Below are 47,534 nucleotides of genomic sequence, written 5' to 3' on the forward strand. Positions count from 1 at the left end.
ACCCCACCGGGGTGCGGCGGCCGTCGCGCGCCCCCGGCTGGCACAGTGGGCGCGTGGCCCAGCGCAGACCCCCCCGCCCCCGCCCGGCCCCGCCGGCGGCCCACCCCGTCCCGCCGGCACCCACCTCCACGCCGGCGATCGGCGCCACGGTTGCGGCGGGGCTCTCGGTGCTGTGCTCGCTGGTGTTCTTCCCGCTGGCCGTGGCGATGGCGCTGGTGGTGCTCGTGCTCTCGGTGCGGGCGCTGGCGCGCCGGGCGCCGTACCGCGGCTGGTGGACGGCGGCCACCGCGCTGGCCGCCTTCTCCCTGGCGACGTCCGCGCTGGGCATCACCTTCCTCCTCGCCGCCCGGTGAGCGGGACCGGCGCAGGTCCACCGGGCGGTCCGCCGGCGCCGCTGGTGCTGGCCCTGGGCCTGGACCCCGGCGACCAGGAGCACCTCGACGAGCTGCGCCGCAGGCACTTCCCGCCCGAGCGGCTGAAGGTCGGCGCCCACGTCACCCTCTTCCACGCACTGCCGGGCGAGCGGTTGCCGCTGGTGCTGGCGGAGGTGGCCGACGCCTGCCGCCGCCCCCGCTTCGACGTCGAGGTCAGCGGGGTGCGCTCGCTGGGCCGGGGAGCGGCGCTGGTGCTGCGCTCGGCGGCGCTGGACGCGCTGCGCGCAGACCTCGCCGGCCGGTTCGCGCCGTGGCTGACCCGCCAGGACGCGCAGCGCTTCTCCGCGCACGTCACCGTGCAGAACTTCGTGCCCCCCGAGCGGGCGCGCGAGCTGGTGGCCCGGCTCTCGGCGGGGTTCTCGCCGTGGACGGTGCGGGCCACCGGCGTGGAGGTGCACCGCTACGCCGGTGGCCCGTGGGAGCTGCTGGAGACCGTGCCGCTCGGCTGAGCGCCCGTGCCCAGCCGCTCACGCCCGGCTGCTCACGTCCACTCCGCCCGGCCGGCGGCGTACGGTTCCAGCGGCCGCCCGGCGCCGTCCACGGCCAGCCAGCCGTCGTCGCTGCCGGTGTCGTCGAAGACGACCGGGACGGCGCAGTCGGGAGCGGCGCTGGCCAGTCGGAACGTCAGTTCGCCCCCGAGCGCCCCGCTGACGACGGCGTCGGCGTCGGCGACGTCCTGGCCGTTGACGACGGCGATGGCCGCCGAGCCCGTGTCGGTGCTCGCGTAGCCGTCGGCCAGGCCGTCGCCGTCGGCGTCGGTGAACGTCCACGCGCCGTCCGCCTCGCCGGCCGCGGTGCACTCGAACAGCACCACGTCCACCTCGAACGGCACCGCCGGCCCGCCCGGCAGCGCGCGCACGGCGAAGTCGGCCACGTCCCCGGCGGGCACGGCCAGCGGGTCCGCCGGGCTCAGCTCCCACGCCGGCGGGACCGGTGTGCTCAGGCCCGTCTCGACGGTCTGCACGGCCCGCTCCAGCAGGCCGGGCGTCAGGGCCCCCTGGCCGCCGACCGCCCGCACCACGGACACCCGCCCCGAGGGGGTCGCGAGGTACTCCCGGGTCGCGGGGCCCAGGTCGTCGGCGGAGGCGGCCAGCAGGACCGGGCCCCCGGTCGCGGCGGCGGTGACGCCGGCCACGAGGGCGTCGGGGAAGGAGTCCCCGCGCGCCAGGGTGGCGCTGGAGCCGTCCAGCAGCGGGGTGGGCACGAACTCGCGGGCCAGTTCGACCGCCGTCCCGTACCGGTCCGCGCCGCCCAGCCGCAGGCTGCCGATGCCCGCGCGCTCGAGCTGCGCCTGCACGCCCGCGGCCACGGAGCCCTCGCCGCCGACGATCCAGACGTGCTCGGTGGCCAGGTCGCGCAGCGCCTGCGCGGTGGCCTCCGGCAGCTCCCCGCGGCGGGTCAGCAGCACGGGCGCCGGTGCCCCGGCGGCCGCCGGGGCGGACGCGGCGAGGGCGTCGGGGAAGTCCTCCCCGCTGACGAGGAACGCCGCCCGGTAGCCGTCGAGCTCGCGCACGGCGCCGCGGCGGGCGACCTCCCGGGCGGCGAGCGCGGCGGTCTCGTACCGGTCCGCACCGCCGAGGCGGGTGACCTGCCGGGTGCCGCCGGCGTAGGCGTCGACGACCCGCGCGCTCACGGCGGACTCCGCGCCCAGGACCAGCAGCTCCCGCACCCCGAGCTCGTCCAGCGCCCGGGCGGTGGCCTCGTGGGGCCGGTCGCCGGGGGTGAGCAGCAGGGCCGCGTCGGCCTGCCCGGCGAGGGCGGCGGCGGCCACCGCGTCGGGGAAGGCCTCGCCGGTGACCAGCACCGCGGTGGCCGCGCCGCCGGGGTGGGTGACCTCGGTGGCGGCCACGGCGGCCGTGGCGTAGCGGTCGGCCCCGCCGGCGCGGGCCGCGGTGACCTCGGTGGCCGCGGTGCTGCTCACCGCGGCCCGGTGGGTGCTGCCGGGCACGGCGCCCGCCGCCGTGCCGGGGGTGGTCAGCGCCAGGACCGCGGCGGCGGTCAACGCCGCGCGGCGTCCGGTGCGGCTGCGGTCCTGCGGGGTGGTTCCCACGGTCCTCTCCTCCCGTGTCGCCTCGCGGGCCCGGCGCTGGACCCGCGAGGCCGACGCTAGGCGCGTCCCTCCCGCCGGGCCCGACGGGAGGGCCTGCGCGGCGGGATCGTCACGAGATCGACAAGAGCGCCCGCCCGCGGCCCGCCCGGCCGCCGACCCCGCTCAGCGCGCAGCGGGGGTGAGCGTGCGCAGCAGCGAGCCGGTGAAGCGGTGCGCCGCCGTGCGCCGCGCGGCCTCCAGAGCCAGCACGTCGTCGCCCGCCGCGCGGGTGCGCGGCAGCAGCTCCTGCGTCGCGTCCAGCACCGCCGCGCGCAGCTCGGTGTTGACGTTGACCTTGCCCAGCCCGGCGGCGCCGGCGCGGGCGAGGTCCTCCTCGGGCAGGCCGGAGGCACCGTGCAGGGCCAGGGGGACCGGGCAGCGCTCGCGGACCGCGGCCACCAGGGGCCAGTCCAGCTGCGGTTCGCCCGCGTAGCGGCCGTGGACGTTGCCGACGGAGACCGCCAGCAGCTGCGCGCCGGAGGCCTCGACGAACCCGGCGACCAGCTCGGGGTCGGTCTTGCCGGTGGCGCGCACGCTCAGGGCGCGGTCCTCGTCGCCGGCGATGTCGCCCAGCTCGGCCTCCACGACGGTGCCGGAGTCGGCGGTGAGCTGGCGCACGCGCGCCACGAAGGCGGCGTTCTCGGCGGGGGGCAGCTTGGAGCCGTCCGCGAGCACCGCGTCCACGCCCGCGTCCACGGCCGCCAGCACCAGGTCCACGTCGGTGGCGTGGTCGAGCTGGACGCTGACGGGGACGCTCGCGGCGTCGGCCAGGCCCCGCAGGGCGGCGGTGAACCGCCGGCCGTGCCGGCCGCCGGCCACGGCCGGCGGCACGAGCAGCGCCACGGGGGCGCCGGCGTCCTCGGCGGCCTCGACGACGGCCAGGGCGGTGCCGAACTCGTAGCAGCTCAGCGCCGGCAGCGCGGCTCCCACCGCGAGCCGGCCGGCGACGAGCTCGTCCAGGCGCGCCCTCACCCGGCGCTCCCGCGCCGGGGGGAGACGACCTCGATCACCGAGGAGTCGTCGTCGGCGCCCCGTCCCTGCGCGGCCCCCAGCAGGTACAGCTGCTCGGCGGCGGAGGCCACGGGGGTCGGCAGGCCCGCGGCGCGGGCGGCGCGGGTGACGATGCCCATGTCCTTGACGAAGATGTCGAGGCGGCTGAGGACCTCGGCGTCCTCCTCCTGCAGCGCCTGCAGCATGCGCGGGCCGCGGTTGGCGAGCATGAAGGAGCCGGCGGCGCCGGCCGAGAGGGTCTCCAGGGTGGCCGCGGGGTCCAGTCCGAGCCGTTCGGCCAGCGCGAGCGCCTCGGCGCCGGCGGCGATGTGCACTCCGCACAGCAGCTGGTTGACGGTCTTGAAGGCCTGGCCCTGGCCGGGCTCGTCACCGATCACGCTGAGCGTGGAGGCGAGCAGGTCGAGCACCGGCGCCGCCTTCTCCCGCGCCCGCGGGGCGGCGCCGACCACGATCAGCAGGTCCCCGGCGCCGGCGCGGGCGGGGCCGCCGCTCAGGGGGGCGTCGACGAGGTGGACGTCGTGCTCGGCCAGGCGCCGGGCGACGTCGACGACGTCGTCGATGCCGACGGTGCTGGTCATGACGACCACGGCACCGGGGGCCAGCACGCCGGCGACGCCCTGCTCGCCGAAGAGCACCTCGCGCAGCTGCGCGCCGTCGCGCACGGCCAGCAGGACGGCGTCGGCGCCGGCGGCGGCCTCGGGTGCGGAGGGGAAGGCCCGCACGCCGGCTCCGGCGGCGAGCTCGAGCCGCTCGGCGGAGATGTCGAAGCCGTGGACGGTCAGCCCCTCGGTCAGGCGGGTCGCCATGGGCAGGCCCATGGCGCCCAGGCCGAGGACGGCGACGGTGTAGCCGGGGGTGGCGGGCATCGGGTGCTCCTGGGGGTTCGCGGGGGTGGTCGCGGGGGTGGTCACGGGGCGGTGAGGGTGCGCACGACGGCCGCCAGGGAGCCGTCGTCGCCGACGTTGCCGGCGAACACCACGTAGGGGGTGCCCACGGCGGGGCCGTCGACGGGCTCCCACAGCGAGACGATGCCGGGCAGCATCGGCCCGCGCACGAGCGCGCGGCGGATGCCCAGGCCGTGGGCGGCCACGTCGCTGGAGGTGATCCCGCCCTTGGCGACGACGAACCGCGGCGGGTGCGCGGCGAGCACGCGCCGCACGACCTCGACGACGGCGGCCGAGACCCGCCGGGAGATGTCCAGGCTCTCGGCGGGGTCGTCGCTGCGCTGCAGGTCGCGGCTGGTGTGCACGACGACGTCACCGGTGGCGAGCAGCCGCACGGCCTCGTCGACGAGGCCCGTCAGGTGCTCCTCGGCGCGCGCGGCGTCCAGGACCTGCGGCACCTCCACCACGAGGGAGCGCACGTCGGGGCGCTCGGCCTGCAGCACGGCGAGCTGGCGGCTGGTGAGGCCGACGTGCGAGCCGACGACGACCAGCCCGCCGCCGGGGCGCGCCGGGTGCTCGGCGAAGACCTCCGCGGCGGTCAGCGGCGGGTGGACCTCCTGCCCGGTGCGGGCGCGCACGAAGGGCGGCCCGACCCGGTACAGCAGCTCCTTGCCCGCCTCCTCGGCCCGGGCCAGGCCCAGCGACAGCAGGCGCATGTCGTCCTCCGTGACGACGTCCGCGACGACCGGGGCGGCGGCGGTGACCGGGGCGAGGGCGGCGGCGACGGCCTCGGGGCCGGCGCGCACGACGGACAGGTCCAGCACCACGACGTCCCCGGCGCGGGTGCGCCCGCCCGTCTTCTCCTCGACCCAGGCGCGCAGGTCGGAGCTGCGGTAGCCGAAGGTGGCGTCGCGGGCGAACTCCGTCTCGCCGGCCGGGACCAGCCCGTCCGGGGTGCGCAGGAAGTGCACGCCGCCGACGGTGATGCGCCCGGCGTCGGGGAAGGCCGGCGCGAGCACGACGCCGTCGACGGCCCGCTCGCCGTGCTCGGCGAGGGTGGCGGCGATGACGTCGGTCTCCAGCGGGAAGTGACCGCGCAGGGTGGAGTCGCCGCGACTGACGAAGCGGACGCGGGTGCCGGTGCGCTCGGCGGCGGCCAGCGCCGCCGTGACGACCTGCCGGTTGCGCTCGGCGGCCTCCCGGGGGTCGAGGCTGCGCGTGTTCGTGAGCACGTAGACGGCGCGGGCGCCGGTGCCCAGGGCCCAGGCGAGGTCGTCCTCCTCCCAGGCGGTCAGGACGGGCAGGTCCGCGACGGACTGGGTGCCGGTGGGGTCGTCGTCGAGGACCACCAGGACGGTGCCGGTGCCGGCGACGGTGCGGGCGACCCGGTCCGCGGGGACGGCGACGGGGGAGGGGTACCGCTGGAGGAGGTCGTCCTCGGACACCATGGGAGCTCCTTGTTCGTCAGATGTCAGACATCTTACTTCAGGTGCACCCTCCGTCGGCGTCCGGGCGCCGGGCCGCACCGGTCAGGCGGGCGGGTCCAGCACGTAGCGGCGGAGGTCCTCGGCAGTCTGCTGCAGGTGCGCGTCCATGGCGCGCCGGGCCCGTTCGGGCTCGCGCGAGCGCAGCGCCTCCAGCACCAGCGCGTGCTGCTCGATCGCGTTGACCTGGATCCGCGGCACGGCCGAGGTCTGCTCGCGCTTCTCCCGCAGCACCCGCGACAGCGGGTCCAGCAGGAGGGCGACGAACACGTTCCCCGACGCGCGCAGGACGGCGTCGTGGAAGCCGATGTCGGCGCGCACGAACGCCGCCAGGTCCTCCCGCCGGTGCGCGTCGCGCATCAGCTCCAGCAGCCCCTCCAGCTCACGGAGGTCCGCCGCCCCGTGGCGCTCGGCGGCCAGCGCCGCCGCACCGGTCTCGATCATGCGGCGCACCTCGACGAGCTGCACGGAGGTCAGGTCCTCGCCGGCCCCGGCGGAGGTCGCCCGCAGCACCGCCTCCAGGCCGGTCCACTGCTCGAGGGGGTTGACGTAGCTGCCCACGCCGGGGGCCGCCCGCACGACGTTCTGCGCCTGCAGCGTCTTCAGCGCCTCGCGCAGCGTCATCCGGCTCACGTCGTGGACCGCGCACAGCTCGGCCTCGGTGGGCAGCGGTCCCCCCACGGGCAGTTCGCCCCGGACGATCTGGTCCAGGATCGTCTCGGCGACCTGGCTGACCAGCGACTTGCGCGGCAACGGAACCGCCCTCCCGTCCGGCGCCGCGACCCCGGCGACCGGGCGCCGCCCGACTCTAGCGGCGAGCGCCGGTGCCGCCCGTGCGCGCCGGGCGGGGCTCAGCGGTCGGCGGCCAGGCCGTGCTCGACCCGCTCGAGCAGGGCCAGCGCGCTGCGCACGGCGTCGCCGTGGCCGTGGCCGTCGTCGTGGCCGTCGCCGGCGTCCAGGGCCCTGCGCAGGCGGCTCGCCCAGTGGGTGCGCAGCAGGCCGAGGTTCCGCGCGGCCAGCGCGGTCGGGTGCAGCGCGACCGCGCGGCCGTCGTGCGCGTCGTGGGAGCGCTCGACCAGGCCCTTGGCCTCCAGGGAGCGGACCGTCGCGCTGAGGTTGCTGCGCTGCAGGCCGGTGGCCGCGGCGGCGGCGCTGGGGGAGGTGCCGGGGTTGCGGTCGAGGTGGCGCATCACGGTCGTCTCGGTGGCCGTCAGCGCCACGACGCCCTCGACGGTGCCGTGCCGGCCCTGCAGGTCGCGGGCGACGGTCATGAGCAGGTCGGCGAGGTCGGCGAGCTCGCCGTCCGCGGGCGGCGGTTGCGCGGTGGTTCCCACGGCCCAAGCGTACGGGGCTGGTTGTCGAGCTATAGTTATCTAAACATCATCGATCGACGAGGACCCACCCGTGCCCACACCCGCTCCCGCTCCCGCCGACCTCACCGGCGCTCGCGCGCTCCCGCCCGTCGAGGGGCACCGCGGCCTCACCCGCGGTCTGCTGCTCGTGCTCGCCCTGCTCTTCGCGATCGCCCCCTTCGCCACCGACCTGTACCTGGCCGCCTTCCCCCAGATGACCGGTGACCTCGGCACCGACGAGACCGGCGTGCAGCTGACGCTGACCGCCTTCCTCGTCGGCACCGCCGCCGGCCAGCTCGTCTTCGGCCCGCTGTCGGACCGCTTCGGCCGCGTGCGCCCCCTCGTCGCCGGTGCCGTGCTCTGCGTGCTCGCCAGCGCGCTCGCCGTCCTCGCCCCCACGGTGGGCGTGCTCGTCGCCGCCCGCGTCGCGCAGGGCCTGGGTGGCGCGGCGGGCATGGTCATCGGCCGCGCCGTCGTCGCCGACCTCGTCACCGGTGCCGCCGCCGCGCGCGCCCTGAGCCTGCTGATGATCGTCGGCGGCCTGGCCCCGGTCGTCGCCCCGCTCGCCGGCAGCCTGCTCGTCGGCCCCGTCGGCTGGCGCGGCGTCCTCGCCGTCGTCCTGGCCCTCGCGGTGCTGATGCTCGTCGCCGTCCTCGCGGTCGTGCGCGAGTCGCACCCGCCGTCCCGCCGCGCCGCGGCGCGCGAGCTGCGCGCCGCCTCCGGCTCCACCGCCCGCGACCTGCGCTCGCGCACGTACGTCGGCAACACCCTCGCCTTCGCCTTCGGCTTCGCCGTGATGATGGCCTACATCTCCGCCTCGCCGTTCCTGTACCAGGACCTGATGGGCCTGAGCGAGGTCCAGTACGGCCTGGTGTTCGGCGTCAACGCCCTGCTGCTCGCCGTGGTCAGCGGCGCCTCCGCCCGCCTCGCGGGCCGCCTCCCCGTCCAGCGCCTGCTCGCCACCGGGCTGGGCGCCTCCCTGCTGGCCTCCGCGGCGCTGCTGCTGCTCGTCCTCCTCGACGTGCCCGCGGGCTGGTTCACCCTGCCCATCGCCGCCGCGATCGCCGCCCTGGGCCTGGTGATGGGCAACGGCACCGCGCTCGCGCTGGCCGCCGTGCCGCGCGCCGCCGGCTCCGCCTCGGCCCTGCTGGGGGCCCTGCAGTTCGCGCTCGCCGCCCTCGTCTCCCCGCTGGTCAGCCTCGGCGGTGCCACGAGCCCGCTCAACCTCGCGGTCGTCATGGTCGTCTCGGCCGCCGTCGCGCTGGGCGGGTGGGCCCTGGGCAACGCCGGCCGCCGCCCCGGGGCCGGGGTGCCCGCGCAGCGCCGGCACGGCTGACCCCCGCGGCGCCGGGGGCCCGGGGCGGGACACCCAGGAGGCGGCCCCCAGGCCCCGGCCCAGCTCCCCGGGCCCGCGCCCGGCCCCGTGCCGCCGCTTGTCGGCGTACATGGCGCGGTCCGCGCGCTCCCACGCGGCGACCAGGCCCCCGGCCGGCCCCGTCGCCCCCACCCCGGCGGACGCCGCGATGCCCTGGCTGCGCAGGGCGCTGCGCAGCCGCTCCACCACCTCCTGCGCCTCGGGGGCGGCGGTGCCCGGCATGACGACGCCGAACTCGTCCCCGCCCAGGCGGGCGAGCGCGTCCCGCCCGCGCAGCTCGCCGCGCAGCACCTCGGCCGTGCGGCGCAGCAGGTCGTCGCCGGCGCCGTGCCCCAGGGTGTCGTTGGCCTGCTTCAGCCCGTCCAGGTCGAGCACGGCCACGCAGGCCGGACCGCGGTGCGGGTGCTCCCGCTCGGTCAGCAGCCGCTGCCAGCCGCGCCGGTTGGCCAGCCCGGTGAGCACGTCCGTCTCGGCCTCGCGCCGGGTCCACCCGGCCAGCTGGTGCAGCTGCACGGCGACCTGCTCGCGCTGCAGCAGGGCGCTCAGGAGGGTGCCCAGCAGCTGCAGCAGCGGGGCGTGGCGGGTCAGCGAGTCGTCGCGCACCGCCGGGTCCAGGCCGCAGACGGTGCCGAACAGGTGCCCGTCGGCACCCACCAGGGGCACCGCGACGTAGGAGCCGATGCGCAGCAGGCGGCTGACGCCTGCCCCGGCGTAGGCGGGCACGGCCATGACGTCGGGGGCGATGGCCGGTGCGCCGGCGACCATGCGCTTGCAGAAGGAGGCGTCCCAGTCGTGCCCGTCGCCGGGCCGCGTCCCGTACACCTCGTCGCGCACGTGCACGTACACCTGGCGGTCCCCGTCGTGGCGGGTGACGGCCCAGTAGCCCATGGGCACGTTCTCCTGCAGGTGGTCCAGCACCGCGGAGCACGCCTGCTCGAACGTCACCGCCCCGTCGCCCAGCAGCGCCACCAGCCCCGCGGGCGGTGCGGGCTCGGCGCCCGGGGTGCCCGGGGTGCCCGGGGTGGTGTGCGCAGCGGGGGCCGCCGGGAGGGGGGCCCCGGGCGCGGGCCGCCCGCGGTCGGCGTCCAGCTCGCACCACAGGGTGGTGCCGTCCGCGTCCACGCCGTGGCGCTCGGACAGGGCCACGACCAGCGCCCAGCGCCAGCCGCCCGCACCGCCCGGCGCGCTCGCGCGGTCGTGGGGACCGGCCGAGCCGTCCTGGACGACCAGGCGCACCGTGCCGCCCCGGGCGGCGATGCGCAGCAGCAGCCGGCCGTCCGGGTGCTGCTGGTGGTGCGGCAGCAGGTCGCCCACGAGCTCGGTGACCACCTGCTCGGCCCGCTCGCGCAGTTCCCCGTCCAGGCCCGGGACGTGCCGGCGCACGTAGCGCCGCGCGCGCGGGACGCTGTCCGGCTGCGCCGGCAGGCTCACCGCGACGTCCACCGCGACGTCGACGGCGGCTGCGCCGGACGCGCTCGTCAGGGTCACCGGAGCCACCGGGGCGAGTTCAGAGCCATGTCAACTACGAAGTGTAGGTAGAGCTTCACCGACTGTCGTGCCGGGGTCGGCGCCCGGCGGCGCGGCGCGGGCCGCGCTCGCCGCCGGGGCGCTCGCACGGCGACGGCCGGGGTCGCGGGCCCACCGGGTCCCCGGCCGCTCGCGGCGCAGGCCGCTGCGAGAGGGTGGCGGCCGTGGAGCGCGAGCCGAGGCCGCGGGGGAGCGGCGCGCAACCGGCGGGTGACGCCGATCCCGGCGCGCTCGTGGGGGCGGCCGTGCGCGCGCGGCGCAGCGCCGCCGGGCTGTCGGTGGCCGAGCTGGCACGGCGCGCCGGGGTGTCCGGGCCGTTCGTCAGCCAGCTGGAGGGTGGGCGCTCCTCGGTGAGCATCCCGGTTCTGTACCGGCTGGCGGGCGCGCTGGGCTGCGCGGCCAACGACCTCCTCCCGCTCAGCGGGGAGCAGCGCCGGCTCACCCGCGCCGGTGCCGGCCCGAGGTTGCGCGCCGGGGCGGACGGGCCCGGCGGACCGGCGCAGCGACCGCGGCTGCTGACCCGCACCGGTGAGGGGGTGCTGCTGGAGGGGTACCACTACGTGCTGCGCCCCGGCGACGCCGAGCAGGAGTGGTTCGCGCAACCCGGTGAGGTGTTCGTGCACGTGCTGGCCGGGCGGATCGCCGTCGAGTTCACCGACGGCACGTGCACCGGGCTCGCCGCGGGCGACTCGCTGCACCACGAGGGTGCCGTCCCGCACCGGTGGCTGCTGCGCGGTGACGGTCGCGCGGAGGTCCTCGTGGTCCTCACGGCAGACGTCACACGTCCGTAACCCACCAGCCGTAAGCACTACTTACGGTTCGGGGGTGGAAGCCCCCTTCGAGGTCCCCGCCGTCGACATCTCCCCCTACGTGCACGGCGGCAACCCCGCCGAGCGCGCCGCCGTCGCCGCGGCGGTGGACGTCGCCTGCCGCACCGTCGGTTTCGTGCAGGTCACCGGCCACGGCGTCCCCGACGCCACCAGCGCCGGCCTGGTGGGCGCGATCGACGAGTTCTTCGCCCTGCCGCAGGACGTCAAGCGCCGGTACGTCGCGCCGAAGGGCGTCAACCGCGGGTACACCCCGCCCAGGAGCGAATCCCTCAGCCTCAGCCTGGGCGTGGAGGCGGCCAGCCGCATGAACGACTTCTTCGAGGCGTTCAACACCGGCGCCGCCGTCAGCGACTACCCCGGCGTCGAGCTGGACCCCGCGGTCTACCCCGAGGACCTGTGGCCGGACGAGGAACTCGTGCCGGGTTTCCGCGCGCGCGTGCAGGCGTGGGAGGCCGAGGCCGGTCGCGTCGCGCGCACCCTCACGACGGTGTTCGCCGACGCCCTCGGCCTCGAACCCGGCTGGTTCGACCGCGTGACCGGTCACTCCCTCGACGTGCTGCGCATGAACAACTACGCCCTGCCGCCGGGGACCGTGGAACTCGACGGCGACCTGACCGGCATGGGCGAGCACACCGACTACGGCATCGTCACCGTCCTGTGGGCCGACCGCGTCGCCGGCCTGCAGGTCCTCGGCCCGGACGGCACCTGGCACGACGTCCAGCCCGCCGAGGACGCGCTGCTGGTGAACCTCGGCGACGCGATGGCCCGCTGGACGAACGAGCGCTGGACGTCGACGCTGCACCGCGTCAAGCCTCCGATCGTCGACGGCACCATCGAGCGGCGCCGCTCCGCCGCGTTCTTCCACGACGGCGACGTCGACGCCGTCGTGGCCGCCCTGCCCGGGTGCGTGGCTCCGGGCGAGGAGCCCCTCTACCCGCCGGTCACCATCGGCGAGCACATCGCCGCCAAGCTCGCCGGTTCGCGCGCCGGGCGCGCCAACACCGCCGCGCAGCGCGAGGCGGCGCGCGTGCTGGCGTCGGCGCGCTGAGGCGGTGGACGACGTGACGACCGGACTCGCCCCCGTCGCCGGGCCCGCCCCCGTCGCCGGGCCCGCCGCCGCGCCGGCGTCCGCCGACCTGCTGCGGCGCGCGCCGAAGGCCGAGCTGCACTGCCACCTGGAGGGTTCCGTGCCCGCCGAGGTGGCGGTGCGGCTGGCCCGGCGCCACGGCGTCGCGCTGCCGACCACGGACCCCGGCGAGCTGTACCGGTACGAGGACCTGGAGGGTTTCCTGGCCGTCTACACCGCCGTCTCGCGGGCCCTGGTCACCCCCGCCGACCTCGCCGAGGTCACGCACGCCTGCCTCGTCGCGGCGGCCGCGGAGGGCCTGCGGTACCGGGAGATGTCCTTCAACCCCACGAACCACCCGACGACGACCTACCGGCAGGTGCTGGACGGCGTCCTCGACGGTGTGCGCTCGGCCCGGGCGGAGACCGGTGTGGACTGCCGGCTCGTCGTCGCCGTCAACCGCGAGCAGCCGCCCTCGGTGGCGCTGGACCTGGTGCGCGCGGCGCTGGAGCACCGCGCCGACGAGGTGGTGGCCGTCGGCCTGGACCACAACGAGCTGGTGGGACCGCCCGCGGCGTTCGCGGAGGCGTTCGCGCTCGCCGCCCGCGGCGGGCTGCACCGCACCGCTCACGCCGGCGAGCGCGGGAACGCCGCCGAGGTCGCCGCCTCCCTGGACGCGCTGGGCGCGCAGCGGATCGACCACGGCTACGCCGTCCTCGCCGACCCCGGTCTGCTCGCGCGCTGCCGCACCGAGGGCGTCCACTTCGCGACCTGCTGGTCGACGCAGCTGTTCCACGGCGGTGACGGGTCCGCGATCGCGGGGATGCTCCACGCCGGGCTGGCGGTGTCCGTGAACCCCGACGACCCGCCGATGTTCGGCACGAGCACCGGCGAGGAACTGGCCCGCGCGGGCACCGCGCTCGGGTGGACGCCCGGGCAGGCGCAGGAGAGCGTCCTGGCCGCGGTGGGGGCCGCGTTCTGCGACGAGACGGACCGCGCCGCGCTCGCGGCCGAGGTCCGGCGGGGGTTCGCGGAGCTCCTCGCGCCGGCGGCGGCGGGCTGACCCGGCGGCCCCCGCGGGGTCCTCAGGCCCCCGAGGCCGCGCGCACCGCGAGCGGCAGCAGCCGCAGCACCTCGTCGACGTCCTGGCCGGTCGTCGCGGGCCCCATCGAGAACCGCACCGCGGTGCGGGCGGTGTCGGCGTCCAGGCCGGTGGCCAGCAGCACGTGGGAGGCGTCCTCCGACCCCGCCGAGCACGCCGAACCGCTGGAGCACACGACCCCCACCGCCTCCAGCTCCAGCAGCACCGTCTCCCCGCCCACGCCGGGGAAGCAGAAGGAGGCGTGGTGCGGCAGGCGCTGCACCGGGTGGCCGGTCAGCCGCGCGCCGGGCACCTCGGCGAGGACGCCGCCGATCAGCCGGTCGCGCAGCGCCCGCAGCCGTGCGGATTCCTCCTCGCGGGCCGCCTCGGCCAGGCCCAGGGCGACGGCGGTGCCCACGGCGCCGGCCACGTCCACGGTGCCCGAGCGGCGGCCCTGCTCCTGCCCGCCGCCGTGCAGCACCGGTTCCAGCGGCACCGGACCGCGCACGAACAGCGCACCCGACCCGCGCAGGCCGCCGAACTTGTGCGCCGAGACCGACAGCGCGTCCACGCCGAGCGCGTCCACGTCCAGGGGCAGGTGACCGGCGGCCTGCACCGCGTCGGTGTGCAGCGGCACCCCGTGCGCGCGGCAGACCCGCGACACCTCCGCCAGCGGCTGCACGGTGCCGATCTCGTTGTTGGCCAGCATCACCGACACCAGGGCGGTGCCGTCGCCGACCAGGCGTTCCAGCTGCTCCAGGTCCACGACGCCGAACTCGTCGACCCCGGCCTCCTCGACGCGGAAACCCGCCCGGGCCAGCGCCCGCGCCGTCTCCAGGACCGCGGGGTGCTCGATCGCCGAGACCACCACGTGCCGCCCGCGCGGGGAGGCGGTGGCGATGCCGGTGACCGCGAGGTTGTCCGCCTCGGTGCCGCCGCCGGTGAGCACCACCTCGCCGGGGCGGCACCCGAGCACCTGCGCGATGCCGGCGCGCGCCGCGTCCAGCCCCGCCTTCGCCGCGCGGCCCGCCTCGTGGGCGCTGGAGGGGTTGCCCGTGACGCTCGTCAGGTACGGCCAGACGGCCTCCAGCACCTCCCGCCGCGGCGGGGACGTGGCGGCGTGGTCCAGGTAGATCACCGCAGCACCCCCGTCGTCGCGGCGCCGGGTGCGGCGACCTCGACGTCCAGGCCGAGGTCGAGCGTGCGGGCGTTCTGGGTCAGCGCCCCCACCGAGACCAGGTCCACGCCCGTGCGGGCGATCGCGGCGACCGTGTCCAGCCGCACCCCGCCGCTGGCCTCCACCAGGGCCCGCGACGACGCCCGCACCCGCCGCACGCCCTCGGCGAGGTCCTCCAGGGAGAAGTTGTCCAGCATGACGACGTCCGGTTCGGCGGCCAGCACCGCCTCGAGCTGGTCGAGGCGGTCGACCTCCACCTCGACGCTCGTGGTGTGCGGGACCCGCTCGCGCACCCGCCGCAGCGCGGTCGTCACGTCCACGCCCTCGGCGAGCAGGACGGCGAGGTGGTTGTCCTTCACCAGCACCGCGTCCGACAGCGACCAGCGGTGGTTGCGCCCGCCACCCGCGCGGACCGCGGCGCGCTCCAGCACCCGCAGGCCCGGCGTGGTCTTGCGGGTGTCCACCACCCGCGCACCGGTCCCGTCGACGGCGGTGATGAACCGCGCGGTGAGGGTGGCGATCCCGGACAGGTGCTGCAGCAGGTTCAGCGCCACCCGCTCGGCGCGCAGCACGGCGCGCGCGGTGCCGCTGACCCGGCCCAGGACGTCCCCGGCGGCGAACCGGGTGCCGTCGGGGGCGAACTCGCAGCGCGGCAGCGCACCCCCGCAGAGCGCGGCGGCCTGCCCGAACGCGGCGACGGCGGCGGCGGTCCCGGCCAGCACGCCGGGTTCGCGGGCGCGCAGTTCCGCGTGCGCGACGGCGCCCTCGGGGAGCAGCGCCTCGCTGGTGACGTCGCCCCAGGGGGCGTCCTCGGCCAGTGCCGCGGCGACGACAGTGGCGACCGGGTCGGTGGGGGTGTTCACGGCGTCCTCCGCAGGGTGCGCCGGCGCGGCGCGCCGGGGGTTTCCGGGTGGTCCTCGCGGTGGTGCGCGCCGAGGCTCTCGGTGCGCAGCGCGGCCGCCGTCACGAGCAGCCGGGCGACCAGCAGCAGGTTCGCGTCCTCGTGGGCGCGGCGGTCCACGCCGGGCAGCCCGGCGAGCTCCAGGGGTGGTTCGTCGGGGGTGAGCAGCTTGGCGGCGACCGCCAGGCCCGCCGCGTCGCGGAACAGGCCGGCGTGCTCCCACAGGGCCGCGCGCAGGTCGCGGCGGGCGACGTGCGAGGCGCGGGCCGTCGCCCGGCCGGGCAGCTCCACCACCTCGTCGGCGGCGAACCCCGGCGGCTCGCCGCAGGCCCCCGCGGCGACGGCCGCGACGTCGGCGGCGACCCGGGAACCGGTGACCAGTGCCTCCAGCAGCGAGTTGGACGCCAGCCGGTTCGCGCCGTGCACCCCGGTGCACGCGACCTCCCCGGCGGCCCACAACCCGGGCACGCTCGTGCGCCCGCGCGAGTCGGTGCGCACCCCGCCCATGAGGTAGTGCGCGGCGGGCGTGACCGGCACCGGTTCACGGTCCGGGTCGATCCCCGCGGCCGCGCACAGGGCGGCGATGCCGGGGAACCGGTGCGCGAAACCCCGCCCCGTGCGCGCCCGCAGCACCGTGGCGTCCAGCAGCGCCGGCCGGCCGCCGTGCGCGGCCACCGCGCGCCCGGTCGCCCGGGCGACCACGTCGCGCGGCGCGAGTTCCGCGCGCGGGTCGACGCCCGGCATGAACCGGTGCCCGGCGGCGTCGAGCAGCACCGCGCCCTCGCCGCGAACCGCCTCGGAGACCAGGAAGGGCTGCGGCACGGCCGCGACCGTGGGGTGGAACTGCACCATCTCCAGGTCGGCGATCCCGGCGCCGGCGCGCCAGGCCGCGGCCAGGCCGTCCCCGGTGGCGACGGCCGGGTTCGTGGTGCGGCTGAACAGCTGCCCGGCCCCGCCGGTGGCGAGCACGACCGCGCCCGCGTCCACCCGGTGAGCCACCTCCGCGCCGGAGGCGGTGCGCAGCAGCAGGTCGGCTCCCACGACGCGCCCGGCGTCCACGACCAGGCCCACGAGGAACGCGTCCTCGTGCACGACGACGTCGCTGCGCCGCACCGCTGCGGTCAGCGCCGCGGAGATCGCCGCTCCGGTCCGGTCGCCGCCCGCGTGCAGGATGCGCGGGCGCGAGTGGGCGGCCTCCAGCCCGAGGGCGGGTCCCCCGTCGGGGCCGCGGTCGAACTCCACACCGCGCCCGGCCAGCGCCCGGACCGCGGCGGGTCCGCCCGCGCAGACCGCGACCACCGCGTCCGGGTCGCACGACCCCGCACCCGCGGCCAGGGTGTCGGCGACGTGCACGTCGACGTCGTCGGCTCCGGCCGCCACGGCGATGCCGCCCTGGGCCCAGCGCGTGCTGCCGTCGCCCAGGGCGGTCTTGGTCGCCAGCACCACGGAACCGGTGCGGGCCGCCTCCAGCGCGGCCGTCATCCCCGCCAGACCCGCCCCGAGGACCAGGACGTCGCAGGAACCCGGCGCACCCGCGGTGCCGGGGGGCTTCACGGCCGCACGGCCAGCATGCGCTCCAGGGCGGTGCGCGCGTCGGTGGCGACCTGCGGTTCCACGCTCACCCGGTTCACCACCTCGCCGCGCACCAGCGACTCCAGCACCCACGCCAGGTACGCGGGGTGGATGCGGTACATCGTCGAGCACGGGCACACGACCGGGTCCAGGCACGTGATGGTCAGGTCGGGCCGGGTGTCGGCCAGGCGGCGCACCATGTTGACCTCGGTGCCGATCGCGAACGCGGTCCCGGCCGGGGCGGCGTCCACGACGCGCTGGATGTACTGCGTGGAACCGTTCTCGTCGGCCGCGTCGACGACCTCGGCCGGGCACTCCGGGTGCACGACGACACGCACGTCGGGGTTCGCGGCGCGGGCCGCCTCGATCTGCGCGACGGTGAACCGCTGGTGCACCGAGCACCACCCCCGCCACAGCACCACGCGGGCGTCGGTCAGCGCCTCGGGGGAGTTCCCGCCGCGCGGCTTCCGGGGGTCCCACAGCGGCATGGCCCCCAGCGGCACGCCCATCGCCTTGGCGGTGTTGCGGCCCAGGTGCTGGTCGGGGAAGAACAGGACCCGCTGCGCGCGCTCGAACGCCCACTCCAGCACCTCGCGGGCGTTGGAGGAGGTGCAGACGATGCCGCCGTGCGCGCCGCAGAACGCCTTCAGCGCGGCGGCGGAGTTCATGTAGGTGACGGGCAGGACGGGGACCCTCCCGTCGGCGTCCGGATCCGTTCCGTACAGCGCGGTGAGCTGCTCCCAGCAGGCGTTCACCGCGTCGATGTCGGCCATGTCGGCCATCGAGCAGCCCGCGGCGAGGTTCGGCAGGATCACCGGCTGCTCCGGCGTGGTGAGCAGGTCGGCCGTCTCGGCCATGAAGTGCACGCCGCAGAACACGACGGCCTCCGCCTCGGGGTGGCGCTGGGACTGCTGCGCGAGCTGGAAGGAGTCGCCGACGAAGTCCGCGTACCGCACGATCTCGTCGCGCTGGTAGGCGTGCCCGAGCACCGTGACCCGGCTGCCGAGGGTCTCCTTGGCGGCGCGGATCCGCCGGTCCAGCTCCTGCGGCCCCAGCAGCCGGTACTCGGCCGGGATCTGCTGCTGCACCGGTGTGCCGGCCGGTGCGGGGTCCTGCCGCGAGGCGCCGGCGCCGTACGTCGGCGCCGGCAGCGGCAGGCCCGGGACGGCGTCGAACTGCCACGGGCCGCTGGGCAGGTCGGGGTCGCACGTCTCGTCGTCGACCCGCGAGGGGGTGCGGGCGAGCAGGGCGATCTGCGTGGGGACGGACGCCATGGCGTGCTCTCTCTCAGGTGCGGCGGGCGCCGGGGACGGGTCGGGGTCTCGGGGCGGGGGTTCCCGCACGCGGGTTCCGGTGCGGGAGGTTCTGCGCGGGGTCTAGGCCAGGGGGCCGGCGGTCTGCAGCGGGCCGGCCGAACCCTCCGGGACGACGGCCCGGTACAGCTTCGGCGGTCGGTGCCGCCCGCCGGTCTGCCGCTCGCCGGTGGGCACGATGGTGCCCGAGTGCTCGACCTGGCGGCGGAAGTTCGCCGGGTCCAGCGGGCGCTGCAGGATCGCCTCGTGCACCTCGCGCAGCTCGGCCAGGGAGAACTGCTCGGGCAGCAGGTGCAGCGCGACGTGCGCGTGCTGCACCTTGGTCCGCAGCCGCCACAGGGCGTACCGGACGATCTCGTCGTGGTCGAAGGCCAGGCCCGTGCAGTCGTCGGCGGCGGTCCAGCGCACGTTCTCGCCCTCGACCGAGGCGGCCGCCAGGTGGCTGCGCACCAGGGCCGAGTAGACCACCGACACCACCCGCTGGCCGGGGGAGCGGTCGGGCCGGCCGAACGTGTAGAGCTGCTCGAGGTAGCTGGGCCGCAACCCGGTGGTCTCGGCCAGGGTGCGCCGGCCCGCGCCGCTGAGGCTCTCGTCGGTGCGGACCCACCCGCCCGGCAGGGCCCACTGCCCGCCGAACGGGTCGCGCGTCCGCCGCACCAGCGGCAGGTGCACCCGCAGGTCCCCCGACCGGTCCGGCAGCAGGGCGAAGATCACCGTGGAGACGGCGACGAGGATCGCCTGCCGGGACTTCACCACCACCGCGACGCCGCCGCTCCCTCGTGCGCACCACTCCCGCTCCTGCCGGGGCGGGAGTAAGGGTGGTTCTGACAACAACTGCGGACGAGGGTAGGGCAGCGCCCCGCCGCCTGACAAGCGTCACCCGCGCCGCCGCGGCCGTCAGCCGCGCGGCTCCTCCAGGCGGAGGAACCGCCACGCCGGGTCCGGACCCCCGGCCAGCTCCGCCAGCAGCCCCTCACCCACCGGCAGCCGGTCCAGGTGGTGCACCCCCGCCGGTGCGCCCCCGGCGGCGAGCGCCAGCGCGGTGCGGGCGACGACCTCGGCCGTCGCGCGGGTCTGCTCCACTCCCGCCACCGCGAACGCCGCGTGCGCGCGCCCGTCCGGCGACCAGGCGTCGGCGCGGGCGGCGTACTCCCGGGTGCCCACGTGCACCTGCGACAGGGCGCGCACCAGCGCCGAGCGCACCCGCGGCGAGGCGCCGGCCCGGGTGCCGCGCAACCGGCCCAGCGCGAACAGGGCGGCCCCCGCGGCGGCCGGCTCCAGCACCAGGCGGGTCGTCACGTCCGGCACCCCCAGGCCCGCGCGCACCGCCGGCGCGTCGGCGAAGGCGAACGGGCGGGCGGTGCGCACCCGCACCCGCCCGGACGGCGAGGCGGGCGGCAGGGCCGCCCGCCTCGCCGGTCCCGGTGCGCCGTCCAGCAGCGTGTCCACCGTCCAGCGCACCCCCTCGCGGCCGTGGCGCTCCCCGGCGCCCAGCAGCACCGTGATCGCCACCCGTCCCGCGCCGCCGACCGCCTCGTGCGCGGCCCGTGCCAGCAGGTTGGTCGCCCCCGGCGCCAGCCCCACCGACAGCGCGGCGGTCGCGCCCGTGCGGCGGGCCAGCGGGTCCAGGGCCTCCAGGCGGGCCAGGTGGGCCGGCGTGGCGCCCACGTCGACGACGTGGACGCCCGCGCCCAGCAGTGCGCGCGCCGCCGCGTCGTCGCCCGTCTCCAGCGCGAGCACGGCGACCCGCGCGCCCGCGGCCGCCCGCAGCAGCGCCGCGGTGTCGCGCACGTCGACGACCGCGCCGCGCGCCCCGAGCTCGCCCGCCCGGGCGCGCACCCGTTCCGCGCCGCGCCCGGCGACCACCAGCCGCCGGCCCAGCAGCGGGGCCAGCCGCCCGCTCACCCGCCGGCCCACGGCGCCCAGCGCCCCCAGCACCACCACGTCCACCGGTCCGTCCTCGACGATCACGGGCGTGATCGTGCCGCCCCGGTGGCGGTGCGGGGCAGGCGGTTCCGCGTCCGGCGAAACCGGGGTGACAACCCGCGGGGGTCGGACGTACCGTCGACGTACACGGGAAAGGAGGTGGTCCGGTACATGAGTTCTCATCGGACGCGTGAGGTGGCTGCCCGCTAGCAGCCGCGCGATGGACGCGGACCGCTCTGGTCGCCCCGCGCGGCGCGGCGAATCCACGGCAGTCACCGGGTCCCCGGGCGCCGGCCCAGTCCAGCCGGCCCTCCCCCCGCCCCGCGGGGGAGGAAGCGCCCGGGGGCCTTCTCCCGTCCGGGCGCCCGATCGCGCCGCGCCCGTACACCCTGGTGGCCCCGGCGCACCACCTACCCTCGTGGGGTGGAACCCCGTCCCGCCCGCCGGCGCTGGCTGGTGGACACCACCCCGCTGCGCGAGAGCCCCGCGTTCCGCCGGCTGTGGGCGGGGCAGGCGCTCGCCGGGGTCGGCACCCAGCTCACCGTCGTCACCGTCGGCCTGCAGGCCTACGCCCTGACCTCCTCGACCCTCGCCGTGGGGCTGGTGGGGGTCTTCGCGCTCGTGCCGCTCGTCGCGCTGGGCCTGTACGGCGGGGCCCTCGTCGACGTGCACGACCGCCGGCGCGTCGCGCTGGCCGCCTCGGTGGCCCTGTGGGTCCTGTCCCTGGCGTTCGCCGCCCAGGCGTGGCTGGAGCTCGGCTCGCTGCACCTGCTCTACGGCCTCGTCGCCCTGCAGAGCGCCGCGTTCGCCGTGGGGAACCCCGCCCGCTCCGCGATCGTGCCGGGCCTGGTGCCCGCCGCGCAGCTGCCCGCGGCCAACGCCCTGTCCGGCACCACCGGCGCGATCGCCCTGACCGCCGGCCCGCTGCTCGCCGGCCTGCTCGTCGACGCCGGCGGCTTCCGCGCCGCGTACACCGTGGACGCCGTCACCTTTGTGGCGGCGCTGGCCGGGGTGTGGGGGCTGCCGCCGATGCCCCCGGCGCGCACGGGTGCGGTGCGCCGGGCGGGCGTGCGCTCGGTGCTGGAGGGCGTGCGGTTCCTGGGGACCCGGCCCAACGTGCGCATGACGTTCCTGGTCGACCTGTGCGCCATGGTGCTGGCCATGCCCCGCGTGCTCTACCCCGCGATCGGCGCCGTGGACCTGGGTGGCGGAGCGCGCACCGTGGGGGTCCTCGGTGCGGGTTTCGCGGCCGGTTCGGTGCTGGCCGGCCTGTTCTCCGGGCCGCTGGGGCAGGTGCGCCGCCAGGGGGCCGTCGTCGTCGGCTGCGTCGCCGTCTACGGCACCGCCGTGGCGGGTTTCGGCGCGGTCCTCGTCGCCGCCCCCGACGGTGCCGGGTGGCGCCTCGCCGCCTGCACCGCGCTGCTGGCCGTCTGCGGTGCCGCCGACGCCGTCAGCTCGATCTTCCGCGGCACGATCCTGCAGGTGGCCACCCCGGACGCCCTGCGCGGCAGGCTCCAGGGCGTGTTCATCGTCGTGGTGGCCGGTGGGCCGCGGCTCGGCGACGTCGTGCTCGGCGGCACCGCCGAGCTCACCGGCGAGGGCACCGCCGCCCTCGCCGGCGGACTGGCGTGCGTCGTGGCGGTCCTGGCGCTGGCGCGCGCGCAGCGGGGTTTCACCCGCTACGACGCGCTGCACCCGCAACCCTGACCGGACGGACCCGGACGGTGCGGCTCAGACGGTGCGGCCCGGACGGTGCGGCCCGGACGGTGCGGCTCAGACGGTGCGGACGACCTCCTCCACCGCCAGGCGGGGCCCGCGCGGCCGGAGACCCCGGGGGTCGGCCACGCCGATGTTCACGACGGCGACGACCGCGTGCTCGCCGTCGGGGAAGAACTCCCGCTCGATGGCCACTGCGTCGATGCCGGTCATCGGCCCGGCCGCCAGGCCCACCGCCCGCACCCCGAGGATGAGGTAACCCAGCTGCAGGGCGGTGTTGAACACCGCGGTCCGCTCGCGGAAGGCGTCGTCGGCGAAGAGCGCCCGCGCGTCCGGCACGTGCGGGAACAGCCGCGGCACCTCCTCGTCGAAGCGGCGGTCGGCGGCCACGACGACGCTCAGCGGCGCCGAGCGGGTCTTGTCCCCGTTGCTGCCGCTCATCATCGTCGCGAGCTTCTCCCGCGCCGCGGGGGAGCGGACCAGCAGCAGCCGCATGGGCTGCGTGTTCATGCTGGTCGGCGGGTACTTGACGAGGTCCACGATCGCGGCGACCTGCTCGTCGGTGACGGGCTCGTCCGTGAACCGGTTCGCGGTCCGGGCGCCGGTGAACAGCTGCTCCAGCGCGGCGGGGTCGAGGGCGGGACGGGGACCGGGGACGGCTGGCGTGCTCACGGGGCTCCTCACTGGACGTCTCGCCCGCCGCAACGGGTCCCGCCGGCGCCGTGTTCCCGGCCCGTCCCCGGCCCGCCGCCCCGTCGTCCCCGCCGCGCCGCCCGCCGGGTGGACCCGTGCGAGCAGGCGGCGCCATGGCGGATGATGGGGGCCGTGAGCGACCTCATCGACACCACCGAGATGTACCTCAAGACGGTCTTCGAGCTCGAGGAGGAGGGCATCGTCCCGATGCGCGCTCGCATCGCCGAGCGCCTGCACCACTCCGGCCCGACCGTCTCGCAGACGGTGGCGCGCATGGAGCGCGACGGGCTGCTGCACGTCGGCACGGACCGCCGCCTGGAGCTCACCGAGTCCGGTCGCGCCAAGGCGATGCGCGTCATGCGCAAGCACCGGCTGACGGAGCGGCTGCTCACCGACGTCATCGGCCTGGAGTGGTCGCTCGTGCACGAGGAGGCCTGCCGCTGGGAGCACGTCATCTCCGAGGAGGTCGAGAAGCGCCTGGTCGACATCCTCGACCACCCCCACTCCTCGCCCTACGGCAACCCGATCCCGGGCCTGGAGGAGCTGGGCGAGGTCGGTGCCGCCGAGGACTTCCGCGCGGGCGTGCAGCCCCTGACGGCGGCCGGCGCGGACGGCGCCCCCGTCGTGGTGCGCCGCCTGGGCGAGCCCCTCCAGACCGACGTGGCGCTGCTGGCCCGCTTCGCCGAGGCCGGCCTGCGCCCCGGTGCGGAGGTCGTCGTGACGACGTCCGCGGGCGGCTACGACGTCTCGGTGGGCGGTGCGGTGCTGGAGCTGAGCACGGCCGAGGCGTCGCACCTGTTCGTCGACGCGCGGGACTGACCCCCGGGGCTGGTCGCGGGGGCTGCTCGGGGGCTGCTCCGGGCCGGTGCGCGGGGCTGCCCGAGGGCGGGCCGGCGCGGTCCCGTCGTCATCGGTTCGTCACGCGACTGCCACGCGGGCGTCACCGGGCCGTGACATCCGGGGTCCGGAGGGGTTATGGTCCACCCGCTTCCGTGAAAGTTCACGCAGAAGCCCTCGCGCGGACGCCGAGCCCTGCCACCGCGTCGAGGTCCCACGCACACGTGTGGCAGGGACGGGGGAACCAATTTCCCGGGCGTGATCCGACGGCCAGCCGGGCCGGGGTGAGCGTCCTTGGGGTGAAGCCGGTGCGAACCGGCCGGGCGATACTCCCGCCCGAACCCGACAGCTCACCTCGCAGGCGTCGGAGAGGCCACCACCTTGACGACTCGCGTCCAGGCGCGCCACCGTGCCGCCGAACGTCCCCGCACGCCCCTGACCGGCCTGGGCGAGGCCATCGGCCGTCGCGCTGCCGACGCCGGCCGCGCCGGCGCGGTCGCCGCCGCCACCGGTGGACTGCTGGTCACCGTCGCGCTGCCGGCCGGTGCCGCCCCCGCGGCGGCTCCCGCAGCGGTCCCCGCCGCCGTCAGCACCGCCGTCAGCGCGGGTCTGGGCACCGCCGTGGACTCCGCCTTCGGCACCACCCCGGTCGGCGTGGTCTCCGCGCCCGCCGAGGCCGCCGCCATCACCACCCTCACCGCCTTCAGCGCCGTGCCGACCCCCGCGCCCCCGCCGCCGCCGGTCGTCGTGGAGCGCAGCACGCGCTCCGCCGTGGACGCGCCCGCGGTCGAGGCGTCGGTCGACCAGTCCGTCATCGACTCGGCCCTGGCCGTCCAGGCCGCCGCCGCGGCCCCGGCCCCGGCCCCGGCCCCCGTCGAGGCGGCCCCGGCGCCGGCCCCGGCGCCCGCCCCGTCGCTGGGCCAGCAGATCCTCGCCGTCGCCGACGACTACGTGGGCGTGCCCTACGTGTACGGCGGCACCACCCCGGCCGGCTTCGACTGCTCCGGCTACACCAGCTACGTCCTGCGCCAGCTCGGCATCTCGGTGCCGCGCACCGCCAACGCCCAGCTGGGCGCCAGCGCGCGCATCTCCCGCGCCGAGGCCGTCGCCGGCGACCTCGTCTTCTTCACCGACGGCGGCCGCGCGTACCACGTCGGCATCTACGCCGGCGACGGGATGATGTGGGACGCCCCCCGCAGCGGCAAGCCCGTCCAGCTGCGCTCCGTGTGGAGCGACTCCGCGGTCTTCGGCCGCGTCGCGGCCGTCGCCTGACGTCGCCCACCCCCAGACCGGGCCCGGCACCTCCTGCGAGGTGCCGGGCCCGATCCACGTCCGCCCCCGGCACGCCGGAGCCGGGGAGCCCGGGGAGCACCTCGCGAGGCCCCTCCAGTCCGCCCCGTCGCACGAACCTCGCGCCAAACGCGTGTCCCCCCGCCCCGTCCCGACGTACAGTGCGGTCACGACGACACCACACGAGCGGGAGGCGAGCGTGTCCGACCCCACGGCCGTGCAGCGCGCGCGCTCCTGCGCGCCCCGTCCCCAGTCGCCCCCGACGACAGTGGGGGTACCCGCGGTGCGCCGGTGCGCGCACGTGCGCCAGCACGTGCATCCCGCCGCGCACGTCGTCGCTCCCAGAGGCGCCGCCCCCACCGGGGTCGGCGCCTCTCGTCGTCCGTGGAGGTGGTTGTGCGAACCCTCGTGCTGAACGCCGGCTACGAACCGCTCGCGGTGGTGTCCTTCCGCCGTGCGCTCGTCCTCGTCCTGGCCGGGAAGGCCTCGGTCGTGCTGGCCGACGCCGAACCGGTCGTGGGCGCGACGGTGAGGCTGGAACGGCCCTCGGTGATCCTGCTGAGCCGCTACGTGCGGGTGCCGCGCGGCACCGTCGTTCCGGTCAGCCGGCGCGGGGTGCTGCGCCGCGACCACCAGCGCTGCGCCTACTGCCGGGGGCACGCCACCACCGTCGACCACGTGCTGCCGCGCAGCCGCCGCGGGCCGGACACCTGGGAGAACCTCGTGGCCTGCTGCGTGCGCTGCAACAACGCCAAGGGCAACCGCACGCCGGAGGAGATGGGCTGGGCGCTGCGGTTCCGCCCCGCCGCCCCCCGCGGGGCCTCCTGGGCCGTGCGGGGTGCCGAGCAGGCCGATCCCCGCTGGGACGAGTACCTGGCCCAGGCGGCCTGAGGGCGGTCCGGGGCCCGCGGAAAACGGGAGGAGCAGCACCGGTCGCCGTCGCTAACGTCGAGCGGTGCGCTCCCCGGACCACGCCCCGCCCCGGTGCGCCGGTGGGGACGCCGCGCCCGCCGTGCCCGCCGTCCCCGCCGGCGCGCCGGGGCGCGACCCCCGCAGCCTGACCGCCTCCCGGCTCGCCGGGCCGCGCGTCGCGGGGGCGCTGGCCCTGCTCGCCGCGCTCGGGGAGACCCTCGCCACGGTGGTCACCGGCCACCTGGCCGAGGACCCGCGCGCGGCGCTCGTGGCGCTCCTGGCGGTGCTGCTCGTGGGGGCCGGGGTCGTGGACACGGTGGGTCGCACGGTGTTCGCCACCCGCGTGGGCCGGGCCGAGGGGCGCCTGCGCGCCGACCTGCTGGACGCCGCCCTCGCCCAGCCGCTGCCGGCGCTGGCCGAGCAGGCCGTCGGAGAGGTCATCGACCGCGTCGACGACGACCCGCGGCAGCTGGCGCGGCTGCTGCGCGAGACGGGGTGGCGGCTGGCGCGCGCCCTGCTGCGCGCTGCGTTGGCGTGGGTGGTCGCCGGGCTGACGTGGTGGCCGGCGTGGTTCGCCTTCCCCGTCGTGGCCGCGCTCGCGCTGCTGGTGGCGCGCCCGCTGACGGCCGAGGTCGCCCGGCGCAAGCTCGCCGAGGAGGCCGCCTGGACCGAGCACGCCGCCCAGCTGGAGGAGGCCGTCTCCGCCCGCGACGACGTGCGCACCAGCCTCGGGCAGGCGCACGTGCTGCGCCGCTACGCGGCGGGGGCCTCGGTGGTGCTGCGCGCGGTGGCCGCCACCAGCCGGGCCGCGTCCTCGGTGGGCCTGCGCACCGCGCTGGTGCTGTCGCTGCTGCTGGTGGCCCTCGTGCTGGGCGGGGTGGCGCTCGTGCTGCGCGGCGAGCTGGGCGTGGCGGCGCTGGTCACCACCTGGTTGCTGCTGGCCGGGTTCGTCGGCGACCTCACCGAGGTCAGCGACCGGCTCCCGGAGGTGCAGGCGGGGCTGGGCGCCCTGCAGCGGATCCGCTCGCTGCTGACGTCGCCCGCCGAGCCGGTGGGCGGTGCGGCCCCGCCGCCGGGACCGCTGTCCCTGGACGTCCGCGGCCTGGACTTCGCCTACCCGGGCGGCGGGTTCGCCCTGCGCGGCGTCGACCTGTCGGTGCCGGCGGGGACGACGTGCGCGCTGGTGGGGCGCAGCGGCTCCGGCAAGTCGACGCTGGCGGCGCTGTTCTCCCGCGCCGTCGAGCCGCCCCGCGGGACGGTGCTGGTGGGCGGTCGCGACGTGCGCGACCTGGACCTGCAGGAGCTGCGCCGCACCGTGGGCGTGGTCACCCAGCGCACCGAGCTGCTGGCCGCGACGCTGGCCGACAACATCACCCTCACCACCGGCGTGCCGCGCGCCGCCGTCGAGGCCGCCGTCGACGCCCTGGGGCTCGGCCCCTGGGTGCGGGGCCTGCCGGAGGGGCTCGACACCCTGCTCGGTCCGGGCGGCACGGTGCTGTCGGCGGGGGAGGAGCAGCTCGTCGCCTTCGCCCGGCTGCTCGTGCGGGACGTGCGCGTCGTCGTCCTCGACGAGGCCACGGCCCGGATGGACCCCGTCACCGAGCACCGCGTGACCGCCGCCGCCGAGCGGCTGCTCGCCGGGCGCACCGGTCTGCTCGTCGCCCACCGGCTGAGCACCACCCGCCGCGCCGACGCGGTGGCCGTCCTGGACGGCGGGCGCGTGGTGCAGCACGGCGGCCGCGCACGCCTGGCCGCCGCTCCCGGGCCGTTCGCGGACCTGCTGGCCGCCGCAGGCGCCCACGAGCACCCGCTCCCGCCCGCCCGGGACGCCCCCGCGGCGGTGCAGAGCGCCCCGGCGCCGCGCCGGCCGCGCTCGACCCCGGCGGCACCGGCCCCCCGCCTGGCGCGCGCGGTGCTGCGCGCCGTCGCCGTGCACCCGCGCTGGGGCCTGACCGGCGCCGCCCTGTTCCTGGTGGTGTCCCTGCTCGGCGCCCACGGCGCGGTCACCGGCGCCCTGTGGGGCCGGGTCGTCGCCGCCGTCTCCGAGCGCCCCGGCACCGCTGGTGCGGACGGGGTGGGGGTGTGGGCCGCCGCCGTGTGCGTGGCCCTGCTCGCGGGGCCCTTCGCCCTGCGCGGTGCGCTGCGGGTCTACTTCTCGTGGTGGAACGCGGTGACGCTGCGGGCGCGCTGCGCGGTCCTGGCCGGGCAGACGCGCCAGCACCGCCTGCCGCGCGTGCCACCGGGGGAGGTGACGGCCTGCTGCCTGGACTCCGAGCGCTTCGTCCTCTACGTCGACCGGTGGGTGGACGTCGTCATCGGCTGCTTCGTCGTGCTCGCCACCTCGCTGCTGGCCGGCACGGCCGGCGCCGGGGCGGTCGTCGCCGCGGTCATGGCCACCTCGGCGATCGTGTCCGTGGCCGGCGCGGGGGTCGCCGGGCGCAGCGGTGCCGGTGCCGGTGACGCGCGGGCGCGCTTCGGGCGGGCCCTGGGGTCGGCCGTGGACGCCGCCCGCACCGTGAAGCTGGCCGCCGCCACGCCGGGCGTGCTGGAGCACCTGCACCGCGTCGACGAGGTGCGGGTGCGCGCCTCGGTGCGCGAGTTCCGCGTGCGGGCGCTGCTGGAGGGCGTGCCCGTCGTGCTCGTCCAGCTGGGTCTGGTCGCGACCTGGTGGCTGCACCTGCGCGGCACCTGGGGCCTGGCCACGACCCTGCTGGTGTCCACGGCGGTCGCCGGGTCCTCCTACTACGGCCAGGTCGCCGGCGCGGTGGTCACCGAGGCCCCGGTGGCTCGGGAGTGGCTGCGCGCCGTGACGGCGCTCGCCGGCCGTGCCGACGTGCTGGAACCCCCCGCCGGGGTCGACCTGGTGGCCGGCACCGCCCCCGCGCCACCGGAACCGCCGCGCCGGGCGCTGCGCGAGCTGCGGCTGCGCGGCTTCGGCGCCGTGCACGACGACGGCACCGTCGGCGTGTCGGGGGTGGACCTCGACGTCGCCGCGGGTGAGCTGGTGCTGCTGACCGGCCGGGTCGCCTCGGGCAAGTCCAGCCTGCTGGCGGCGCTGGCCGGGCTCGTGGACCACGAGGGTTCGCTGCGCTGGAACGGCGAGGAGGTGACCGACCCGCAGACGTTCCTGCGCCCGGGGCAGGTCTCCCACGTGGCGCAGGTGCCGCGGGTGCTGTCGGGGTCCTTCGCGGCCAACGCGACCCTCGAGCACGCGGGCGCGGCGCGGCGGCTGGGGCGGGCCCTGGCCGATGCGCGGCTGGCCCCGGACGTCGCCGGCGCCGGCGGCCCGGACGCCCTCGTGGGGCACCGCGGGGTGCGCCTGTCGGGCGGTCAGGTGCAGCGCCTTGCCCTGGCCCGGGCCCTGGCCGCCGGTGCGGACCTGCTCCTCGCGGACGACGTGTCCTCCGCGCTGGACGCCCGCACCGAGGTGGAGCTGTGGGAGGCGCTGCGCGGCAGGGGGACCACGGTGCTGGGGTCCAGCTCCAAGCGGTCGGCGCTGGCGGTCGCCGACCGCGTCGTCGTCCTGGTCGACGGGCGGGTCGCCGCCACCGGCCCGTGGCGGGAGCTGGAGGCGCGGTGGCACCACCTGGCGGGCTGAGGCACTGAGGCCCTGAGGCCGCGGACCCGGGTCCGTGGCCCCGTCGGGCTCAGGCCCCCTCGGCCACCAGGGTGACGGGGACGTTGCCGCGGGTGGCCTTGGAGTACGGGCACAGCTCGTGGGTGCGCTCCAGCAGCCGCTGCACCTGCTCGGTGCTCAGGCCGTCCACGCGGGCGCGGATCGTGACGGTGACGGCGTAGCTCTCGCCCTCGGGGCCGAACCCGACCTCCATGTCCAGGGTCGAGCTGGAGGCGTCCACCCCCTGCTCCTTGGCCGCCAGACCCATCGCCCCCTGGAAGCAGGCGCCGTACCCGGCCGCGAACAGCTGCTCGGGGTTGGTGCCGCCGCCGGGGCCGCCCGTCTCCTTCGGTGCCTGCAGGACCACGTCGAGCGCGCCGTCGTCGGAGACGGCGCGGCCGCCGCGCCGCCCGCCGGTCGTGGTGACGCGCGCGGTGTAGACGATCTTCTCGGGGGTGTTCGTCATGCCCGCGACGTTAGGTCGATCCCGGCCGGGCCGCACGGGGGAGGCTGCTCGCTCCACGGGGTGCGACCCTGGAGCCGGCCGGCCGCGGCACGACGCCGGCGCGGCGAGGAGCAGGGACGAGCGCGAGGGGGAACCCGTGGGTGACGGCAGGGACGAGAGCAGGGGCGGCCGGCAGAGCGCGTCGATCGACGCGGTGCTGCGCGAGGTGCTGCGCCAGGGCCGCCTGGACCCGGGCGCCGAGCGCCTGGCCGCGCAGGGCGTGGACCGGCTGCGCACCTTCCTCAGCGGCGACGCGTCGGTCAACGACGAGCGCAGCGGCGCGGCGGGGGCGTCCGCGCCCGTGGACGCCGACGTCGTCGGGGAGGACCCCGCTCCGCGGGGGGCGAGCACCCGCCGCACGCTGCGGCACACCATCCCGCTGCGCGGCGGCGAGCAGGCGGAGGTGCTGGTGCCCGAGCGCCTCACCCGCGCCGACGCCCGCCGCATCGCCGCGGTCCTGGACGCCCTGGCCCTGGACGACGAGGAGGTCGCCGGCCCGTGAGCGCGCAGCGCGACGTGGAGGTCGTCGGCACCGTCCGCCTGGGGCAGTTCCTCAAGCTGGCCGGCGCCGTCGGCTCGGGGGGCGAGGCCCGCGAGGTCCTGGCCGCCGGGGAGGTCACCGTCAACGGCGAGGTCGACGGGCGCCGCGGCCGGCAGCTCTCGGACGGCGACGTGGTGGAGCTGGGCGGCCAGGAGTGGCGGGTGCTCGTCGGCTGAACCCCGCCGCCCCCGGCCGGCGCCCGCGACCGGCCCGCGGGGCGCCGGTCAGGCCCGCCCGAGGGCGTCGATCGCGGCGAGTTCGCCGCCGCTCAGCTCGAAGCCGAGCACGTCGAGGTTCTCCGCCATCCGCGTGCGGTCGGTGGACTTGGGGATGACCACGACGCCGTGCTGCAGGTGCCAGCGCACCACGACCTGCCGGGTGCTGACCCCGTGCGCGCGCGCCGCCGCCGCGATCGGGGCGGCGTCCAGGTCGGTGGCCTTGAACGGGCTGTAGCCCTGCAGCACGACGCCTCGCTCGGCGTGCGCGCGCAGCACCCCCTCGTCGTGCAGCGCCGGACCCCACCTGACCTGGTTGACGGCCGGGGCGACGCCGGTCGCGTCGATCAGCTCGTCGATCTGCGCGACGCTGTAGTTGCTGACGCCCACGGCCCGCACGAGCCCCTGCTCGCGGGCCTCGAGGAAGCGCTCCCACGTGTCGGGGCGCGCCTGCCCGTCGGGCGGCCAGTGCACCAGCCACAGGTCCAGCACGTCCAGGCCGGTCAGCCTCAGGCTCTCGCGCACCACCTCGCGCTCGCGGCCGGCCTGGTTCTGGCGCAGCTTCGTGGTGACGACCACCTCGCCGCGCTCCAGGCCGCTGTCGCGGACGGCGGCGCCGACCTCCCGCTCGTTGCCGTACATGGTGGCGGTGTCCACCAGTCGGTAGCCGAGCTCCAGGGCGTCGAGCACCGCGCGGTGGGCGACCTCGCCGGCGGCCTGCCAGGTGCCCAGGCCGATCAGCGGCAGTTCCAGGCCGCCGCCGGCGGCCGCGATCGTCGTGGTGGGGCTCGGGGGCAGGGGCACGGGGCTCCTCCGGTCGGTCTCGTCGGGTCGGTCCGGCTGCTGCCTCGGAGGAGTCTGCCCCGGAAGACGACGACCGGCTCGAGGGGCGCGCCGCTCCGGGAGCCCTCGGAGGCGGTGTCGATCACCGCCCCGGCGCCCGGGGCGGCGGCGCCGACCGGCGCTCCGTGCCCCGGGTCCCCGGGCACCGGTCACCTGCCGGGAGCCGGCGGGCACGCCCGTCGTGCCGGCGGCGCGGGTCGCACCCGGCTCGCGCGCCGGTCCGGTGGTCACGGGGGCGGGACCCGGCTGCGCGTGAGCGCACGGCGCGCGCGTGGCACGCTGCAGACGGGGACGAGCGGGCCGCGGCGCTCGAGCGTCCCCGCGCGACCGCGCGTCGACGTCACCCCTTGGAGGATCCGTGCGCAGCACCGGCACCACCCTGTCCGCCGTCGCCCTGCTGGCCCTGACGGCCTGCGGCGGGACGACCACGACCACGACGGAGACGGACGCCGACGCTCCCGGCGCCATGCAGTCCCCCACGAGCGAGGCGTCGACGGGCACGTCGACCCCGGCGGCCGAGGAGGTCGTCGTCGACTCCTGCGGGGCCGGCGACCCCGGGCAGGTGACGGCGGACCTGACGGTGACCAACACGTCCGACTCCCCGAAGTCCTACGTGATCACGGTGTCGGTGAACGGGCCGGGCGGCGCTCGCGTGGCCGAGGCGACCGCGGCCGCCGACTCGGTCCCCGCGGGCCGGTCGGTCCAGGTGCAGGCGCAGGGGGCGGCTGCGGAGCCGCCGGCGGAGCTGACGTGCGAGGTCGCCGACGCCTCCCGCTTCTGACCCGGCCGGCGCACCGGCGTCGCCGGGATCCCCAGCGCGTCGGCGCTGGGGGAGCGGGCGCCCCCGGCAGGATTCGAACCTGCGACCATCGGATTAGAAGTCCGGTGCTCTATCCACTGAGCTACGGAGGCCGGTGGGGGCACCCTACCGAGGCCGGAGCGCGCCCGGCGACGACTCGACTAGCCTGGGTCCGTGCCGGAATTCATCTATGTCATGTCGAAGGCGCGCAAGGCGCACGGGGACAAGGTCATCCTCGACGACGTCTCCATCTCCTTCTACCCGGGCGCGAAGATCGGCGTGGTCGGGCCGAACGGCGCCGGCAAGTCGAGCGTCCTGAAGATCATGGCGGGGCTGGACCAGCCCTCCAACGGCGAGGCCCGGCTGTCGCCGGGGTACAGCGTCGGCATGCTCATGCAGGAGCCGCCGCTGGACGAGTCCAAGACGGTCCTGGAGAACGTCCAGGACGGCCTGGGCGACCTCAAGAGGAAGATGGACCGCTACAACGAGATCACCGCCTCCTTCGAGGACCCGAACGCCGACTACGACGCCCTCATGGCGGAGATGGGCCAGCTGCAGGAGGACCTGGACCACGCCAACGCGTGGGACATGGACTCGCAGCTGGAGCAGGCCATGGACGCGCTGCGCTGCCCGCCCGGCGACGAGCAGGTCACCCACCTCTCCGGCGGTGAGAAGCGGCGCGTGGCGCTGTGCAAGCTGCTGCTGGAGGCCCCGGACCTGCTGCTGCTGGACGAGCCCACCAACCACCTGGACGCCGAGTCCGTGACGTGGCTGGAGCAGCACCTGGCGAAGTACCCCGGCGCCGTCCTGGCCGTCACGCACGACCGCTACTTCCTCGACAACGTCGCCCAGTGGATCCTCGAGCTGGACCGCGGCCGCGCCTACCCCTACGAGGGGAACTACTCCACGTACCTGGAGAAGAAGGCCGCCCGCCTGGACGTGCAGGGCAAGAAGGACGCCAAGCTGCAGAAGCGGCTGAAGGACGAGCTGGAGTGGGTCCGCTCCAACGCCAAGGGCCGCCAGACGAAGTCCAAGGCGCGACTGGCCCGCTACGAGGAGATGGCCGCCGAGGCCGAGCGCACCCGCAAGCTCGACTTCGAGGAGATCCAGATCCCGGCCGGCCCGCGACTGGGCAGCACGGTCATCGAGGCGAGGGACCTCAAGAAGGGCTTCGGCGACCGCACCCTCATCGACGGGCTGTCGTTCTCCCTGCCGCGCAACGGCATCGTGGGCGTCATCGGCCCCAACGGCGTCGGCAAGACCACCCTGTTCAAGACGATCGTCGGGCTGGAGCCGCTGGACGGCGGCGAGCTGAAGATCGGCGAGACGGTCAAGCTGTCCTACGTCGACCAGTCCCGCGGCGGCCTGGACCCGAAGAAGACGCTGTGGGAGGTCGTCTCCGACGGCCTGGACTTCATCCAGGTCGGCAACCAGGAGATGCCCTCGCGGGCCTACGTCTCCGCGTTCGGCTTCAAGGGCCCGGACCAGCAGAAGCCCGCCGGGGTCCTCTCCGGTGGTGAGCGCAACCGGCTGAACCTGGCGCTGACCCTCAAGGAGGGCGGCAACGTCCTGCTGCTGGACGAGCCCACCAACGACCTCGACGTCGAGACCCTCGGCTCCCTGGAGAACGCCCTGCTGGAGTTCCCCGGCTGCGCCGTGGTCGTCAGCCACGACCGCTGGTTCCTGGACCGCGTCGCCACCCACATCCTCGCCTACGAGGGCACCGAGGAGAACCCGGCGAACTGGTACTGGTTCGAGGGCAACTTCGCCGGCTACGAGGCCAACAAGATCGAGCGCCTCGGCCCCGACGCCGCCCGCCCGCACCGGGTGACGTACCGCAAGCTCACCCGCGACTGACCCCCGTTCCGGGTCGCGACGGCGCCCGCGTCCCCGCCCGGGGCGCGGGCGCCGTCGCGTTCCCGCCCGTCCGTCGCCCCGCCTCCGGGGGGGCCGGGGTGGTCCCGGCCGCGCCGGCCAGCAGCACCCGGTCGCGCCCGGCCCGCTTGGCGGCGTACAGGGCCGCGTCGGCGCGGGCGAACAGCTCGCCGGCCCCCTCCGCGTCGGCCCAGCGGGCCACGCCGGCGGAGAACGACTGCCCGGCCGGCGTGCGGCGGCGCAGCCGGTCGACGAGGTGCCCGGCCGCATCGAGCTCGTGGCCCAGCAGCAGCAGGACGAACTCCTCCCCGCCCCAGCGGGCGAGCAGGCCCGCGCGCGACGGCGGGGTGCACGCTCCCTCCTCGAGCAGTGCCGCGTGCCACGCCGCCGAGGCCTGCACGAGCAGGCTGTCGCCGGCCTGGTGCCCGTACGTGTCGTTGAACTCCTTGAAGCGGTCCAGGTCCAGCACGGCCACGCACAGCGGCAGTCCCTCGCGGCGCGCCCGCACCTGCAGCCGCGCCAGCTCCGCGTCGCCGGTGCGGCGGTTCGCCAGCCCCGTGAGGGTGTCGGTGCGGGCCAGGTCCGCCATCCGGTTCGCCCGCTCCTGCAGGTGACCCACGAGCCCCGACATCCGCACCATGACCAGCAGGAACAGCACCGCCGACGCCAGCGCCACCGCCCACGCCTCCAGCCGCGCGCCCAGCGCCAGCTGCAGCAGCAGGGTGCCCGGCGACAGCAGGCCCGCCACGGTCAGCGCCGCCAGGCGGGCACGGGTGACGCCGAACGCCGGTCGCTCCTCCGCGTCGGTGAGCCGCCGCATCGACGGGTGCAGCGCAGCGGCGCCCAGGGCCACGTACCCGCACAGCCACGGCAGCGTCAGCAGGCCGCCGGAGTAGTCCGTCGCCAGCGTCACGTACTGGTAGCCGCAGTCGGCCAGCAGCATGAGCGCCGCCCCCGCCACCAGGTACCGGAAGGAGCTCGCGCGGGCGCCCCCCGTCGTCAGCAGGCGCACCAGCAGCGCCAGCACGAGCACGTCACCGGCCGGGTACGCCCCCGCCAGCACCCGCGCGAGCACCGAGGTGCCCGCCGCCTCGATCGAGGGGCGCAGCAGCAGCACCCAGCTCAGCAGCGCGAAGGCGACGGTCAGGATCGCCGCGTCGACCAGTCCGTCGCGGTCGCGGTGGCCGCCGCGGGCGCGGACGAAGCCGCCGTACCCGGCGGCCAGCAGCGGGTAGCACGCGAGGTAGAGCACGTCCGCGGCCGAGGGGAAGGGGGTGACGTGCAGCACCCAGCGGAACAGCGCCCACAGCGCGTCGCCGGTGGCCCACGTCGCCATGCCGGCGACCAGGAGCCACCACGCGTGCGCCTGCCGCGGCCGGTGCAGGCGCACGCCGGCCGCCATCACGGCCACGCTCCCGGCGCTGACCAGCGTGTACAGCGCGTCGCGGCCCGGGCCCACCGGCAGCAGCACGCACACCACCGCCAGCACCCCGCCGACGGCGAGGTGCAGGCGGAGGGGCGGGGTGGTGCCGCGAGAGGTCACGCCTCGGCATCGGCCGTCCGCGCGCCGCGCGTGAGGGCGCCTCGCCCGAAAGGCGCAGCTCCCGCCCGGTGCTCAGCCGGCCGGCAGGTAGCGCCGCGTCGCGGTGCCGTTGAGCTCGAAGTCGCCGATCGCGCGGCAGCGGTGCACCGCCGGGTTGTGCGAGGCGATGGTGCGGGCGTTGCGCCAGTGCCGGTCCAGGCCGCGCTCGGCGTCCACCGCCGACGCCCCGCCCACCTCGAACAGCTCCGCGGTGGCGTCCACCACCAGCGGGAGCACCACCTGCTGCGCCCGGAACACCTCCAGCTGGGCGTGCCGCAGGCCCTCGGCGGCGCCCTCGGCCCCCGCCAGGTGCGCGGCCAGGGCGCCGTCGAGGGTGCGCGCGCAGCTCAGCACGAGCCCGCGCGCGGCCGAGGCGGAGCTGGACAACCGGCCCACCACGGCCTGCACGAGGTGGTGCTCGCGGGGCGCCACCTGCCCGGCGTAGCCGAAGATGCGCCGTCGCCCGCGCACGAACTCCACCGTGTCGTCCAGGGCGGCGTGCGCGACGCCCGCCGCCACGGCCAGCAGGACGAGCTGGAAGAACCCCAGCATGTACGTCTGCGCGTCGTCGTCGGGGTCGATGGTGCGCACGTGCTCGCGCTGCACGGGCACCTGCGTGAACGTCGTGGTGCCGCTGCCGGTGAGCCGCTGCCCGAACCCCTTCCAGTCGTCGGCCACCTGCACGCCCGGTGCGGACGTCGGGACGAACACCTGCACGCTGACGTCGCCGAACGTCGCGGAGGTGTCGATCCAGTCCGCGTAGATCGAGCCGGTGGTGTAGAACTTCCGGCCGTCCAGCCGCAGCCCGTCCGGCGTCTCGGTCAGGACGGTGGACAGGTCCGAGGTGTCGGAGGACTCCGAGACGGCGTTGCCGACGAGCTGGCCGTCCAGCACCCGCCGCCACCACCGCTCGCGCACCGCCGGGTCGGGCTCGAAGTACTGCTTCTCGACGAACGCCAGGTGGCCGCGGAAGACGTGCGCCACGTTGCAGTCGGCGCGCGCCAGGCGCACCAGGCGCTCGAACAGCGTCTCCAGCGGCGCACCCTCACCGCCCGCGGCGGCGGGCACGTGGGCGGTGCCGAACCCGGCGGCGGTCAGCCGCCGCACCAGGTCCACCGGCAGCTCGCGCTCCCGCTCGCGGCGCGCGGCGCCCTCACGGGCCTCGGTGAGCAGGTCGGTGAACACCTCCTCGCGCAGCGCGCGGGGGGAGGGGGTGGTGGCGTGGTCGTGGTGCACCGCGCCACCGTGCCACAGGCCCCGGGCGGTTCAGCCCCGCCGGTGTCGCTCGCGCCGGGCGTGGCGGGAGACGAGGCGGTCGGCCAGGGCGGCCGCGGCCGCCACCCGCCGCGTCCCGGCGCAGTGCCGCGGCACGCACGGCGGGCCGATCGGGTGGTGCCGGCGGTGCCGGTGGTGCTGCAGGACGTGCATCGCGGTGACCAAGGTTCTGCCCTCCTCGAGAGCTCCATCGCTCTGTGATGCACGTCACATCATCGCGCAGTCGCCGGCTCTCCGCAGCCCGGGAGCCGCGCCGGTCACGGCAGCCGGAGCATGCCCTCCTGCGCGACGCTCGCCACCAGCCGCCGCTGCCGGTCGTAGACCCGCGCCGTCGACAGCCCCCTCGCGCCGGCCGCACTCGGGCTCTCGGCCACGTACAGGAACCACTCGTCGGCGCGCGCCGGGCGGTGCCACCACATGGCGTGGTCCAGGCTCGCCACGCTCAGCCCCGGCGTCGCCCACACCAGGCCGTGCCGGCGCAGCACCGGCTCCAGCACCGTGAAGTCCGAGGCGTACGCCAGCGCCGCCCGGTGCACCACCTCGTCGTCCGGCAGCGCCCCGTCCAGGCGCATCCACACCGCCTGCCGCGCGGTGCGCTCCCCGGCCGGCGTCAGGTAGATCGCCGGTTCCACGTGCCGCACGTCGGTCAGGCGACCGCGGCCCAGCTGCCGGGCCGCCGGGTGCTCCACGGCGTCCAGCAGCTCCAGGTCGCTCGTCAGCTCCTCCGGCTCGGGCACCTCCGGTGCCGGGTCCGCGTGCTCCAGACCCTCCGCCGGCGCCTGGAAGGACGCGATGCCGGAGAGGATCGCCACCCCGTTCTGCAGGGCCTGCACCCGCCGTGCCGAGAACGAGCGGCCGTCGCGCAGCCGCTCCACCGCGAAGTGCACCGCGACGTCCGGGTCGCCCGGGCGCAGGAAGTAGGCGTGCAGCGAGTGCACGGGCCGGTCGGCGGGGACGGTCCGCGAGGCCGCCACCGTGGCCTGCCCCAGCACCTGCCCGCCGAACAGCCGGGGCCGCCAGCCCGGCAGGTTCGGGGCGGTGAACACGTCCGCGGCGTCGGGGACGGGCTGGACGTCCAGGACGGGCAGCAGGGGGCTCGGCTCGCTCACGCCCGGAGGCTACCCAGCGGGGCACCACCGTGCCGGTGCGCACCCGCGGCGCTAGCGTCGCGCCCGTGCTCGCCGCCCGCGCCGTCCGCAGCTCGCCCGACGACCCGCTGTCCGCGCTGGAGGTCGCCGACCGCCCCGCGGCCGACCCACCCGCCGGCTGGGTGCGGGTCGCGGTGCGCGCCGCCGCCCTGAACCGCCACGACCTGTGGAGCCTGCGCGGTACTGGTCTGCCCGCCGACCGGCTGCCGATGGTGCTGGGCTGCGACGCGGCCGGAACCACCGACGACGGCACCGAGGTCGTCGTGCACGCCGTCGTCCCCGACGAGCACTTCCGCGGCGACGAGACCCTGGACCCGCGCCGCACCCTGCTCTCCGAGCTGCACCCCGGCACCCTCGCCGAGCACGTGTGGGTGCCGCGGCGGAACCTGCTGCCCAAGCCCGCCGGGTGGTCGTTCGAGCGGGCCGCGTCCCTGGGCACGGCCTGGCTGACCGCGTACCGGATGCTGTTCACGCAGGCGCGTGTCGTGCCGGGGCAGACGGTGCTCGTGCAGGGTGCCGCCGGCGGGGTCTCCAACGCGCTGATCTCGCTCGGCGCGGCGGCGGGCCTGCGGGTGTGGGTCACCGGCCGCTCCGGGGAGCGCCTCGCGAAGGCCGCCTCCTGGGGCGCCGCGGCGACGTTCCCGGCGGGGGAGCGGCTGCCCGAGCGCGTCGACGCGGTGTTCGAGACCGTCGGGAGGGCCACCTGGCAGCACTCGGTGCGCTCGCTGCGGCCCGGCGGCACGATCGTCGTCTCCGGTGCCACCACCGGCGGGGACGCTCCCGCGATGCTGGAGCACGTGTTCTTCCGCCAGCTGCGCGTGCTGGGCTCCACGATGGGCACCCGCGACGAGTTCGAGCGGCTGCTGCGGTACTGCGAGCTGGCCGACCTGGCGCCCGAGGTGGACTCGGTGCACGCGCTCGCCGACGCTCGGGAGGCGTTCGCCCGGCTGGAGTCCGGCGAGGCGGTCGGCAAGGTCGTCGTCACCGTCTGACCCGGCACCGCCTGACCGGCACCGTCCGGCTGGCGCCCTCCGCCGCCGGACGTGGCGCCCGGGAGTGGTTCGGGGGGCGTAGCCGGGGTAGGGCGGTGGGCATGGACCTGAACGACCGGTCGATCGTCCTCACCGGTGCCGGCAGCGGCATCGGCCGTGCCCTGGCGCTGCAGCTCGCCGAGCGCTCCGCGCGCCTGACCCTCGTGGGCCGGCGCCTCGAACCGCTGGAGGCGGTGGCCGCCGAGGTGGGTGGGCGCGGCGGCCGCGCCCACGTCGTGACCGCCGACCTGACCGTCGCCGGGGCCCCCGCGCGCGTGGTCGCCGCCGCCGAGGAGGCGTTCGGCGGCGGCCTGGACGTCCTGGTCAACAACGCCGGCAACGTGCGGGCGGGCCGGCTGGAGTCGCTGGAGGAGAGCGAGGTCCTCGCGCAGGTCGCGCTGAACCTCACCGCCCCGATCCTGCTGACCCGCGCCGCCCTGCCCGCCCTGCGGGCCGGCGGCGAGGGGCTGGTGGTGAACGTCTCCTCCGGCATCGGGCTGGTCGCGCTGCCGTTCTACGCCACGTACGCCGCCACCAAGGCCGGCGTCGCCCACTTCGGCGACGCGCTGCGCCGCGAGCTCGCCGGGGAGGGGGTGCGCGTCCTCAACGTGTACCCCGGTGCCACCAGCACCCCGATGATGGACAGCTCCCGGGCCGGTGCCGAGCACGGCTTCGAGTACGAGAGCGCCGAGGACGTCGCCGCCGCCACCCTCGCCGGCATCGCCGACGGCAGCCTGCGCGTGGTCCGCGGTGGGCAGCGGCGACGGGACGCGATCGTGCTGGACCGCGAGGACCCGGCCGCGCTGGACGAGGTGCTCGCCGCCCGCAAGGACGCCCTGGAGCGGGCCGTGGCCACCCACTCCAGCCTGTGAGGTCGGCGGCCCGCGCCCCGGCCGGGGCGGGTCCCTGAGACGGTCCGGAGTCGTCCGGGAAACGCGGAGGAGGCGGTGTGGCGGGCGGTGCGGCGGACGGTGCGGCGGAGGGCTTGAGCACCGCCGAGGTGCTGCGCGGTGTGGGGCGCGCCCTCGCCGGAGCGGTGCTGTTCGCCCTCCCGATCTTCATGACGATGGAGGTGTGGTCGCTGGCCGTCAGCGTCACGCGGGTGCGCCTGGTGCTCCTCGTGCTGGCCGGTGTCCTGCTGTCCATCGGGCTGGCGCACTACTTCGGTTTCGTGAACAAGGAGCGGATCGGGGCGCTGGACGCCGTCATCGACGCCGGCGTCGCGATGCTCGCGGGGCTCGTGGCCGCCGCCGCGGTCCTGTGCCTCCTGGCGGTGGTCGAACCGTGGCAGGGCTGGCGGACCGCGCTGTCCGTGGTGGCCCTGGAGGCGCTGCCGGCTGCGATCGGCGCCTCCTTCGCCCGTTCGCAGCTCGGCGCGGACCGCCGGCGGGCGTACAAGCACCACGCCCAGTGGCGTGAGGGTTTCCTGATGGCGGCCGGTGCCGTGGTGGTCGCGGCGAACATCGCCCCCACGGAGGAGGTCGTCCTCATCGCCGCCCGGATGAGCCCCGTTCACGGGGCCGTCCTCATCGCCTTCGAGCTGGCCCTCATGCACGCCTTCGTCTACGGCCTGCGCTTCCGCAGCGGGACGAGCCTGCAGGGCGGCACGTGGAAGGTGCTGCTGACCTGGACGGTGATCGCCCACGTCATCGCCCTGGGGGTGAGCGCGTACCTGCTGTGGACGTTCGGCCGCTTCGACGGGACGGGCCTGTCGCAGGTCGTCATGGAGACGGTGGTGCTGGCGCTGCCGGCCGGCCTCGGGGCTGCGGCCGCCCGGCTGGTCGTCTGAGCTAGCGACCGACCGGGACGTGGACCGGGGCGGGTGCCGGGACGGGTGTCGAGGGGGAGGGGAACTCGTGGGGATGCAGGAGCAGTGGGGCACCGGGGGCGGCGAGCTCGCCGGCCGTGCGCGGCTGAACCGCCTGGAGGCGGTGCTGGGTGCCCTGGGGGGTGCACTGGTGCTGGCGCTGCTGGCCCACCTCGGGCACGAGGCCCTCACCCGCAGCTCGGCGCCGCGCCTCGAGGCGCGCGTGCGGGAGGTGAGCCGGGGACCCGCGGGTTTCGCCGTGCAGGTGGACCTGCTCAACGGGGGCGGGCGGACCGCCCAGGACGTGCAGGTCACCGGCGAGGTCACCTCCGGCGGGCAGGTGGTGTCCGAGGCGACGGCGACCGTGCCGTACGTGCCGGCGGAGAGCAGGCGCCGGGTCGTGCTCGTCTTCGCCACCGATCCCGCCGGTGGCCGGCTGCAGGTCCGCGCCGACGGGTACACGGTCCCCTGACCCCGCCGCCGGCGGACCGGGCGCGCACGTCGAGGGTGCGGCTCCGGGGGCCACCTCCTACGGTGACCGCGGCGGCTCGAAACGAGGGCCTCGAACGTGCGACTCCCAGTGGAGGTTCCCGCGTGGACCTGAACGACACCGCCCGGCCGGAGTTCTTCACGCTCTCCTCCGGGCAGCACGATCTGATCCTCTACTCGATGGTCGTGGCCGGGCTGGCCCTGTTCGCGCAGTTCGTGCGGACCTGGAACTCCACCGGCGAGGTCGGCGCCCGGTACCGCCCCGCGGTGCTGGCGTCGCTGTCCGTCACCGGGGTGGCGACCCTGGCGTACGTGCACCTGGTGGTGAAGTTCGACCAGGGGTACGTGTACGCGGATGGGCGGTACCTGCCGAACGTGGAGGCGCTGAACACCCTGATCCCGCGGTACATGGACTGGTCGGTGACCGTCCCGCTGCTCATGGTGGAGTTCCTGGCCGTCTCCTCCCTGGCCGGTGCCCGGGCGCGGTCGACGCGCTTCGCCCTCGTCGCTGCGGCGTTCCTGATGATCTTCACCGGTTACCTGGGGGCGACCGTGGACGGTGGCGGCTCGGACCGGACCGAACTGCTGGTCTGGGGCCTCGTCAGCACCGCGTTCTACGTCGTGCTGCACGTGCTGCTCATCGGCGTGCTGCGCTCGTCGAAGGGCTCGATGAGCGCCGAGGCGTACGCCTCCTACCGCAACGCCGGGATCCTGCTGCTGAGCGTGTGGGGCTGGTACCCGATCGCCTACGCCATCCACAACTGGCTGCCCGGCGCGAACTGGACCACCACCATGCAGGTCGGCTTCTCCTTCGCCGACATCGCCGCGAAGGTGGCGTTCGGGGCGCTGATCCACAAGGTCGCCAAGCTGCGCACGGCCGAGGACGTGAACGCCGGGGAGGAGACGCACCCGGAGGACGTGTGGATCTCCTCGGTGAAGAAGTCCGAGGGGGTTCAGCCGCTGCTGAAGGGCGTCGTGCCCACGGGCGGGACCGGCGGCACCGCCGCGCACACCGCCACCGCCGCGCACACCGCCACCGGTGCGCACACCGTCGACGTCACCTCCGCCGAGCGCACCGCCGGGCGTTCCGCGGGTACCGAGCCCCCGAAGGAACCGTGACCTCCGCGGCCGAGCACGGCCGCCTCGCACGACCCGCCGGCCCGCACCACCCGGTGAACCACCGGGCCCCGTGCCGGACGGGGCCCAGCGTGCGGGGGCCCGAGGCCGCCGCGACCGCGCTGTCGCTGGCGGTCCTGGGCACCGTCCTGCTGGTGCAGCTCGGCGCGCCGCAGGTGTGGCGCGAGCACGGGTGGGTGGTGCTGGTGGCCGGGTTGCTGGCCGGTCTGCCGCACGGTGCGGTGGACCACCTGGTGCCGGCGTTCGTCCTGCGCGAGCGGGCACCGCGCGTGCTGCTCGTCGCCACCGGTTACGCCGCGACCGCCGCGGCGGCCTGGCTGCTGTTCCGCACGTTCCCCGCCGCCGCCCTGGTGGCCTTCGTGCTCGTCTCGGTGCTGCACTTCGGCTCCGGGGAGGTCGCCTTCGACGACGAGCGCGCCGGGCGGGTGGTCGGCACCGGCCGCGACCGCGACGTGCTCGCGGTGGTGGCCACCGGCGGTGCGGTGCTGGTGCTGCCGGTGGTGGGCGACGCGGTGTCGGTGGCCCCGATCATCGCCCTGGTGGTGCCCGGCAGCAGCGGCGTCCTGCCGTGGTGGCTGACCACGGGGGCGACCGTGCTGGTGCTGAGCGCGGTGGTGCTCACCGTCGCCCGGCGCCTGCACCGGCACCGCCGGCTGGCGGCGGCGGAGGTCGCCCTGCTGGCCGCGGTGGGGCTGCTGGTGCCGCCGCTGGTGGCGTTCGGCGCCTACTTCGGCGGCTGGCACGCGGTGCGCCACGTCGGGCGGCTGCTGGCCGAGGACCCCGCCAACACCGGCGACCTGGCCGCTGGGCGCCTGGCGCGCCCGCTGGGCCGCTTCGCCCTGGCCGCGGCCGCACCCACCGCGGTCAGCCTGGCGGCGCTGGGCGCGCTGTGGTCGACGACCGACGGCTGGCGCGGCTTCGTCACGGCGGACCTCGCCGTCCTGGCGGGTCTGACCGTGCCCCACGTGCTCGTCGTGGCCTGGTGGGACCGCCACCCCCGCGCGCGGTCCGCGCCGCCCGGCGCGCACCGCTAGGAGCCGGCCGGGCCGCGGGGCAGGGCGGCGAACCGCCCGGGCCGGGCGCCCCTCATCCCTCAGGCGGCAGCGCCCGCCCCCACCGGTGCGCCGAGGGGCGCGTGCGGGCTGTCCGGCAGGTCGAGCGAGCTGGTCCCCTCGAGGGGGGGAGCAGGGGCGTCGATCGCTGCCCGGCACTCACCGGCCACGTCCCGGGCTCCGCCCAGGACGCCGTGCAGGTCGAAGACGGTGAACACCCGCTGCACGTGAGGGGGCAGGGCCGCCACGCGCAGCCGCCCACCGCGGTCGCGGGCCTCGTGGTGCGAGCGCACCAGGGCGCCCACCGCGTGGCAGTCCACGAAGGTGGTGCCGGACAGGTCGACGACGACGCTGCGGGACCGGGCCAGCGCGGCGGTGATCCCGGTGGTCAGCGGCTCGGCGGCCGCGGCGTCCAGTTCCCCGTGGACGCTGACGACGCTGACGACCCCCGCCCAGCGGCGGCGGACGGAGAGGACGGGAAGAGGGTTCAGAACGGTCCGATCAGCTGCGTGAGGTCACAGCCCGCGGGTGGACCGGCCACTTCCTCGAACGGTCCCTGCGGGCGGGGCATTCCCGGCCACCCCGACCCGTCCTCGTCCGTCACTCGCCCCGTGTCGGCGGCGGGCGCATGGTCCGGGCGACGCCGGGTACCGCCACGGGTGCGGGTGCGGACGCGCCCGGCACGCGACGACAAGGAGGCGACACACGTGGTGGACCACTCGCGCGCACCGGTGCTGGAGGCGCTGGCCGCCTTCCAGGAGCGGGGGGACGTCGTCTACGGCCCGCCCGGGCACAAGCAGGGCCGCGGTGCGGACCCACGCCTGGTCGAGCTGATCGGGGAGGGCGTCTTCACTTCCGACGTGCTGACCCTCAACGGCCTGGACGACCGGCGCGAGTCCCAAGGCGTGGTCTCCCAGGCCGAGGACCTCATGGCCGACGCCGTGGGTGCGGACGAGGCGTTCTTCTCCACCTGCGGCAGTTCGCTCTCCGTCAAGGCTGCGATGATCTCGGTGGCCGGTCCCGGGGAGAAGCTGTTGATCTCCCGCAACGCGCACAAGTCGGTCATCGCCGGCGTGATCGTCTCCGGCGTCGAGCCGGTGTGGGTGCACCCGCACTTCGACGAGCACCTGCACCTGGCGCACCCGCCGGAACCGCAGGACGTGCGCCGCGCCCTGGAGCAGAACCCGGACGCGAAGGGGATGCTGCTGATCTCCCCGACCGACTGGGGCACCTGCGCCGACATCGCCGGCACCGCTGAGGTGTGCCACGAGTTCGGCGTCCCGCTCATCGTCGACGAGGCGTGGGGCGCGCACCTGCCGTTCCACCCCGACCTGCCCTCCTGGGGCATGAACGCCGGAGCCGACGTCGTCGTCACCAGCGTGCACAAGATGGGCGGCGCGATCGAGCAGAGCTCGTGCTTCCACCTGAAGGGCGACCTGGTGGACCCCGACGTCCTGAAGCAGCGCGAGGACCTGCTGGGCACCACCAGCTCCTCCGCGCTGGTGTACCTCACCCTGGACGGCTGGCGCCGGCAGATGGTGGAGCAGGGCCGCGAACTCCTCGGGACCGCCCTCGAGCGCGCCGTGCGGGTGCGCGCCGCCGTGGACGACCTCGACGGGCTGGACCTCATGGGCCGGGAGGTGGTGCGCCCGCAGGGTGCCTTCGACCTCGACCCGCTCGCCCTGACCATCGACGTGCGCCCGCTCGGCATCAGCGGCTACCAGGCCGGCGACTGGCTGCGCGCGAACTGCCGCGTCGACGCCGGATCCGCCGACGCCTGCCGCATCGGGATCCGCCTCACCCACGCCGACGACGACGACACCGAGCACCGGCTCGTGGCGTCGCTGCGGCGCCTGGCCGCCGAGAGCGGCGAGATCGAACGGCAGCCGCGGACCCGGCTGCCGCAGCCGGGCGCGCTCGAGCTGCGCAACGCCATGACCCCGCGGGAGGCGTTCTTCGCCCGCGCCGAGCAGGTGCCGGTCCAGGACGCCGTCGGCCGCGTCGTCGCCGAGATGGTCTCCCCCTACCCGCCCGGCGTGCCGGTGCTGGCACCCGGCGAGGTCGTCGACCAGCAGGTCGTGGACTATCTCACCACCGGTGCCGCCGCCGGGATGCTCGTGCCCGACGCGGCCGACCCCTCGATGAAGACGCTGCGCGTGGTCGCCGGGTGAGCGCCGAGGAGGCCGAGGAGCTGCTGCGGGAGGTCGTCGGCTTCCTCGTCACGCTCGTCGAGGCCTGCGGGGCGGTCGTCATCGCCGTCGGCGCCGTGTGGGCGTTCACCCGCTTCGTCGCCGTGGCGGTGCGCGGCGGTGGTTCCCGGCGGTTCGTGCCCGTGCGCCTGACCCTGGGCCGGTTCCTCGCGCTGGGGCTGGAGTTCCAGCTCGCCAGCGACGTGCTGCGCACCGCCGTGGCACCCAGCTTCGAGGAGCTCGGCAAGCTGGCGGTGGTGGCCGCCATCCGGACGGCCCTGAACCACTTCCTGTCCAAGGAGATCGCCGAGGAGCGGCGGCAGGTCGCCGAGGAGGAGCGGGGTTCCGGGCAGGACTCCGCGCGGGAGGAGCCGCCACCGGCGTCCGCGGTGCCGGAGCGGGAACGGTGACCGGCGCCGCCGCGGTCCTGCCGACGCTGCTCGCGCTCGGCGTCGCCGCGACCGCGCTCGTGGCCGCCGTCGCCGTCCTGCTGCGCACCCGCCGCCCCGCGCTCGCGCTCGGCGTCGGCCTGGACCTGCTGCTGGCCGCGGGCCTGCTGCGCCTGAGCGCGGACCAGACGTGGCGGCAGCTGGCCACCGCCGCGACCGTGGTGGCGCTGCGCTGCCTCACCACCCGGGGGTCGCGGACCGGGGCCGCCGCCTGGCGCGGTCCCCGGCCCGCGACCGCCGGGCACCACGACCACGACCTCGACCGCTGACCGGGGACGGGGAAGATCGCGTGGACGCCGCAGCGCTGGACGCGCTCATCGACGAGCTGAGCGCCGTGGGCGACCCCGTCGCCGACGCCCTCGCCGACGAGCTCGCCGCCCACCCGCAGCACCGGGCCCTGCTGGAGCGAGGGCTGCGGGAGGGCCGCGACGCGCTGGGGGACCCGACCGGGGCGCCGGCGCTCGCGGCCTTCCTGGGGGAGCTGGAGACCCTCACCGCGGCTGCGCCGGACGACCTGCTCGACCGGGCGTCGCTGCCGCACTTCACCATCTCCCCCGCCGAGCACGTCCTCGACCTCGGCGCCGCGGCCCTGATCCACTCCTACGCCCCGCCACGCACCGCCGCCGTCCTCGTCGGCACCGGCGAGCTCACCGGACGGGCCCTGGAACGGGTCACCGACACCGGGCGGTGGAACGCCGCCGCGCTGGTGCCCGGCTGGCTGCGCCAGGGGGAACCCGGCTACGTCGCCACCGCCCAGGTGCGGCTCGTGCACGCCCGCGTGCGCCGCTCGGTGCGCCGTGCCGCCGGCGACGCCGGTCCCGTGCCCCTGCACCAGGTCGACCTGGTCCGCACCTGGCTGGACTTCACCCTCGTGACGATGCGCGCCGACGCCGCCCTCGGCCTGGACCTCACCGGCGCCGAGGAGAACTCGCTGTACGCGTACTGGCAGCACCTGGGACGGTTGCTGGGCATCGACCGGCGGCTGCTGGTGGGCGCCGCCTGCCGCGCCGGTGCGGAACTGCTCGCCGAGCGCATCGCCGCCGTCACCGGGCCGCCGAGCGAGGACTCCCGGCGCCTGACCCGCGCCGGGCTGGACGCGCTGGCCGGGGCGCTCGCCGACCTGACCCCCGCACCCCGGCGCCTCGCCGGGCCGATGGTGCGCGCCGCCTGCCGCGCGATGCTGGGGGACGAGCTGGCCGACCAGCTGGGCGTGCCCCGCTCCGCAGCCGCCGCAGCGGCCCTGCGCCCCCTGGTCGCCCTGACCCGCCGGCGGCGGCTGCTGCTGCGGCGGGACGCGGTCGCCTGGGAACGCCTCGTGCGGGCCAACGTCGAGGCCACGCGCGCCTTCGCGCTGGACGGCGGGCCGGCCGGGTTCGCGCGCTGAGGTGGGGGGGGGGGGGGGGGGGGGGCCCCCCCCCCCCCCCCCCCCGGCCCCCCCCCCCACCCCCCCCCCCAACCCCGGGGCGGCGTTGGACCCCCCCCCCCCCCCCCCCACCCCCCCCCCCCCCCCC

At 76.9% G+C, this 47,534-nt stretch carries 45 protein-coding genes, 1 tRNA gene, 1 pseudogene and 1 riboswitch; of the genes and pseudogenes, 25 read left to right on the forward strand and 22 right to left on the reverse strand.

The annotated features are described in order from the left end of the window. Positions 1–53: 53 nt before the first annotated feature. Together ACRYR8_RS10760 and ACRYR8_RS10765 are read left to right on the forward strand one after the other, a co-directional pair. Positions 54–353, forward strand: coding sequence for a hypothetical protein (locus tag ACRYR8_RS10760; RefSeq protein ID WP_432484466.1), 300 nt, complete (start codon positions 54–56; stop codon positions 351–353). Beyond that, positions 350–883: a 2'-5' RNA ligase family protein gene (locus ACRYR8_RS10765; RefSeq protein WP_432484467.1), complete on the forward strand. Its 534-nt coding sequence runs from the start codon at positions 350–352 to the stop codon at positions 881–883. Before ACRYR8_RS10760 ends, ACRYR8_RS10765 begins: the two co-directional genes overlap by 4 nt. 32 nt (positions 884–915) lie before the next feature. Here ACRYR8_RS10765 and ACRYR8_RS10770 read toward each other — a convergent pair whose 3' ends face one another. From ACRYR8_RS10770 to ACRYR8_RS10795, 6 genes are all read right to left on the reverse strand, one after another. Continuing rightward, positions 916–2,484, reverse strand: coding sequence for a cell wall-binding repeat-containing protein (locus tag ACRYR8_RS10770; protein ID WP_432484468.1), 1,569 nt, complete (start codon positions 2,482–2,484; stop codon positions 916–918). Between the two features lie 162 nt (positions 2,485–2,646). After that, positions 2,647–3,495: a class II fructose-bisphosphate aldolase gene (locus ACRYR8_RS10775; protein ID WP_432484470.1), complete on the reverse strand. Its 849-nt coding sequence runs from the start codon at positions 3,493–3,495 to the stop codon at positions 2,647–2,649. Continuing rightward, on the reverse strand, positions 3,492–4,400 hold the full coding sequence (locus tag ACRYR8_RS10780) for an NAD(P)-dependent oxidoreductase (RefSeq protein WP_432484471.1): 909 nt from the start codon (positions 4,398–4,400) through the stop codon (positions 3,492–3,494). Before ACRYR8_RS10780 ends, ACRYR8_RS10775 begins: the two co-directional genes overlap by 4 nt. Positions 4,401–4,441: 41 nt before the next feature. Continuing rightward, a complete protein-coding gene (locus ACRYR8_RS10785) occupies positions 4,442–5,866 on the reverse strand; it encodes a four-carbon acid sugar kinase family protein (RefSeq protein WP_432484472.1) in 1,425 nt (474 codons plus the stop codon). A gap of 81 nt (positions 5,867–5,947) precedes the next feature. Then, entirely contained in the window at positions 5,948–6,655 is a 708-nt protein-coding gene (locus tag ACRYR8_RS10790; protein WP_432484473.1) for a FadR/GntR family transcriptional regulator, read from the reverse strand. A gap of 98 nt (positions 6,656–6,753) precedes the next feature. After that, entirely contained in the window at positions 6,754–7,236 is a 483-nt protein-coding gene (locus tag ACRYR8_RS10795; RefSeq protein WP_432484474.1) for a MarR family winged helix-turn-helix transcriptional regulator, read from the reverse strand. Between the two features lie 70 nt (positions 7,237–7,306). Between ACRYR8_RS10795 and ACRYR8_RS10800 the strand changes: the two genes are divergently transcribed. Next, positions 7,307–8,590 (forward strand): multidrug effflux MFS transporter, encoded by a 1,284-nt coding sequence (locus ACRYR8_RS10800; RefSeq protein ID WP_432484475.1) that lies wholly within the window; start codon positions 7,307–7,309, stop codon positions 8,588–8,590. Positions 8,591–8,692: 102 nt separating this feature from the next. Here the strand turns inward: ACRYR8_RS10800 and ACRYR8_RS10805 are convergent. Beyond that, positions 8,693–9,517 (reverse strand): annotated as a pseudogene (locus tag ACRYR8_RS10805) (GGDEF domain-containing protein); the annotation flags it as partial. A gap of 803 nt (positions 9,518–10,320) precedes the next feature. Between ACRYR8_RS10805 and ACRYR8_RS10810 the strand changes: the two are divergent. From ACRYR8_RS10810 to add, 3 genes are read left to right on the forward strand one after another with little or no spacing between them, the layout of a single operon-like run. Further along, positions 10,321–10,947: a helix-turn-helix domain-containing protein gene (locus ACRYR8_RS10810; protein ID WP_432484476.1), complete on the forward strand. Its 627-nt coding sequence runs from the start codon at positions 10,321–10,323 to the stop codon at positions 10,945–10,947. A 34-nt stretch (positions 10,948–10,981) separates the two neighbouring features. Continuing rightward, positions 10,982–12,034 carry an isopenicillin N synthase family dioxygenase gene (locus tag ACRYR8_RS10815; RefSeq protein ID WP_432484477.1) on the forward strand — a complete coding sequence of 351 codons (1,053 nt, stop codon included), beginning with the start codon at positions 10,982–10,984 and terminating at the stop codon, positions 12,032–12,034. 13 nt (positions 12,035–12,047) lie between these two features. Further along, the gene (gene add, locus ACRYR8_RS10820; RefSeq protein WP_432484478.1) at positions 12,048–13,115 is read left to right on the forward strand and encodes an adenosine deaminase; all 1,068 of its coding nucleotides are present in this window, start codon (positions 12,048–12,050) and stop codon (positions 13,113–13,115) included. A 22-nt stretch (positions 13,116–13,137) separates the two neighbouring features. Here add and ACRYR8_RS10825 read toward each other — a convergent pair whose 3' ends face one another. The 6 genes from ACRYR8_RS10825 to ACRYR8_RS10850 form a co-directional block, all read right to left on the reverse strand. Next, positions 13,138–14,271, reverse strand: a complete 1,134-nt coding sequence (locus tag ACRYR8_RS10825) for a cysteine desulfurase family protein (RefSeq protein ID WP_432484479.1) — start codon at positions 14,269–14,271, stop codon at positions 13,138–13,140. After that, complete coding sequence (nadC, locus tag ACRYR8_RS10830; RefSeq protein ID WP_432484480.1) at positions 14,268–15,173, reverse strand: carboxylating nicotinate-nucleotide diphosphorylase; 906 nt, start codon at positions 15,171–15,173, stop codon at positions 14,268–14,270. Before nadC ends, ACRYR8_RS10825 begins: the two co-directional genes overlap by 4 nt. After that, the gene (gene nadB / locus ACRYR8_RS10835; RefSeq protein WP_432484481.1) at positions 15,170–16,765 is read right to left on the reverse strand and encodes an L-aspartate oxidase; all 1,596 of its coding nucleotides are present in this window, start codon (positions 16,763–16,765) and stop codon (positions 15,170–15,172) included. The genes nadC and nadB overlap by 4 nt, the downstream gene beginning before the upstream one ends. Next, complete coding sequence (nadA, locus tag ACRYR8_RS10840) at positions 16,762–18,057, reverse strand: quinolinate synthase NadA (RefSeq protein WP_432484482.1); 1,296 nt, start codon at positions 18,055–18,057, stop codon at positions 16,762–16,764. The genes nadB and nadA overlap by 4 nt, the downstream gene beginning before the upstream one ends. 102 nt (positions 18,058–18,159) lie before the next feature. Continuing rightward, positions 18,160–18,852 carry an NUDIX hydrolase gene (locus ACRYR8_RS10845; protein ID WP_432484527.1) on the reverse strand — a complete coding sequence of 231 codons (693 nt, stop codon included), beginning with the start codon at positions 18,850–18,852 and terminating at the stop codon, positions 18,160–18,162. A gap of 141 nt (positions 18,853–18,993) precedes the next feature. After that, a complete protein-coding gene (locus tag ACRYR8_RS10850; RefSeq protein ID WP_432484483.1) occupies positions 18,994–20,067 on the reverse strand; it encodes a saccharopine dehydrogenase in 1,074 nt (357 codons plus the stop codon). A 378-nt stretch (positions 20,068–20,445) separates the two neighbouring features. Here ACRYR8_RS10850 and ACRYR8_RS10855 point away from each other — a divergent pair, with 378 nt between their 5' ends. Continuing rightward, positions 20,446–21,729, forward strand: coding sequence for an MFS transporter (locus ACRYR8_RS10855; RefSeq protein WP_432484484.1), 1,284 nt, complete (start codon positions 20,446–20,448; stop codon positions 21,727–21,729). A 66-nt stretch (positions 21,730–21,795) separates the two neighbouring features. On the opposite strand, the gene ACRYR8_RS10860 is transcribed toward ACRYR8_RS10855, so the two are convergent. After that, entirely contained in the window at positions 21,796–22,410 is a 615-nt protein-coding gene (locus ACRYR8_RS10860; protein ID WP_432484485.1) for a malonic semialdehyde reductase, read from the reverse strand. A 153-nt stretch (positions 22,411–22,563) separates the two neighbouring features. Here ACRYR8_RS10860 and ACRYR8_RS10865 point away from each other — a divergent pair, with 153 nt between their 5' ends. The 4 genes from ACRYR8_RS10865 to ACRYR8_RS10880 all read left to right on the forward strand — a co-directional run bounded on the left by ACRYR8_RS10865 (position 22,564) and on the right by ACRYR8_RS10880 (position 29,068). Next, on the forward strand, positions 22,564–23,250 hold the full coding sequence (locus tag ACRYR8_RS10865; RefSeq protein WP_432484486.1) for an iron-dependent transcriptional repressor DtxR: 687 nt from the start codon (positions 22,564–22,566) through the stop codon (positions 23,248–23,250). 254 nt (positions 23,251–23,504) lie between these two features. Next, positions 23,505–23,626: riboswitch (cyclic di-AMP (ydaO/yuaA leader) on the forward strand. Positions 23,627–23,649: 23 nt separating this feature from the next. Then, positions 23,650–24,540 (forward strand): C40 family peptidase, encoded by an 891-nt coding sequence (locus ACRYR8_RS10870; RefSeq protein ID WP_432484487.1) that lies wholly within the window; start codon positions 23,650–23,652, stop codon positions 24,538–24,540. A 414-nt stretch (positions 24,541–24,954) separates the two neighbouring features. Further along, entirely contained in the window at positions 24,955–25,449 is a 495-nt protein-coding gene (locus ACRYR8_RS10875) for an HNH endonuclease (RefSeq protein ID WP_432484488.1), read from the forward strand. A 64-nt stretch (positions 25,450–25,513) separates the two neighbouring features. Next, a complete protein-coding gene (locus tag ACRYR8_RS10880) occupies positions 25,514–29,068 on the forward strand; it encodes an ATP-binding cassette domain-containing protein (RefSeq protein ID WP_432484489.1) in 3,555 nt (1,184 codons plus the stop codon). Positions 29,069–29,117: 49 nt separating this feature from the next. Here the strand turns inward: ACRYR8_RS10880 and ACRYR8_RS10885 are convergent, their stop codons facing one another. Beyond that, a complete protein-coding gene (locus ACRYR8_RS10885; protein WP_432484490.1) occupies positions 29,118–29,552 on the reverse strand; it encodes an Ohr family peroxiredoxin in 435 nt (144 codons plus the stop codon). A 136-nt stretch (positions 29,553–29,688) separates the two neighbouring features. On the opposite strand from ACRYR8_RS10885, the gene ACRYR8_RS10890 reads away from it, so the two are divergent. Together ACRYR8_RS10890 and ACRYR8_RS10895 are read left to right on the forward strand one after the other, a co-directional pair. Further along, positions 29,689–30,093 (forward strand): hypothetical protein, encoded by a 405-nt coding sequence (locus tag ACRYR8_RS10890; protein WP_432484492.1) that lies wholly within the window; start codon positions 29,689–29,691, stop codon positions 30,091–30,093. Beyond that, a complete protein-coding gene (locus ACRYR8_RS10895; RefSeq protein WP_432484494.1) occupies positions 30,090–30,308 on the forward strand; it encodes an RNA-binding S4 domain-containing protein in 219 nt (72 codons plus the stop codon). Before ACRYR8_RS10890 ends, ACRYR8_RS10895 begins: the two co-directional genes overlap by 4 nt. A 48-nt stretch (positions 30,309–30,356) precedes the next feature. On the opposite strand, the gene ACRYR8_RS10900 is transcribed toward ACRYR8_RS10895, so the two are convergent. Further along, the gene (locus ACRYR8_RS10900; RefSeq protein WP_432484496.1) at positions 30,357–31,151 is read right to left on the reverse strand and encodes an aldo/keto reductase; all 795 of its coding nucleotides are present in this window, start codon (positions 31,149–31,151) and stop codon (positions 30,357–30,359) included. Positions 31,152–31,548: 397 nt separating this feature from the next. Between ACRYR8_RS10900 and ACRYR8_RS10905 the strand changes: the two genes are divergently transcribed. Beyond that, entirely contained in the window at positions 31,549–31,971 is a 423-nt protein-coding gene (locus ACRYR8_RS10905; protein WP_432484498.1) for a hypothetical protein, read from the forward strand. 58 nt (positions 31,972–32,029) lie between these two features. Here the strand turns inward: ACRYR8_RS10905 and ACRYR8_RS10910 are convergent. Further along, positions 32,030–32,102: transfer RNA gene (locus tag ACRYR8_RS10910), tRNA-Arg, on the reverse strand. A gap of 61 nt (positions 32,103–32,163) precedes the next feature. Here ACRYR8_RS10910 and ettA point away from each other — a divergent pair. Next, on the forward strand, positions 32,164–33,846 hold the full coding sequence (gene ettA / locus ACRYR8_RS10915) for an energy-dependent translational throttle protein EttA (RefSeq protein WP_432484500.1): 1,683 nt from the start codon (positions 32,164–32,166) through the stop codon (positions 33,844–33,846). Here ettA and ACRYR8_RS10920 read toward each other — a convergent pair. From ACRYR8_RS10920 to ACRYR8_RS10935, 4 genes are all read right to left on the reverse strand, one after another. Further along, positions 33,833–35,407 (reverse strand): GGDEF domain-containing protein, encoded by a 1,575-nt coding sequence (locus ACRYR8_RS10920; protein WP_432484502.1) that lies wholly within the window; start codon positions 35,405–35,407, stop codon positions 33,833–33,835. The two genes, ettA and ACRYR8_RS10920, sit on opposite strands and share 14 nt — an antisense overlap. Positions 35,408–35,479: 72 nt before the next feature. Beyond that, complete coding sequence (locus ACRYR8_RS10925) at positions 35,480–36,682, reverse strand: acyl-CoA dehydrogenase family protein (RefSeq protein ID WP_432484504.1); 1,203 nt, start codon at positions 36,680–36,682, stop codon at positions 35,480–35,482. Between the two features lie 30 nt (positions 36,683–36,712). After that, positions 36,713–36,886: a hypothetical protein gene (locus ACRYR8_RS10930; RefSeq protein WP_432484505.1), complete on the reverse strand. Its 174-nt coding sequence runs from the start codon at positions 36,884–36,886 to the stop codon at positions 36,713–36,715. 92 nt (positions 36,887–36,978) lie between these two features. Further along, on the reverse strand, positions 36,979–37,830 hold the full coding sequence (locus ACRYR8_RS10935; protein ID WP_432484507.1) for an acyl-CoA thioesterase: 852 nt from the start codon (positions 37,828–37,830) through the stop codon (positions 36,979–36,981). Positions 37,831–37,895: 65 nt separating this feature from the next. Between ACRYR8_RS10935 and ACRYR8_RS10940 the strand changes: the two genes are divergently transcribed. The 6 genes from ACRYR8_RS10940 (at position 37,896) to ACRYR8_RS10965 (ending at position 43,367) form a co-directional block, all read left to right on the forward strand. Next, the gene (locus ACRYR8_RS10940; RefSeq protein ID WP_432484509.1) at positions 37,896–38,861 is read left to right on the forward strand and encodes a zinc-binding dehydrogenase; all 966 of its coding nucleotides are present in this window, start codon (positions 37,896–37,898) and stop codon (positions 38,859–38,861) included. A gap of 101 nt (positions 38,862–38,962) precedes the next feature. Then, entirely contained in the window at positions 38,963–39,772 is an 810-nt protein-coding gene (locus tag ACRYR8_RS10945) for an SDR family NAD(P)-dependent oxidoreductase (RefSeq protein WP_432484511.1), read from the forward strand. Between the two features lie 77 nt (positions 39,773–39,849). Next, a complete protein-coding gene (locus ACRYR8_RS10950; protein ID WP_432484513.1) occupies positions 39,850–40,689 on the forward strand; it encodes a TIGR02587 family membrane protein in 840 nt (279 codons plus the stop codon). Positions 40,690–40,756: 67 nt separating this feature from the next. Further along, the gene (locus ACRYR8_RS10955) at positions 40,757–41,179 is read left to right on the forward strand and encodes a hypothetical protein (RefSeq protein ID WP_432484515.1); all 423 of its coding nucleotides are present in this window, start codon (positions 40,757–40,759) and stop codon (positions 41,177–41,179) included. 122 nt (positions 41,180–41,301) lie between these two features. Next, a complete protein-coding gene (locus ACRYR8_RS10960; RefSeq protein ID WP_432484517.1) occupies positions 41,302–42,315 on the forward strand; it encodes a bacteriorhodopsin in 1,014 nt (337 codons plus the stop codon). 89 nt (positions 42,316–42,404) lie between these two features. Next, positions 42,405–43,367, forward strand: coding sequence for a Brp/Blh family beta-carotene 15,15'-dioxygenase (locus ACRYR8_RS10965; protein WP_432484519.1), 963 nt, complete (start codon positions 42,405–42,407; stop codon positions 43,365–43,367). Positions 43,368–43,426: 59 nt separating this feature from the next. On the opposite strand, the gene ACRYR8_RS10970 is transcribed toward ACRYR8_RS10965, so the two are convergent. Continuing rightward, positions 43,427–43,876, reverse strand: coding sequence for an STAS domain-containing protein (locus ACRYR8_RS10970; protein ID WP_432484529.1), 450 nt, complete (start codon positions 43,874–43,876; stop codon positions 43,427–43,429). Positions 43,877–44,095: 219 nt separating this feature from the next. Here ACRYR8_RS10970 and ACRYR8_RS10975 point away from each other — a divergent pair, with 219 nt between their 5' ends. The 4 genes from ACRYR8_RS10975 to ACRYR8_RS10990 are packed head-to-tail and all read left to right on the forward strand — an operon-like array spanning position 44,096 to position 47,407. Next, complete coding sequence (locus ACRYR8_RS10975; protein ID WP_432484531.1) at positions 44,096–45,556, forward strand: aminotransferase class I/II-fold pyridoxal phosphate-dependent enzyme; 1,461 nt, start codon at positions 44,096–44,098, stop codon at positions 45,554–45,556. Beyond that, positions 45,553–45,984, forward strand: coding sequence for a DUF1622 domain-containing protein (locus tag ACRYR8_RS10980; RefSeq protein ID WP_432484521.1), 432 nt, complete (start codon positions 45,553–45,555; stop codon positions 45,982–45,984). The genes ACRYR8_RS10975 and ACRYR8_RS10980 overlap by 4 nt, the downstream gene beginning before the upstream one ends. After that, entirely contained in the window at positions 45,981–46,292 is a 312-nt protein-coding gene (locus ACRYR8_RS10985) for a hypothetical protein (RefSeq protein WP_432484523.1), read from the forward strand. The genes ACRYR8_RS10980 and ACRYR8_RS10985 overlap by 4 nt, the downstream gene beginning before the upstream one ends. Before the next feature lie 20 nt (positions 46,293–46,312). Further along, entirely contained in the window at positions 46,313–47,407 is a 1,095-nt protein-coding gene (locus tag ACRYR8_RS10990) for an oxygenase MpaB family protein (protein WP_432484525.1), read from the forward strand. Positions 47,408–47,534: the final 127 nt, after the last annotated feature.

Origin of the sequence: Kineococcus esterisolvens, assembly GCF_050871405.1 — a bacterium.
Taxonomy (GTDB): Bacteria; Actinomycetota; Actinomycetes; order Actinomycetales; family Kineococcaceae; genus Kineococcus.

Excerpts from the sequence above, each read along its gene's own strand:
- ACRYR8_RS10780 (WP_432484471.1), bottom strand. The coding sequence starts at position 4,400 with ATGCCCGCCACCCCCGGCTACACCGTCGCCGTCCTCGGCCTGGGCGCC.
- ACRYR8_RS10785 (WP_432484472.1), bottom strand. The coding sequence starts at position 5,866 with ATGGTGTCCGAGGACGACCTCCTCCAGCGGTACCCCTCCCCCGTCGCC.
- nadA (WP_432484482.1), bottom strand. The coding sequence starts at position 18,057 with ATGGCGTCCGTCCCCACGCAGATCGCCCTGCTCGCCCGCACCCCCTCG.
- ACRYR8_RS10885 (WP_432484490.1), bottom strand. The coding sequence starts at position 29,552 with ATGACGAACACCCCCGAGAAGATCGTCTACACCGCGCGCGTCACCACG.
- ACRYR8_RS10945 (WP_432484511.1), top strand. The coding sequence starts at position 38,963 with ATGGACCTGAACGACCGGTCGATCGTCCTCACCGGTGCCGGCAGCGGC.